The organism is Intrasporangium oryzae NRRL B-24470, from assembly GCF_000576595.1.
GTDB lineage: Bacteria > Actinomycetota > Actinomycetes > Actinomycetales > Dermatophilaceae > Intrasporangium_C > Intrasporangium_C oryzae.
Genome location: NZ_AWSA01000007.1, coordinates 57,248 through 114,918, shown reverse-complemented (window position 1 = coordinate 114,918; position 57,671 = coordinate 57,248). Strand labels below are relative to the sequence as shown.

At 72.5% G+C, this 57,671-nt stretch carries 45 protein-coding genes and 1 riboswitch (2 of these 46 running past the window's edge); of the genes, 22 read left to right on the top strand and 23 right to left on the bottom strand.

Annotation, left to right across the window (positions count from 1 at the left end; genetic code table 11):
- Positions 1 to 933, top strand: the 3' portion of a protein-coding gene (gene sucC, locus N865_RS04715; RefSeq protein WP_034802090.1) for an ADP-forming succinate--CoA ligase subunit beta. It extends 252 nt beyond the left edge of the window; the window shows 933 of its 1,185 coding nt (coding positions 253-1,185); the start codon falls outside the window, past its left edge; it ends in the stop codon at positions 931 to 933.
- A gap of 14 nt (positions 934 to 947) precedes the next feature.
- Entirely contained in the window at positions 948 to 1,841 is an 894-nt protein-coding gene (gene sucD / locus N865_RS04710; RefSeq protein WP_034802089.1) for a succinate--CoA ligase subunit alpha, read from the top strand.
- 176 nt (positions 1,842 to 2,017) lie between these two features.
- On the opposite strand, the gene N865_RS04705 is transcribed toward sucD, so the two are convergent.
- Positions 2,018 to 2,728, bottom strand: a complete 711-nt coding sequence (locus N865_RS04705) for a polysaccharide deacetylase family protein (protein ID WP_034802087.1) — start codon at positions 2,726 to 2,728, stop codon at positions 2,018 to 2,020.
- A 192-nt stretch (positions 2,729 to 2,920) separates the two neighbouring features.
- Between N865_RS04705 and N865_RS04700 the strand changes: the two genes are divergently transcribed.
- A complete protein-coding gene (locus N865_RS04700) occupies positions 2,921 to 4,234 on the top strand; it encodes a cell division protein PerM (RefSeq protein ID WP_157557560.1) in 1,314 nt (437 codons plus the stop codon).
- Positions 4,235 to 4,346: 112 nt separating this feature from the next.
- Here N865_RS04700 and N865_RS04695 read toward each other — a convergent pair whose 3' ends face one another.
- A complete protein-coding gene (locus N865_RS04695; RefSeq protein WP_034802086.1) occupies positions 4,347 to 4,745 on the bottom strand; it encodes a hypothetical protein in 399 nt (132 codons plus the stop codon).
- A 65-nt stretch (positions 4,746 to 4,810) separates the two neighbouring features.
- Between N865_RS04695 and purN the strand changes: the two genes are divergently transcribed.
- The 3 genes from purN to N865_RS04680 all read left to right on the top strand — a co-directional run bounded on the left by purN (position 4,811) and on the right by N865_RS04680 (position 7,840).
- Entirely contained in the window at positions 4,811 to 5,467 is a 657-nt protein-coding gene (gene purN / locus N865_RS04690) for a phosphoribosylglycinamide formyltransferase (RefSeq protein ID WP_034802085.1), read from the top strand.
- 8 nt (positions 5,468 to 5,475) lie between these two features.
- Positions 5,476 to 5,552, top strand: a riboswitch (ZMP/ZTP riboswitch).
- A 74-nt stretch (positions 5,553 to 5,626) separates the two neighbouring features.
- Positions 5,627 to 7,237, top strand: coding sequence for a bifunctional phosphoribosylaminoimidazolecarboxamide formyltransferase/IMP cyclohydrolase (gene purH / locus N865_RS04685; RefSeq protein WP_034802082.1), 1,611 nt, complete (start codon positions 5,627 to 5,629; stop codon positions 7,235 to 7,237).
- Positions 7,238 to 7,420: 183 nt separating this feature from the next.
- A complete protein-coding gene (locus N865_RS04680; RefSeq protein ID WP_034802079.1) occupies positions 7,421 to 7,840 on the top strand; it encodes an OsmC family protein in 420 nt (139 codons plus the stop codon).
- An 81-nt stretch (positions 7,841 to 7,921) separates the two neighbouring features.
- Here N865_RS04680 and bar read toward each other — a convergent pair whose 3' ends face one another.
- The 8 genes from bar to N865_RS04640 all read right to left on the bottom strand — a co-directional run bounded on the left by bar (position 7,922) and on the right by N865_RS04640 (position 19,561).
- Positions 7,922 to 9,058: a barbiturase gene (gene bar / locus N865_RS04675; RefSeq protein WP_034802076.1), complete on the bottom strand. Its 1,137-nt coding sequence runs from the start codon at positions 9,056 to 9,058 to the stop codon at positions 7,922 to 7,924.
- 122 nt (positions 9,059 to 9,180) lie between these two features.
- Positions 9,181 to 10,131, bottom strand: coding sequence for a carbamate kinase (locus N865_RS04670; protein WP_034802074.1), 951 nt, complete (start codon positions 10,129 to 10,131; stop codon positions 9,181 to 9,183).
- A gap of 354 nt (positions 10,132 to 10,485) precedes the next feature.
- Positions 10,486 to 11,991, bottom strand: a complete 1,506-nt coding sequence (locus N865_RS04665; RefSeq protein ID WP_034802071.1) for an acetyl-coenzyme A carboxylase carboxyl transferase subunits beta/alpha — start codon at positions 11,989 to 11,991, stop codon at positions 10,486 to 10,488.
- Entirely contained in the window at positions 11,984 to 13,162 is a 1,179-nt protein-coding gene (locus N865_RS04660) for a CaiB/BaiF CoA transferase family protein (protein ID WP_034802068.1), read from the bottom strand. Before N865_RS04660 ends, N865_RS04665 begins: the two co-directional genes overlap by 8 nt.
- Positions 13,163 to 13,341: 179 nt before the next feature.
- Positions 13,342 to 14,328, bottom strand: a complete 987-nt coding sequence (locus N865_RS04655; protein WP_034802170.1) for a helix-turn-helix domain-containing protein — start codon at positions 14,326 to 14,328, stop codon at positions 13,342 to 13,344.
- 161 nt (positions 14,329 to 14,489) lie between these two features.
- Entirely contained in the window at positions 14,490 to 15,341 is an 852-nt protein-coding gene (locus tag N865_RS04650) for an SDR family oxidoreductase (RefSeq protein WP_034802065.1), read from the bottom strand.
- 7 nt (positions 15,342 to 15,348) lie between these two features.
- On the bottom strand, positions 15,349 to 17,409 hold the full coding sequence (locus tag N865_RS04645) for a hydantoinase B/oxoprolinase family protein (protein ID WP_211244853.1): 2,061 nt from the start codon (positions 17,407 to 17,409) through the stop codon (positions 15,349 to 15,351).
- Between the two features lies 1 nt (position 17,410).
- On the bottom strand, positions 17,411 to 19,561 hold the full coding sequence (locus tag N865_RS04640) for a hydantoinase/oxoprolinase family protein (RefSeq protein WP_034802063.1): 2,151 nt from the start codon (positions 19,559 to 19,561) through the stop codon (positions 17,411 to 17,413).
- 352 nt (positions 19,562 to 19,913) lie between these two features.
- On the opposite strand from N865_RS04640, the gene N865_RS23445 reads away from it, so the two are divergent.
- The gene (locus N865_RS23445; protein ID WP_051510152.1) at positions 19,914 to 21,149 is read left to right on the top strand and encodes a hypothetical protein; all 1,236 of its coding nucleotides are present in this window, start codon (positions 19,914 to 19,916) and stop codon (positions 21,147 to 21,149) included.
- 11 nt (positions 21,150 to 21,160) lie between these two features.
- Positions 21,161 to 21,703, top strand: coding sequence for an RDD family protein (locus tag N865_RS04630; protein ID WP_211244852.1), 543 nt, complete (start codon positions 21,161 to 21,163; stop codon positions 21,701 to 21,703).
- A 39-nt stretch (positions 21,704 to 21,742) separates the two neighbouring features.
- On the opposite strand, the gene N865_RS04625 is transcribed toward N865_RS04630, so the two are convergent.
- Positions 21,743 to 23,965 carry an acyltransferase family protein gene (locus tag N865_RS04625; RefSeq protein WP_051510150.1) on the bottom strand — a complete coding sequence of 741 codons (2,223 nt, stop codon included), beginning with the start codon at positions 23,963 to 23,965 and terminating at the stop codon, positions 21,743 to 21,745.
- Positions 23,966 to 24,194: 229 nt separating this feature from the next.
- On the opposite strand from N865_RS04625, the gene N865_RS04620 reads away from it, so the two are divergent.
- The 3 genes from N865_RS04620 (at position 24,195) to N865_RS04610 (ending at position 28,785) form a co-directional block, all read left to right on the top strand.
- Positions 24,195 to 26,894 carry a LuxR C-terminal-related transcriptional regulator gene (locus N865_RS04620; RefSeq protein ID WP_034802061.1) on the top strand — a complete coding sequence of 900 codons (2,700 nt, stop codon included), beginning with the start codon at positions 24,195 to 24,197 and terminating at the stop codon, positions 26,892 to 26,894.
- Between the two features lie 62 nt (positions 26,895 to 26,956).
- A complete protein-coding gene (locus N865_RS04615) occupies positions 26,957 to 27,691 on the top strand; it encodes a response regulator (protein WP_034802059.1) in 735 nt (244 codons plus the stop codon).
- A complete protein-coding gene (locus tag N865_RS04610) occupies positions 27,688 to 28,785 on the top strand; it encodes a sensor histidine kinase (protein ID WP_034802056.1) in 1,098 nt (365 codons plus the stop codon). The genes N865_RS04615 and N865_RS04610 overlap by 4 nt, the downstream gene beginning before the upstream one ends.
- 26 nt (positions 28,786 to 28,811) lie before the next feature.
- Here N865_RS04610 and N865_RS04605 read toward each other — a convergent pair whose 3' ends face one another.
- Entirely contained in the window at positions 28,812 to 29,552 is a 741-nt protein-coding gene (locus N865_RS04605; RefSeq protein ID WP_051510148.1) for a ferritin-like domain-containing protein, read from the bottom strand.
- A gap of 187 nt (positions 29,553 to 29,739) precedes the next feature.
- Between N865_RS04605 and N865_RS04600 the strand changes: the two genes are divergently transcribed.
- Both N865_RS04600 and N865_RS04595 read left to right on the top strand, forming a co-directional pair.
- Entirely contained in the window at positions 29,740 to 31,119 is a 1,380-nt protein-coding gene (locus tag N865_RS04600; protein ID WP_034802054.1) for a rhodanese-like domain-containing protein, read from the top strand.
- A 25-nt stretch (positions 31,120 to 31,144) separates the two neighbouring features.
- Positions 31,145 to 32,419 (top strand): MFS transporter, encoded by a 1,275-nt coding sequence (locus tag N865_RS04595; RefSeq protein WP_245603658.1) that lies wholly within the window; start codon positions 31,145 to 31,147, stop codon positions 32,417 to 32,419.
- A gap of 141 nt (positions 32,420 to 32,560) precedes the next feature.
- On the opposite strand, the gene N865_RS04590 is transcribed toward N865_RS04595, so the two are convergent.
- The 6 genes from N865_RS04590 to N865_RS04565 form a co-directional block, all read right to left on the bottom strand.
- Positions 32,561 to 33,484, bottom strand: a complete 924-nt coding sequence (locus tag N865_RS04590; RefSeq protein WP_034802049.1) for a carbon-nitrogen hydrolase family protein — start codon at positions 33,482 to 33,484, stop codon at positions 32,561 to 32,563.
- Positions 33,484 to 34,158: an SRPBCC family protein gene (locus tag N865_RS04585; protein WP_034802046.1), complete on the bottom strand. Its 675-nt coding sequence runs from the start codon at positions 34,156 to 34,158 to the stop codon at positions 33,484 to 33,486. Before N865_RS04585 ends, N865_RS04590 begins: the two co-directional genes overlap by 1 nt.
- On the bottom strand, positions 34,155 to 36,695 hold the full coding sequence (gene cutA, locus N865_RS04580; protein ID WP_084327945.1) for an aerobic carbon-monoxide dehydrogenase large subunit: 2,541 nt from the start codon (positions 36,693 to 36,695) through the stop codon (positions 34,155 to 34,157). Before cutA ends, N865_RS04585 begins: the two co-directional genes overlap by 4 nt.
- Positions 36,692 to 37,348, bottom strand: coding sequence for a (2Fe-2S)-binding protein (locus tag N865_RS04575; protein WP_084327944.1), 657 nt, complete (start codon positions 37,346 to 37,348; stop codon positions 36,692 to 36,694). The genes cutA and N865_RS04575 overlap by 4 nt, the downstream gene beginning before the upstream one ends.
- Positions 37,345 to 38,307 carry an FAD binding domain-containing protein gene (locus N865_RS04570; protein WP_034802043.1) on the bottom strand — a complete coding sequence of 321 codons (963 nt, stop codon included), beginning with the start codon at positions 38,305 to 38,307 and terminating at the stop codon, positions 37,345 to 37,347. The genes N865_RS04575 and N865_RS04570 overlap by 4 nt, the downstream gene beginning before the upstream one ends.
- 175 nt (positions 38,308 to 38,482) lie before the next feature.
- Positions 38,483 to 39,964: a uracil-xanthine permease family protein gene (locus N865_RS04565; RefSeq protein ID WP_157557558.1), complete on the bottom strand. Its 1,482-nt coding sequence runs from the start codon at positions 39,962 to 39,964 to the stop codon at positions 38,483 to 38,485.
- A 424-nt stretch (positions 39,965 to 40,388) separates the two neighbouring features.
- Here N865_RS04565 and N865_RS04560 point away from each other — a divergent pair, with 424 nt between their 5' ends.
- Entirely contained in the window at positions 40,389 to 41,978 is a 1,590-nt protein-coding gene (locus N865_RS04560; RefSeq protein ID WP_034802147.1) for an IS1182 family transposase, read from the top strand.
- A gap of 481 nt (positions 41,979 to 42,459) precedes the next feature.
- Here the strand turns inward: N865_RS04560 and N865_RS04555 are convergent, their stop codons facing one another.
- On the bottom strand, positions 42,460 to 44,211 hold the full coding sequence (locus tag N865_RS04555; protein WP_084327943.1) for a helix-turn-helix domain-containing protein: 1,752 nt from the start codon (positions 44,209 to 44,211) through the stop codon (positions 42,460 to 42,462).
- Between the two features lie 95 nt (positions 44,212 to 44,306).
- Between N865_RS04555 and N865_RS21600 the strand changes: the two genes are divergently transcribed.
- The 8 genes from N865_RS21600 (at position 44,307) to N865_RS04515 (ending at position 54,791) form a co-directional block, all read left to right on the top strand.
- Positions 44,307 to 45,254: an oxamate carbamoyltransferase subunit AllH family protein gene (locus tag N865_RS21600; protein ID WP_169735697.1), complete on the top strand. Its 948-nt coding sequence runs from the start codon at positions 44,307 to 44,309 to the stop codon at positions 45,252 to 45,254.
- Positions 45,247 to 46,809, top strand: coding sequence for an FdrA family protein (locus tag N865_RS04545; RefSeq protein WP_245603657.1), 1,563 nt, complete (start codon positions 45,247 to 45,249; stop codon positions 46,807 to 46,809). Before N865_RS21600 ends, N865_RS04545 begins: the two co-directional genes overlap by 8 nt.
- Position 46,810: 1 nt before the next feature.
- Positions 46,811 to 48,232, top strand: coding sequence for a YlbE family protein (locus tag N865_RS04540; protein ID WP_034802040.1), 1,422 nt, complete (start codon positions 46,811 to 46,813; stop codon positions 48,230 to 48,232).
- 57 nt (positions 48,233 to 48,289) lie between these two features.
- The gene (locus tag N865_RS04535; RefSeq protein ID WP_084327941.1) at positions 48,290 to 50,266 is read left to right on the top strand and encodes an ABC transporter transmembrane domain-containing protein; all 1,977 of its coding nucleotides are present in this window, start codon (positions 48,290 to 48,292) and stop codon (positions 50,264 to 50,266) included.
- Between the two features lie 203 nt (positions 50,267 to 50,469).
- Positions 50,470 to 52,233 (top strand): ABC transporter ATP-binding protein, encoded by a 1,764-nt coding sequence (locus N865_RS04530; RefSeq protein ID WP_034802134.1) that lies wholly within the window; start codon positions 50,470 to 50,472, stop codon positions 52,231 to 52,233.
- A gap of 122 nt (positions 52,234 to 52,355) precedes the next feature.
- Positions 52,356 to 53,612: an NAD(P)/FAD-dependent oxidoreductase gene (locus tag N865_RS04525; protein ID WP_034802038.1), complete on the top strand. Its 1,257-nt coding sequence runs from the start codon at positions 52,356 to 52,358 to the stop codon at positions 53,610 to 53,612.
- Between the two features lie 35 nt (positions 53,613 to 53,647).
- Entirely contained in the window at positions 53,648 to 54,502 is an 855-nt protein-coding gene (locus N865_RS04520; protein ID WP_034802035.1) for a bifunctional methylenetetrahydrofolate dehydrogenase/methenyltetrahydrofolate cyclohydrolase, read from the top strand.
- A gap of 10 nt (positions 54,503 to 54,512) precedes the next feature.
- Entirely contained in the window at positions 54,513 to 54,791 is a 279-nt protein-coding gene (locus N865_RS04515) for a DUF3017 domain-containing protein (RefSeq protein WP_034802032.1), read from the top strand.
- 82 nt (positions 54,792 to 54,873) lie between these two features.
- Here N865_RS04515 and N865_RS04510 read toward each other — a convergent pair whose 3' ends face one another.
- The 4 genes from N865_RS04510 to aqpZ form a co-directional block, all read right to left on the bottom strand.
- Positions 54,874 to 55,854: a malate dehydrogenase gene (locus N865_RS04510; RefSeq protein WP_034802029.1), complete on the bottom strand. Its 981-nt coding sequence runs from the start codon at positions 55,852 to 55,854 to the stop codon at positions 54,874 to 54,876.
- Positions 55,855 to 56,041: 187 nt separating this feature from the next.
- Positions 56,042 to 56,821: a hypothetical protein gene (locus tag N865_RS04505; protein WP_034802027.1), complete on the bottom strand. Its 780-nt coding sequence runs from the start codon at positions 56,819 to 56,821 to the stop codon at positions 56,042 to 56,044.
- A complete protein-coding gene (locus tag N865_RS04500; protein WP_034802026.1) occupies positions 56,818 to 57,468 on the bottom strand; it encodes a SatD family protein in 651 nt (216 codons plus the stop codon). Before N865_RS04500 ends, N865_RS04505 begins: the two co-directional genes overlap by 4 nt.
- Before the next feature lie 57 nt (positions 57,469 to 57,525).
- A protein-coding gene (gene aqpZ / locus N865_RS04495; protein WP_034802022.1) for an aquaporin Z crosses the window boundary here: on the bottom strand, positions 57,526 to 57,671 show its 3' end. Its footprint extends 667 nt past the window's final position; 146 of the gene's 813 nt are visible here — the last part of the coding sequence; the start codon falls outside the window, past its right edge — the gene reads right to left on this strand; its stop codon occupies positions 57,526 to 57,528.

Below are 57,671 nucleotides of genomic sequence, written 5' to 3'. Positions count from 1 at the left end.
AAGGGCCACACCGTCGGCACCGTCATGGTCGCCGCGGGCGCCCGCATCGCCGAGGAGTACTACTTCTCGATCCTGCTCGACCGCGCCAACCGGAGCTACCTCGCCATGTGCTCCAAGGAGGGCGGCATGGAGATCGAGCAGCTCGCCGTCGAGCGTCCCGAGGCTCTCGCCAAGGTCCCCGTCGACCCCAACGTCGGCATCGACGACGCCAAGGCGCGCGAGATCGTCGAGGCGGCCGGCTTCGACGCCGCCGACCAGGACGCCATCGCCGAGGTCGTCAAGACCCTCTGGACCGTCTACCGCGACGAGGACGCGACGCTCGTCGAGGTCAACCCCCTCGTCAAGACCGAGGACGGCTCCATCGTCGCCCTCGACGGCAAGGTCAGCCTCGACGAGAACGCCGGCTTCCGCCACCCGGGCCACGAGGCTCTCGAGGACACCTCGCACACCGACCCGCTCGAGGCCGCCGCCAAGGAGAAGGACCTCAACTACGTCAAGCTCGACGGCTCCGTCGGCATCATCGGCAACGGCGCGGGTCTCGTCATGAGCACCCTCGACGTGGTCGCCTACGCCGGTGAGGAGTTCGGCGGCCAGAAGCCGGCCAACTTCCTCGACATCGGCGGCGGGGCGAGCGCCGAGGTCATGGCCAACGGCCTGCACATCATCCTGTCCGACCCGCAGGTCAAGAGCGTCTTCGTCAACGTCTTCGGCGGCATCACGAGCTGCGACGCCGTCGCCAACGGCATCGTCGGTGCCCTCGATGCGCTGGGCGACGAGGAGGACCGCCCGCTCGTCGTGCGCCTCGACGGCAACAACGTCGAGGAGGGTCGCCGCATCCTCTCGGAGCGCAACCACCCGCGCGTCATCATCGAAGAGACCATGGACGGCGCGGCCCGCAAGGCTGCCGAGCTCGCCGCCGCGGCGAAGAACTGAAAGGGCGCACAGCCATGGCAATCTTCCTCAACGCTGACTCGAAGGTCATCGTCCAGGGCATGACCGGCTCCGAGGGCATGAAGCACACGCAGCGCATGCTCAAGTCGGGCACCGCCATCGTGGGCGGCGTCAACCCCCGCAAGGCCGGCACCACCGTCGACTTCGAGGGCGGCGTCTCCGTCCCCGTCTTCGGCACCGTCAAGGAGGCCGTCGAGGCCACCGGCGCCAACGTCTCGGTCATCTTCGTCCCGGCCCAGTTCACCAAGGCCGCCGCCCTCGAGGCGATCGACGCCGAGATCCCGCTCGCGGTCGTCATCACCGAGGGCGTCGCGGTCAAGGACACGGCGGAGTTCTACAACTACGCGAAGGACAAGGGCACGACCCGCATCGTCGGCCCGAACTGCCCCGGCCTCATCACCCCGGGCGTCTCCAACGCCGGCATCATCCCGGCCGACATCTCGGGCACCGGCCGCATCGGGCTCGTCTCCAAGTCGGGCACGCTGACCTACCAGATGATGTACGAGCTGCGGGACTTCGGCTTCAGCTCGGCCGTCGGCATCGGCGGCGACCCGATCATCGGCACGACGCACATCGACTGCCTCGAGGCCTTCCAGAACGACCCCGACACCGACGCGATCGTCATGATCGGCGAGATCGGCGGCGACGCCGAGGAGCGGGCCGCGGCCTACATCAAGGAGCACGTGACGAAGCCGGTCGTCGGTTACGTGGCGGGCTTCACCGCCCCGGAGGGCAAGACGATGGGCCACGCCGGCGCGATCGTCTCTGGCTCCTCGGGGACTGCGCAGGCCAAGAAGGAGGCCCTCGAGGCCGCCGGGGTCAAGGTCGGCAAGACGCCGTCCGAGACGGCCGCGCTGATGCGCGAGATCATGCAGGGCCTCGCAGGCTAGGTACAGCCAGGTCGGGGCGCCACCGGTCCGACGTGCACGAGCGGGCGGTCACCCTGTGGTGGCCGCCCGCTCGCGCACGTCGGTGGACTCGGGAGTGCGGTCCGTATGCCGCCCACCTGGCCGGGTGCCCGGGGCGGGCTGGGCACCCGGCCGGGCGGCATACGGACGTGTTGGTGTCAACAGGCCATCAGCCCGAGGACGAAGCCCCGGGCACGGAGCCGCGGGATGAGCAGGTCGAGCGCTGCGACGGTCTGCGACCGGTCGCCGCCGCCGTCGTGGAGCAGGATCCGCGAGCCCGACCGGACGTTCGCGAGGACCCGGTTGACGATGGTCCACGTGCCGGGACGCGACCAGTCACGCGGGTCGACGGTCCAGAGGATCTGCCGCTGCCCTCGGTTGGCGATGATCGTCGCGATCCGGGAGTTCGTCGCGCCGTAGGGCGGCCGGACGCACCGCGGCCGGTACCCGAGCGTCCACTCCATCTTGTTGAGCTGCCAGATGACCGAGCTCGTCGAGAGGTAGGTCAGGTTCGGGTGGCTCCAGGTGTGGTTGCCGATGAGGTTGCCGTAGTAGCGCAGCGAGCGGGTGATCGACGGGTAGTACGAGATGTTCTGTCCGAGCTCGAAGAAGACGGCGTGGACGCCGTACTTCCGCAGGATCGACAGCACCCGCGGCGTCCAGGTCGGGTGCGGCCCGTCGTCGAAGGTCAGATAGACCGTGCCGGCGTAGGCGACGGGAGCCGTCGCGACGTCGGTGGTCTGCGAGGTGGTCGCCCCGGCGCGGGAGGCGGTGCGGCTCGGTGCCGGCGCGGCCGGCCCGGCCAGGACGGCGGCCAGGGCGAGCACGGTGAACAGGCTCGCCATGATGGTGGTGACTCTGGTCTTCATGGAACTTCATCCCCCTTCATCTCCAGTGTCCGTCGCCTCACCCGCAGGGACGGAGGAAGCGACTATCCCGTTGGTCACAACTGCGCATCGGGCCCTCCTCGGCGTGGGCGCTCGCACGCGGGCCCGCGACTTGTGACCATGGAGGCCAGCGCGGACCCGTCCGTGCCCAGCCGTGCCCAGCCGAGACCGTCCGTGGCCAGACCGCGGACCGAGCCAGGAGCCAGTCCCCTGCCCACCGCCACGAGCACCACCCCGACCCACACGACGCACACGTCCACGCTGGGTGGGGTGCTGTATGCCGCACTGCGCGCGGGTGCCCTCGCCGCGGTCGGCACGTGGTCCGTCACCCTGCTCCCCGCGCTCATCGGCTGGGTGGGGGCGCCCGAGAGCTCGTTGGGCTGGTTCTCGGCGGTCCAGGTCGGCACGGCGATCTGGTTCCTCGGTCACGGCCAGTCGATCGGCGGCAGTGGCGTGACCGTCTCCGTGACGCCGATCCTGCTCCTGCTCCTCTTCGTCCTCATCGGCGTGCGCTGGGTGCGGCGGCTCGTCGCCGTCGAGCGCGGGCGGCTGTCCACGGCTGCCTGGAGCCGGGCCGTTCGCTGGGCCGTGGCGCCGGGCTTCGTCGTCGGCTACGTGTCCGTGGCCGCCCTGCTCGCGCTGCTCACCCTCGGCGGTCCGGTCGGGCCGGGCGTCGCGGCGGTGCTCGGTGCCGGCCTCGTCCCGCTCTGCGCGCTCGGGTTCGTCCTCGTCCGGCCCGACGACGAGGACTCCCCGGCTTTCGTCCGCACCTGGTTCCGCCGGGGGCCGACCTGGCTGCCGTCGGTGTGGCGAGTCGGCTGGCGCGGTGCGGGCGCGCTGGGGCTCGTCGGGCTCGCCATCGTCGCGATGCGGGTCCTCGGGTCCCTGCGCGACATCGTCGCGGTCCAGGGCGAGTACGGCGCCAACCTCGTCGCAGGTGTCGTCATCGTCGGCGCCCAGCTCATCCTCCTCGGCAACGCGGCTGCGTGGGGCCTGTCGTTCCTCGCGGGGCCGGGTTTCCAGCTCGCCGTCGGCGGGCTCGTCTCGCCGGCCGCGGCCCACCCCGGCCTCATGCCGCTCGTCCCGGTCCTCGCGGCCCTGCCCGACGAGGCGGACTACCCGGCGGCGATGTTCGCCGTCGTCGCTTTTCCCGTCGTCGTCGGGCTCGTCGTGGCCCGCTGGGTCGACGCCGAGCTCGAGTTCTTCGGCAACACCCGGGCCCGGGCCACGGCCATGGTCACCGCCGTGGCCCTCTCGGCCGCCGTCGTCATCGCGGCCACGTGGCTCGGCAACGGCTCGATCGGCGTCGAGCGCCTGTCGGCCGTCGGCGTGGCGGTCCCCGCGTTCGCCGGCTCGCTCACCGCGGAGCTCGTGCTGGGGGCGCTCCTCTGGCTCGGTGCGCGGCTCTGGGCGGAGCGGGGCGTGGCCCGGATGACCGTCGAGCGGCCGGCGGACGGCGGGGGCTCGAGCACATCGGACGAGCCGTAGGATCCGACGCCCTCCGGCGCACGGGCGGCCACGGCCGGTCCGGGTGTCGACGCTGCTGAGGACGCACCGGTCCAGCTCGGTGACTGACGACGGCGGCAGGCCTGCGCGTGCCTCACTGGGGCAGGTAGTCGCTCCCGAACGGCCCGGCGTCGCGGATCTTCTCGCAGTCGGCGCGCGCGAGGCTCGTCTGCGCGCCGGCGAGGCAGCGCTCGTAGGCGCTGACGCGCGGGTAGAAGACGGCCTGCAGGGCGAGGTTGAGCAGGAGCAACCCGGCGATGACGAGCGTGAGAAGGGGCCAGATCCTCTCGCGCAGGTCGCGCCCGGCGAGGAACCGGAGCAGTCTCACGGTGAGGACGACCGCGATGACGAGCGGCAGGACGGCGACGAACCGCTTGGGCAGGGGGAGGTACATCGCGATCAGGCCGAGGAGGACGAGCAGCTGGCCGGGGAGGCTCCGCCTGGCCCGCTCCCGCGCGAGGGCCATGTCTCGGTCGAGCCGTGGGTCGGTCACCGCCCCATCCTCACCCATGAAGCCGGGCCGAGGGATGCACCTGGGCGGCGGATACACTCCGTGCCGTGACGAGCGACCCGTCTGCCACCCCGTCCGCCACCCCGTCCGCCACCCCGTCAGCACCGGTCGACGTCGTCGTCCTCGTCTCCGGTTCGGGGACCCTTCTCCAGGCGCTCATCGACGCGACCGCCGACCCCGCGTACGGCGTGCGCATCGCGGCGGTGGGTGCCGACCGCCCGTGCACGGGGCTCGACCGGGCCCGGCGCGCGGGGATCGAGACCTTCGTGTGCCGCCCGGCCGACTTCGCCGACCGGGCCGCCTGGGACGCCGGCCTGGCTGAGCGGCTGCGTGCATTCGCGCCGCGGTTCGTCGTCTCCGCCGGGTTCATGCGGATCCTCGGCGCGGCCGTCCTCGGCGAGCAGACGGTCATCAACACCCATCCCGCGCTCCTGCCGAGCTTCCCCGGCGCCCACGGGGTGCGCGATGCCCTCGCCTACGGCGTCACGGTCACGGGCACCACCTGCCACGTCGTCGACGGCGGGGTCGACACCGGGCCGATCATCGAGCAGCGCACCGTCGCCGTCGCCGACGACGACACCGAGGAGACGCTCCACGAGCGGATCAAGGTCGAGGAGCGGGCCATGCTCGTCGACGTCGTCCGTCGTCTGGCGAGCGAGGGGTTCGTCGTCGAGGGGCGACGAGTTCGGATCGGGCGAGCCTGACCGCTACGCTGGTCGCACACGACTGGCGCGGGTGGGACACCACCGGGGAGTGACGTCGGGAGCATCGACCGCCTGGGTGCCTCGCGAGAACGGTTGCCGTCGGGTTCGACCGGACCCGGGGCAGGCCGCGACCGACGTCACCGACCCAGGAGTGCACCCATGACCGCCGCCACCGATGGCCGCCGCCCGATCAAGCGGGCCCTCGTCTCCGTCTACGACAAGTCCGGCCTCGACGAGCTGGCACGGGCCCTCGACTCCGCCGGCGTCGCCATCGTGTCGACGGGCTCGACGGCGAAGACCATCGCCGCAGCGGGCATCCCCGTGACCCAGGTCGAGGAGCTCACCGGCTTCCCCGAGTGCCTGGACGGCCGCGTCAAGACCCTGCACCCGAGGGTGCACGCGGGCATCCTCGCCGACACCCGTAACCCCGACCACCTGAAGCAGCTCGCAGACCTCGGCGTCGAGGCCTTCGACCTCGTCGTCGTCAACCTCTACCCGTTCCGCGAGACCGTCGCCTCCGGCGCGAGCGAGGACGAGTGCGTCGAGCAGATCGACATCGGCGGCCCGTCGATGGTCCGCGCCGCGGCCAAGAACCACCCGAGCGTCGCCATCGTGACGAGCCCAGCGGCATACGGCCAGGTCGTGGAGGCCCTCGGCGAGGGCGGCTTCACGCTGGCACAGCGCAAGCGACTCGCGGCCGAGGCCTTCGTGCACACGGCGAGCTACGACAACGCCGTCGCCAACTGGATGGGCAACGTCGTCGCCGACACGACCGACGGCACCGGGTTCCCGGCCTGGACCGGTGCGACGTTCGACCGGGCCGCCGTCCTGCGCTACGGCGAGAACCCCCACCAGCAGGCTGCCCTCTACCGCCACTGGCGTCCCGGCGTGGCCTCGGCTGAGCAGCTGCACGGCAAGGAGATGTCGTACAACAACTACGTCGACACCGACGCGGCGGTCCGCGCCGCGCACGACCACGGCGACCAGCCGACCGTCGCCATCATCAAGCACGCCAACCCGTGCGGCATCGCCGTCGGCGAGACGATCGAGCAGGCCTACGAGCGGGCGCACGCGACCGACCCGGTGAGCGCATACGGCGGCATCATCGCGGCGAACCGCACCGTGACGGCGGCGATGGCCGCGGCCGCCAAGCCGGTCTTCACCGAGGTCATCATCGCCCCCGACTACGAGCCCGAGGCCCTCGAGATCCTCACGGCGAAGAAGAACCTCCGCGTGCTACGCCTGCCCGCCGGCATGGCCGAGGCGGCCGACCCGATCGAGACCCGCGCCGTGAGCGGCGGTCTACTCGTGCAGACCGTCGACAAGGTCGACGCCGTCGTGCGCGGTGAGGACGGCGTCGTGACGGGTGGCGACGACGCCTCCAGCTGGCGCCTGGTCGCCGGTGACGCCGCCGACGCCGCGACGATCGCCGACCTGCAGTTCGCCTGGCGCGCGATCCGCGCCGTCAAGTCCAACGCGATCCTGCTCGCCAAGGACGGCGCGGCCGTCGGCGTCGGAATGGGGCAGGTCAACCGTGTCGATTCCTGCTTCCTCGCGGTGCGGCGAGCGGGGGAGGCCCGCGCGCGCGGCTCGGTCGCCGCGTCCGACGCGTTCTTCCCTTTCGCAGACGGGCTGCAGATCCTCCTCGACGCCGGCGTGCGGGCGGTCGTGGCGCCGGGCGGTTCGATCCGCGACGACGAGGTCATCGAGGCGGCCCGGGCGGCCGGCGTGACGCTGTACTTCACGGGGACGCGCCACTTCGCCCACTGACGCGCCGCCTTCCCGCAACACACCGAGCAGCCGCCAACACGGCCTGGTACAGCCGCAGCCTTTGGCGGCTGCTCGGCGTGTCGCCCTGAGCCGGTGTGACGAACGACGCTGAGGGGCGGTGCCTCGATATGCCCCACGGGGTATTAGCGTGGAGGCAGCGAGAAGCCGCGCAAGGAGAAGGTCATGAGCGAGACAGCCGTCGTCACCCGTCCCACCGTGTCGGTGCGGCACGAAGGAGGGGACGCGTTCGAGATCGAGGTCCGGGGGCACCGGATCCGGGTCGACCAGCCCGAGGCGATGGGCGGTGAGGACTCCGCCCCCACGCCCACCGAGCTCTTCGTGGCAAGCCTCGCCTCGTGCAGCGCGTTCTACGCCCGCCGCTACCTCTCGCGGCACCACCTGCCCGTGGAGGGACTCCGGGTCGAGACGACGTACGAGATGGCCACCGCCCCCTCGCGGGTCTCTGCGTTGGAGGTGAAGGTCCACCTTCCGGCCGGCGTTCCCGAGGACCGGCACCCGGCCCTGCTCGCGATGATCAACCACTGCACCGTGCACAGCACGCTGACCCACGAGCCCGACGTGACGATCGAGCTCGTGGCCTGAGCCCTTCCGGACGTCGAGAGGCCACGCCCGACATCGGGACGTGGCCTCTCGAACGTGGGCGCCGTGCGACGGCAGCGGCCGTCAGCGCTGCCAGCGGTAACCGGTCGGCTCGCCCTCGCCGAGGTCGACGATCGCGGCGACGGGCCCACCCCCGTCGGGTCCCTGGTGAGCGGCCGACACCGACACGAACACGGCCGGGTCGCCCGTGACCGAGGCGGTCACCCCGCCGACGCAGGACTTGATCTGGCGATGCCAGTGCACGTCGGAGTCGTCGAGCATCGCGTTGCGACGGCCGTGGACCTGCCCGTCCTGGCTCACCTCGCACTTGAGGAAGACGTTGACGAGCCGGCCGTCGATGTCGCTCGGGTGGGCGCGCTCGGGCAGGTCGAGGCCGGCGTCCTTGATCGCCTCCCAGATCCCGTCGGCGTCGAGCGCATCGCGCATGACCGAGTGGCCGATCCGGTAGCGGCCGCCCACGCCACGAGCGTTGCCGACGACGACGACCTGGGCCTGGTCGAGCTCGACGCCCGAGCTGCACGAGGCGACCGACGAGTAGAGCGAGCGGTTGTGCATGATGTCGGCGTCGGTCGGCATCTCGATCTCACCGAGGGCCACGGCGATACCGAGGCCGGTCGTGCCGTTGGAGAGGTCCATCGACTCGTGGGTGTGCTCGGTCCAGACCTCGTGGCCACGGGACTTCGCGTCGCGGATCGTGTGGATCGTCAGCAGCGGCGTCTTCGTCTGGACGTAGTGCACGTCGGACGGGTCGGTGATGCCGGCCCGCTCCATCGCGACCTTGACCGCGTCGGCGACCTTGCGGACCATCGCGACGTAGCCGATCTCCTCGGGCTTGATCGGCTCGCTCATCGCGAAGCCGACGGTGAGCCTCAGGTCGTCGGACGGCTCGACCTTCTCGGGCGGGACGGTCGCGAAGATGGTCGCGTGCGGGCTGATGACCCCGTCGGTCCCACCGGACCACACGATCGGGACCTGGCGGACCTGCTCCGCCGGCGCCCCCTTGGCGACGAGGACCTCGCGGAACGCCCGGTCGGCGATGATCCGCGTGTAGTCGTTGACGCCGCCGTTGCCCTCGGTCTTGCCGATGATGGCGATGACCCGGCTGGCCTCCATGACGCCGTCGTCGATGAGCTTCGCCAGCTCGGACGCGTCGGCGACGCTGTGGATCGGAACCTTGCGCACCTCAATGGCTTCGGGCACGGGATGACCTTTCTCGTTCGGGCTGTCTGGGGTTCGGGCTGTCTGGGGTTCGGGCTGTCTGGGGTTCGGGCTGTCTGGGGTTCGAGCTGTCTGGGCTTCGGGCTGACACCTGGTCGACGGGATCAGCGGTCGGTGACCGGATGCTCGATCACGGTCCCGATGTCGCCGACGGCGTCGACCGCCTCGGTGATCCGGTCGAGGGCGGTGATGATCGCGCGGGTGCCGCCGGACCGGACGAACCGGAGGGCCGCCTCGACCTTGGGTCCCATGGAGCCCGACGCGAAGTGGCCGTCAGCGGCATACGTCTCCATCTCATGGAGCGACACGCGGCCGAGCGGTCTCGCGTCGGGCGTGCCCCAGCCGAGGATGGCGTGCTCGACGTCCGTGGCGATCACGAGGGCGTCGGCGTCGACGGCGCGGGCGAGCAGGGCGGCGGTGAGGTCCTTGTCGATGACCGCCTCGACGCCGTGCACACCGTGGGCGGAGCGGACGACGGGGATGCCACCGCCCCCAGCGGCGACGACGATGTAACCGGCGTCGAGCAGGGTCAGCAGCGTCGGCGTCTCGAGGACCTCGACGGGCTCGGGCGAGGCGACGACGCGCCGCCAGCCCTTCTCGCCGCGGTCCTCCCAGCGCTCGCCGTGGTCGATCAGGGTCTGCGCCTGCTCCTGCGGCAGGTAGCGACCGATCGGCTTGGTCGGGTGGGTGAAACCGGGGTCGTCGGCGTCGACGAGGGTCCGCGTGATGAGGGCGGCGACGCGCCGGTCGAGCCCGCGGGCGGCGAGCGACGCCTCGAGCGTGTCGAGCATCGTGAAGCCGATCGTTCCCTGCGTCTGCGCGCCGCACCAGTCGAGCGGGACGGGTGGGACAACCTGGGCGGCGAGCTCGTTCTTGACGAGGAGGTTGCCGACCTGGGGCCCGTTGCCGTGGGTCAGCACGACGTCGTGCCCGGCAGCGACGAGATCGGCCACGTGCTCCATGGCGCGCGCGATCGCGGCGCGCTGCTCGTGGGGGGTGGCGCTCCCGTCGGGGCCGGTCATGGCGTTGCCGCCGAGCGCGACGAGCACTCTCATGGCCAGCTCCTCAGGGTCGGTGTCGCACGTCTGTTGGCGCGAGCCTAGGCAGGGGAGCGGGGTGGGCGCGTTGGCACGTCCTGCCCAATGCGGGTGCCCTCATTGGCAGATGTATGCCGCTGGGCTGCGTCCCAGCGCACCTGACCCATCGAGTGCGGATGGTGCGGAGCCCCCCTCTCTACCCGCGGGGTGAACGCGGTGTTCGGTGTCGAACTCAGCGGTATACCGCTGAGTTCGACACCGAACACCGCGTTCACCTGGCAGAGGGAGGGGAAGGACCTGGCAGAGGCAGGGCAGGGGCAGGGCAAGGGCAGGGCAAGGTCAGGGCAAGGTCAGGGCAGGGGGAGCGCGCCGTCAGGGGCGGCCGAGGGACCGGTAGCGGTCGAGGCGGGCGGCGAGGCGCTCGTGCGGTTCCTGCCGGGCGAGGACGGCGAGCTCGTGCTGGATCGTCTGCGACATCCGGCGGCAGAAGTCCTCCGGCTCGTCGGCCGCGTCGGGGTGCTCGGCGACGATCCGGTCGATGATCCCGTCGGCGAGCAGGTCGAGCGAGCGGACCCGCTGGCTCGCGGCGAGCTCGGGCGCGTGCGCGGTGTCGCGGTGGAGGATCGCCGAGGCGCCCTCGGGCGGCAGCGGGGAGAGCCACGAGTGCTGCGCGCAGATGACGCGGTCGGCGGGCATGACCGCGAGGGCGCCGCCACCGGTGCCCTGGCCGAGGAGGACGCACAGGGTCGGTGCCTCGAGCATGACGAGGTCGGCGAGGCACCGGGCGATCTCGCCGGCGAGGCCACCCTCCTCGGCCTCCTTCGACAAGGCGGCTCCCGCGGTGTCGACGATGCTCACGAGAGGGAGCCCGAGCTCGCGGGCGAGCGCCATGCCGCGGCGGGCGACGCGCAGCCCCTTGGGCGAGAGCGGCGCCTCGAGGGTCTGGCCGCGCCGGTCCTGGCCGAGCACGATGCACGGCGCGCCACCGAACCGGGCGAGGGCCATGAGCAGTCCGGGGTCGTACTCGCCCTGGCCGGTGCCGTGGAGCGGTAGGACGTCGGTCGCGCCGAGCTTGAGCAGGGTCCGCACGCCGGGCCGGTCCTCGCGCCGGGAGCGCACGATCGAGTCCCACGCCGGCAGGTCGGGCAGCTGCTCCCGGACGAGCTCGGGCACGTCGGGCAGGTCCTCGCGCGGTCCCATGAGGACGTTGAGGGCGCGGTCGGCCGTGTCGGCCAGGGCCTCGACGGGCAGCACGGCGTCGATGAGGCCGTGCTCGAAGAGGTTCTCCGCGGTCTGGACCCCCTCCGGGAAGGGCGAGCCGTAGAGCGCCTCGTAGACGCGTGCCCCGAGGAAGCCGATCGTCGCGCCCGGCTCGGCCACGGTGACCTGGCCCAGCGACCCCCACGAGGCGAAGACGCCGCCTGTCGTGGGGTGGCGCAGGTAGACGATGTAGGGCAGCCCCGCCGCCTTGAACGCGGCGCAGGCCGCACTGATCTTGACCATCCCGACGAAGGCCGGCGTCCCCTCCTGCATGCGGGTACCGCCCGAGCTCGGGGCCGCGAAGACGGGCAGCTCCTCGCGGGTCGCCCGCTCGAACGCGAGGACGATCCGCTCGGCGGCGACGGTGCCGATGGACCCGGCGAGGAAGGCGAACTCGCCGGCGATGACCGCCACCCGCCGGCCCCGGATGCGGCCCTCGCCCGTGATGATCGCCTCGTCGCACCCACTGCGCGCGGTCGCGGCGGCGAGCTCGGCGGCATACGGGCTGTCGTCGGGCGTCGGCTGGACCGGTGGGCCGTCCCAGCCGGCCCACGTCCCCTCGTCGAGGACGGTGGCGAGCAGCTCGTGGGCCCCGAGGTGGCGCGGTCGCTCACTCATCGCCGTCGACCGTGTCGAGCCACGCTCGGACCGAGGCGTTGTGCTCGCCGAGCATCGGCGGATGGGTGTGCTCCGTGCGCCCGCCGGCGAAGGCGTTGTCGTCGAAGCGGATCGGGGGCCCGGGGATCGTGATGTCACCGAGGACGGGGTGGGTGACGTCGAGGAGGAGGCCCTGGGACCGGGTCTGCTCCCACTCGTAGACGCGGTCGAGCGTGCGAACCTCGCCGGCGGGCACGCCGAGGTCCTCGAGGGTCGCGAGGAGCTCGGCAAGGTCGCGGTCGGCGAAGGCGGCATTGACCGTCTCGATGACGCGGTCGCGGTTGGCGACGCGCTCGCGGTTCGTCGCGAGACCCGGGGCCGCGGGGTCGATGCCGAACGCGGTCGCGAGCCGCACCCAGAGGCTCTCGCTGCCGCAGGCGATCTGCAGCCGACCGTCACGGCACGTGAAGAGCCCGTACGGCGCGATCGAGGGGTGGTGGTTGCCCTGGGCCCGCGGCACCTCGCCGGCGACGGTGTAGCGCGTGCCCTGGAACGCGTGGACGCCGACGATCGCGGCGAGGAGGGACGTGCGCACGACGCGCCCGCGGCCGGTGCGGGTGCGGTCGTGCAGCGCCGCGACGACGCCGTAGGCGCCGTACATGCCCGCAAGGAGGTCGCCGATCGGCACCCCAACCCGCTGCGGTTCGTCAGGGGAGGGCCCGGTCAGCGACATGAGGCCGGCCTCGCCCTGGGCGATCTGGTCGTAGCCCGCACGCCCGCCCTCGGGCCCGTCGTGCCCGAAGCCGCTGATCGACAGGACGACGAGGCGCGGGTTGAGGGCGTGGAGTCGCTCCACGGAGAAGCCGAGCCGGTCGAGGACGCCCGGGCGGAAGTTCTCGACGAGGACGTCGCCGGCCCGGACGAGCCGAGCCAGCGTCTCCTGCCCGTCGTCGGACTTGAGGTCGAGGGTGATCGACTCCTTGTTGCGGTTGCAGGAGAGGAAGTACGTCGAGATCGGGTCGTCGTCGGGGCCGACGAAGGGCGGCCCCCAGCCGCGCGTGTCGTCCCCCGAACCGGGGGACTCGACCTTGATGACGCGAGCACCCATGTCGCCGAGCATCATCGCCGCATGCGGTCCCGCGAGCGCGCGGGAGAGGTCGATGACGACGATGTCGTCGAGGGGTGCGCTCATGGGGGCTGCCTCCGCCGTATGCCGCTGGGCTGGGTTGCCCTCACTGTGCCCCATCGCTCGGGCCGGGACGTCGTCAGCCCTTGCCGGACGGGTGCGGCCGCTGTTGGCGCACCCTGCCAGCCGACGCGGGCGCGAGGCGGGCTCGAGGCGGGCTCGGCGACGGGCTCGGTGACGGGCGGTCAGGAGCGGGTGAGCCAGCCGCGATCGCGGGCGTGCCAGCCGAGCTGCATCCGCGTCGTCACCCCGGCGAGGTCCATGAGGCCGCGGACCCGGCGCTGGACGGTCCGCAGGCCGAGGTCGAGCGACTTGGCGATGCTCGAGTCGGTCAGGCCGGCGAGGAGGAGGGAGAGGATGCGCACGTCGATCTCGTCGGGTCCGAGCTGCTCCTCCACGAGGACGCCCTCCTCCGGGACGATCCGCAGGGGCGAGGCGGACTCCCATGCCGACTCGAAGAGCGCGACGAGGGGCTCGACGAGGCCGCTCGCCCGGACGAGCAGCGCGGCCGGTTCGGAGCCGTCGGCGAGGAGGGGCACGAGGGCCGACTCGCGGTCGGCGAGGATGAGCTTGGTCGGCACCCGGTCGGCGACGCGGACCTTCTCGTCACGGCTCATGCCCTCGGTCAGGGCGTGGAGCATGTCGGGCCCGTCGAGGGCGTCGCGCTCGAGGACGATGCGGTATTCCACCCCCCGCGCGGCCGCCGTCTCCTCTGCCTCGTTGTCGCCCCCGGACACGGCGATCGGGGTCCTCGTCACGAGGGCCGCGACCTCGCGGACGGCACCGAGCTGGATCTGGAGGAAGCGCTGGGAGACCGCCTCGGCGCCGACGATCACCTCGACGAGGTCGTGCAGCTCGGCCGCCGTCGCGTCGGCGCGGTAGGCGGCGGTGAGCCGGGCGACGGCGACCTCGGCCTGCTCGAGCTCGTGGCGCTGATGGTTGACGAGGGCGCGCAGTGCGACCCCCGGCGGGGCGGCCACCCAGCGCCCGCCCGAGTGGGAGGCTGCGCGCGCGATGAGGCCGCGCTGCTCGAGGGCGCGGAGCGTGAGCTCGACCGTGGTGCCCGTCGTCCCGAGGCGCCGGGCCAGGTCGTCGGCCTCGACCGCTCCGAGCGTCACGAGGAGGCGGTAGACGCGCTCCTCGACGTCGTCGAGGCCGATGGCCGCCAGCATGGTCTCTCCCGTCGTGGGTGGCGGGTCGGTGCCATGGCGCACTTCCGCCTCATGGTCGGTGTGCCGACACAATACGGGTTGAGGACTCGGCGCTCTGCACCCCCTCTGCCGGGTCCGAGCCCGGACCGTCCGGGGGGAGGCCCGATCGGGGCCGTCGGGGCCTATGACGGCCGCAGTGCGTCGGCCCAGGTCCGCGGCCGTCGCCCCAGCAGGTCGGCCAGCACACTCGGGTCGCCGACGAGCCCGGAGCGGTCGTAGCTCGCGAACATCGCGAGGAGGTCGGCGCGGGCCTGTCGGTCGAGGCCGGCGCCAGGACCGGCGGACCAGGCCTCGATGTCGATCCGGATCGCCTCGACGCGCCGGCCGAGCACCTGTGCGGCGACCGCCGCCTGGTCGCGCACCGACAGCACCTCCGGACCGGCGAGCTCGTGGGTGCGGCCCTCGTGCCCAGCGGTCGTGAGCGCCTCGGCGGCCACCTCGGCGAGGTCGCCGAGGTCGACGTTCGAGAAGGGTGCGTCGAGGGAGTAGGGCACGGCCATCGAGCCCGCCATGGCGGCGCCGAGCAGGTTCTGGTGGTAGGCCGCCGGGCGCAGCACCGTGGCCGTCGGCACGACCGCCCGGACGACCTCCTCGGCCTCTGCCTTGCGCAGGTGGTGCGGCATGGAGGTGTCGTCGGGGTGCAGGACCGAGTGGAAGGCGAACCGCTCGACCCCGGCCCGGACCGCCGCCTTGGCGACGCGCCGGGCGATCCCGACCTCGTCCGGGTGGACGTTGGGGGCGAGGTGGTAGACGGCGTCGACGCCGACGAGCGCCTCGTCGAGACCCGACCCCGTGGTGAGGTCGACGACCGCGACCGACCGCGCCCCAGCGGCATACGCCTCGCCGGACCGGGCGGCCGAGTGGAGCGCGGCCCGCACCTGGACGTCGCGAGCCGCGAGGGCGGACGTGACGGCGCGGCCGGTCTTGCCGGCCGCGCCGACGACGAGCACACGCGGCCCGTGTGGGGTGTGCACGAGGAGGTCAGACCCAGTCGACGTCGGCGGCGGTGCGGCCCTCGGCGAGCCGCGCGTAGCCCGGGCCGCGGTCGAAGAACGGCTGCTCCTCGGAGCGGTCGGCCCGCAGCTGCTCACGCAGGGCGTCGGAGGCGGCGACGTCGACGACGGGGGCGTCCCCGTCGTGAGAGGCCACGACGCCGTAGTCGCGGCGGGCCCCCTCGAGGGAGACCTTGCCCCAGCGCAGGTCGCGCTCGACCTCCTCGTAGGGGCGGTCGAGGGGGTCGCCCCAGCCGCCACCGCCGGTCGTGCGGATCCGGATCACCTGCCCGGCCCGGACCGGCTCGGCGTCCGCGAGGGCGTCGACGACCCGCTCCTCCGGCCCGCCGAGGTCGACGGTCACCTCGAAGGGCCGGCCCGCCTTGCCGCCCTTGACGCCCCAGCAGGCGAGGATCGACCGGTCGGCGATCGACATGAAGTGCGCGTCCTCGAGCATCCGGATGTGCTTCTCGTATCCGAGACCGCCGCGGTGGCGACCCGCACCTCCCGAGTCGACGGCGAGCCCCAGGCGCTCGACGAGGAAGGGGAAGCGGCTCTCGGTGAACTCGGTCGGCAGGTTGCGGCTGTCGGGCACGACGTGGATCGTGTCCTCGCCGTCGGCGTAGTAGCGCCCGCCGGAGCCACCCCCGAGGACCTCGCGCATGAGGTAGTCGTTGCCGTCGCGGTCCTTGCCGTAGACGCCGGTGTAGCGGATCGTCTCCTGGTCGGCGGGCATCCGTCCGTCGACGGCCTTGGCGACGACGCCCGCGAGGACGCCGAGCAGGCGCAGGATGACGAAGGTCCGCGCGTTGGTCGGCGCCGGGTAGATCGGCGTGAGGAGCGTCCCCTTCTCCGGGAACCGCATCTCGATGAGCGGCACGATGCCCTCGTTGACGTCGAGCTCGGCCATCCGCTCGGGGGTGTCGGCGAGGTTGCGCAGGATCGGCGCGAGCCACTTCTTGAGGAAGTTGCCCCCGACGTAGTCACCGCAGTGGTTGATCGGGCCCTTGGCCTGCGGCGCGGTGCCGGTGAAGTCGATGACGAGCCTCGGCCCGCCGTCGGGGTACTGGTCGGGATGGCCGGGCCCGCCGGTCGAGGTCTTGGTCAGCGTGATCCGCTGGGTGTGCAGCCGCGGCTCGTCGACGCCGTCGTGCTCGGCGTAGTCCTCCCACACGTAGGTCCCGTCGGGGATCTTGCTGAGGATCTCACGCCGGTAGGTCTCGGTCGTCTTGTCGAGGATGGCGTCGAACGCCGCCTCGATCGCGTCACGGCCGTAGCGCTCGAAGAGCTCGGAGAGCCGGCGAGCGCCCATGAGGCAGGCCGAGCACTCGGCGTCGAGATCGGCGGCGAGGCTGTCGGGCATTCGGCTGTTGCGCGTCATGATCCGCAGCGCTGCGGCGTTGGGCACGCCCGCGTCCCAGAGCCGGATCGGCGGGACGGACAGGCCCTCCTCGAAGACCGTCCGGGCGTTGCTCGGCATCGACCCGGGGACGGCGCCGCCGATGTCGTCGTGGTGGCCGAAGGCCTGGACGAAGGCGACGACCTCGCCGCCGGAGAAGACCGGCACGGTGACGCAGAGGTCGGGCAGGTGCCCGATCCCGCCCTCGGACTCGTAGACGTCGTTGTGGAAGAAGACGTCCCCCTCACGCATGTCGGCGATCGGGAAGTCGCGGGCGATCGGGTGGACGAGGGCGCTGTAGGAGCGACCGGTCAGCTTGCGCAGCTGCCGGTCGTGGATGCCGGCGCGGAAGTCGTGCGCGTCACGGATCATCGGCGAGCGCGAGGTCCGGGCGATGGCCGTCTCGACCTCCATCTCGACGCTCGCGAGGGTGCCCTCGACGATCTCGACGAGGATCGGGTCGACGGGCGTGCCCACCGGGGTCAGGCGGTTGCCGTGTTCGTAGGCCGTCGGCAGCCCGGCCGGGTTCACGGGGCCCGCCTCACGTGCCGGTATGCCGCCGGGCCGGCTCCCGATCGAGCCCGCGCTCGAGCCCGTGGTCGCGTCGACCGGGGCGAGATGGACGGTGGCGGTCTGGCAGGACAGGCACATGTCAGGCCTCCTCGGTGGCTGGTGCGGCGGCGGACTTCGTGATGACGAGGTTGCCCCAGGCGTCGACGCGCACGGCGAAGCCGGGGTGGACGGGGACCGTGGAGCCGAACTCCTCGATGATCGCGGGCCCGGCGACCGTGTCCCCGGCGCGCAGGTCCGGGCGCCAGTGGACGTCGGTCTCGACGTAGCCGGCGTCGGCCTCGAAACAGACCGGCCGGCTGCCCTTGCGGGCCCGGCTCGACACGTCGCCGTCGGTGGCGGCGGCGACCTCGCGGAGCTCAGGACGGGTGATCGGGCCGACCCCGGTCACGCGGAGGTTGACCCACTCCACCTGCTGGCGAGGGTCGTCCCGGAAGTCGTAGCCGTAGAGGGCGCGGTGCTCGGCGTGGAAGGTGTCGGCCACGTGAGCGGCATACGTCTCGTCGACGACCCCGTCGGGGGCGGCCACGCGCACCTCGAACGCCTGGCCGAAGTAGCGCAGGTCGACCGTGCGCGCGTAGCGGTGGACCGCTCGAGGGAACCCCTCGGCGTCGAGCGCCTTCGCGGCCTTGTCGGTGAGCTCGTCGAACGTCTTCTGGACCGCGGCGTGGTCGAGCTGCGAGTGCCGGGCGACCATCGTCTGGACGTAGTCGTTCTTGACGTCGACGGTGAGCAGGCCGAAGGCCGAGACGTTGCCCGGGTTCTGCGGGACGACGACGCCGGCGAGGTCGAGGATGTCGACGAGCCGGCAGGCAAGGAGCGACCCCGAGCCGCCGAACGTCGTCAGCATGAAGTCGCGGACGTCGAGGCCGCGCTTGACGCTGACCTGGCGCAGGGCGTTGGCCTGGTTCCACGCGGAGATCTCGAGGATGCCCGTCGCGCAGCGGTCGGGGGAGAGCCCGAGCCGCTCGGCCAGCGCCTCGATGCCGGCCCGCGCAGCGCCGACGTCGAGGGGGATCTCGCCGCCGAGCAGGTGCGGGGGAATCCGGCCGAGGACGACGTGGGCATCGGTGATCGTCGGCTCCGTGCCGCCCTTGGCGTAGCAGAGGGGGCCGGGGTCGGCGCCGGCCGACTGCGGGCCGACCTTGAGGCTGCCCTCCGCGGAGATCCAGGCGATCGAGCCGCCGCCTGCGCCGACGGTGACGACGTCGATCATCGGGATCTTGCTCGGGTAGGCACCGACCGTGCCCTCGGTCGTCAGCGTCGGCTCGCCCGCAAGGACGACGGAGACGTCCGTCGACGTGCCACCCCCGTCGCACGTGAGCACTTTGTCGAAGCCGGCCCGCCTCGCGATGAGGCCGGCGCCGAGGGCCCCGGCGGCGGGGCCGGACAGGACGGTCGTGATCGGCTGGTGCACGACCTCGTCGGCCGACAGGACGCCGCCGTTGGACTTCATGATGTAGAAGGGGATCCGCTCCCGCCCGCCCGCGGCCGCACCGGTGAAGTCGTCGAGCCGAGTGTGGATGTTGGTCACGTAGCGCGACACCTTCGGCTTGACCGCCGCGTCGACGAGGGTCGTCATCGAGCGCTCGTACTCGCGGTACTCCCGGAGCACCTCGCTCGAGATCGACACGACGGCCTCCGGGTGCTCGGCGGCGAGGATCTCGCGCATCCGCAGCTCGTGGGTGTCGTTCGCGTAGGAGTGGAGGAGGCAGACCCCCAGTGTCGTGACGCCGCGGTCGCGGAACCACCGGGCGGCGCGCACCGCGCCCTCCTCGTCGAACGGGCGGATCTCGTTGCCCTCGAAGTCGATCCGACCGCCGACGGTCTTGACGTGGTCGGCGGCGACGATGCGCGCCGGCTTGACCCAGAAGTAGCTGTTGCCGTAGCCGTCGGGCACGGCCTGGCGGGCGATCTCGAGGATGAACTCGTAGCCCTCGGTCGTGATGAAGCCGAGCCGCTCGACCTTGCCCTCGAGGAGCTGGTTCGTCGCGACCGTGGTGCCGTGGCTGACGGCCGTGATGTCAGCGCCCGTCGCGCCGAGCAGGTCGAGCACCTTGTGCACGCCGGTGATGAAGCCGTCGGCCGGGTTCGCCGGCGTCGACGGGGTCTTCGTCGTGATGAGCTCGCCGGAGTCCTCGTCGAGGGCGACGACGTCGGTGAAGGTGCCGCCGGTGTCGATGCCGATGCGGATGCGCCGGGCCGGCTCTCGGTGACTCGCGACGTCGGTCATGCGGCTCCTCGGTGAGTACGTGTGGGTGCGCGCCTCGGGGGCATCGGCGTGCACGGGTCGGTGGGGGGGTCCTGCTCCACCCGATTCAAGCGGGAGCGCGCCGTCGTTTCCTTGGCACAACCTGCCAACGGAGGGGCCGGTTCGAGTCAGCCCTCGCCAACACTGCTCCCGTATGCCGCCGAGCGAGGCCGAGTGCCCCTGGCTGAGTTCGGCCCGGGGCCCGGGTTCACTCACCACGGGTGATGTGGGGCGTGGTCCGGCGGCGGCATGGTGACCTCGGTGACCCGCAGGCGCCGGGGCCGCCGGCCGCGTGGGTCATGGGGCGGGCGGGCGACAGTGAGGACGTGGACAGATGGACGAGAGCGCGGCAGGCGAGGTCGTTCCGATGCGACGTCCCGGGGCCGACGCAGCCCCCACGGATCACGTCTCCGCCATCCCCTCGGGAGACCGTGCCGAGGGCGCGGAGGCGGCGGAGGCGGAGTCGGCTGCGGAGTCGGCCGGGGTGCCCGGCGGGGGAGAGGCCCGGGTCACGGGCCGGACCTCGGATGAGGCGCTCTCGGTCCTCGACCTCGCCGACGTGCTCGTCGGCCTCGTCGCGGTCAGCGTGGCCAGGTCGCGGCGCGTGGCGGACCGGGTCCGTGACGTGGCCCGCCCCCTGTCGCCCCTGGTGCGTCCGGTCCGGTCGCTCGGTGAGCGACTCCTCGGCGCCGACCGGGTCCAGGACGTCCTCGGCCTGGGCCGGGCGCAGCGGCTCGAGGCCGCTCGCCGGGGGGAGCTCGTCGTGCGACGGTTCGCCCCACGGCTCGTCGACGACGCACTCGGGCTCGTCGACCTCACCACCCTCGTGCAGGACCATGTCGATCTCGATGCGCTCGCCGCGGGCCTCGACGTGGACGCAGTGGTCGCGCGGGCCGACATCGAGGCCGTCCTCGACCGGGTGGACATCGACGCGGTCGCGGCGCGGATCGACATCGAGGCGATCCTCGACCGGGTGGACATCGACGGCGTGGCGGCGCGGATCGACATCGAGGCGATCCTCGACCGGGTGGACATCGACGGCGTGGCGGCGCGGATCGACATCGAGGCGATCCTCGACCGGGTGGACATCGACGGCGTGGCGGCGCGGATCGACATCGAGGCGATCCTCGACCGGGTGGACATCGACGGCGTGGCGGCGCGGATCGACATCGAGGCGATCCTCGACCGGGTGGACATCGACGGCGTGGCGGCGCGGATCGACATCGAGGCGATCCTCGACCGGGTCGACATCGACGCCGTCGCGACTCGTCTCGACCTCGACGCCGTGGCGGCACGTCTCGACATCGACGCGGTCGTGGCCAGGATCGACCTCATCGCCCTCGCCGAGTACGTCGTCGAGGGGATCGACCTGCCGGGCATCATCCAGAGCTCGACCGGCGCGATGGCCTCGGAGAGCCTGCGCGAGGTCCGCTGGCAGGGTGTCAGCGCCGACGAGCGCGTGGCCCACGTCGTCGACCGGATGCTCCACCGGAAGCCACGGGCGCCCGGCGCCGCCCTGCCCACCGACACCTCGAGCGTGCCGTCGGCCCTTCATGGGCCGGTCGGATGACGGGAGGACCCGTGAGCGTGCCCCCGACGCCCCATCCCGGTTCCGCCGCGCGGATCCTGCTCCCCGCGCCGGTGCGTTCGGTGCAGGGACACCGGGCCGGCATCGTCACCCGGACGACGGCGGGCGCCGTCGACCTCGTCGTCGCGCTCCTCTGTGTCGGTGCGGGATACCTCGGCTGGTCCGCCTTCATCTTCGTCCTCAACCCGCCGTCGTTCCATTTCCCGACACCCGGCTTCGCGATCCTCTTCACGTGCCTGCTCGGCACGCTCACGACCTATCTCACCCTCGCCTGGACGATCACGGGGCGAACGATCGGCAACCGCCTCCTCGGCCTCAGGGTGGTGAGCGACGGCGGGGGCCGCGTCGGCTTCAGCAGGGCGATCCTGCGGGCCCTGCTCTGCGTCTTCGTCCCGATCGTGCTCTTCTGGGTGATCATCAGCCGCGAGAACCGGTCGGTGCCCGACATCCTGCTGCGGACCTCGGTCATCTACGACTGGACGGCCGGCCGTGGCGCCGGCAGCGAGCCGGGCGAGCTCCATCCCGCAGCGGGGTGACCGTCGCCGCGTGGGGCCGCGCACCCAACCTGGCCCGACTCAGCGGGGGAGGACCCCGGCATACGCCAGCCGGTAGGCGAGGTCGGGCGCAAGGGCCCGTGCGTACTGCACCGTCGGGTGGAGGTAGTCACCCTTGAGCACGATGTTGCCGGCACGGGTGAAGAGCGGGCAGCGGCCGTCGACGCAGTACCAGTGCAGCGTGTCGACGAACGTCGCTCCCTCGACGTCACGCTCGGCGTCGTTGGCCACCTTCCACCACTTCGGGATGCCGGTGACGCACCGGCGGGGCGAGCCGCCGGGCCGGTAGCAGTCGAGGAACGCGACACCCGGCATCGAGGGGCCGAGGATGACGACGTGCCCGACGCTGCCCTTGACGGCGTCGACGAACGCCTGGTCGGCCGCGTGCCACTCCGCGGCCGCCGCCGTGCCCGAGGCTCCCGACTTGAGCTTGAGGGACCACGCGTAGTTCTCGATCATGATGAGGACGCGGGGGCGGGCCGTGCGGACGTAGTCGATCGTCATCTCCCGGTGCCGCACGCAGGGGATCGCCCAGTCGTCCTTGCCGAAGTCGGCATCGACGCCGTTGACGGCGCACGCGAGCTTGGTCATCCCGCGGATCTTGTAGGTCTTGCCGTAGGCGGCGATGACGGTGGACAGGAGCGGGATGCCGAGCGAGTCGCCGTAGACGATGATCTCGGGACCCTTCGGATTGCCGAACGTGCACGACTCGGGGTCGCTCGCCCGCGTCGCGACGCACGCGCCCATCCCGGGGGCTCCCACCGTCTGCCACGCGTCGGGTGCCGGGTGGAGCACCGAGGGCCACGACGACGAGGCCAGGGCGCCGCGCAGACCCGCCTGGATCGCCGCTCCCGTCCTGCCGAGGGGGATCTCGACCGGCCCGGCGCTCGCCGTGGGGGTCGGCGTGGGTGCTGCGGACGTCGTCGTGGCCGACGGCAGGGCGCTCGGTTTGGCCGACGGCGTCGACACGTCGGGCGCGGGGACCGCACCGTTCGCGGCGGCGGCGACAGGCGCAGCCGTGGGCTCGAAGGCCCCCGGCTCGGCGAACGCCGTCACGGCCACCCCTCCGGCCACGCAGGCCAGAGCCGTGGCCGCCGCGACCATCGCGCGTCGCTGTGTGCGCCACCACCCGCCCCATGCCGTATGCCGCTCGGTCGGGTCGGACCAGGCCGTGAGGCGGGGCGCATCGAGGACGGGCCGCTCGAGGAGGTGGTGGCTGATCACGGCGAGCAGGACGGTTGCGGCGACGATCGCCGCCTGCGCAAGGGGGGTCAGGGGTGCGTAGAGGCTCGTCGCGAAGACGATGAGCGGGAAGTGCCAGAGGTAGAGGCCGTAGGAGATGTCGCCCACGTAGCGGCTGACGGGGTTGGTGAGCGGCCACGGTCCCGCTCCGGTCGTGCCGGTGCCCGCGAGGAGCACGGCCATCGTCGCGAGCACGGGCCAGACAGCCGCCGGGACCGGAGACGCGACCGACGGACCGGTCAGGACGAAGGCCGCGGCTATGCCGGCGAGGCCGCCCCAGGCCAGAGCCCAGCGTGCGATGCGCGGCAGCCGGACGGCATACGCCGGGACGAGGGCGAGGAGCGCGCCCAGCGCCAGCTCCCACGCTCGGGTCAGGGAGGAGAAGTAGGCGACGGTCGGGTCGGCGTCGGCCCGCCACGCCGCCCAACCGAGCGAGGCGACGACGACGAGGGCGGCGGCCGTGGCCACGCCGAGGCGCCCGCGTCGGGCCGTGCGCGAGCCGAGCACTCCGGCGGCGGCGACGACCAGCCACGGCCACACGAGGTAGAACTGCTCCTCGACGCCGAGGGACCAGAAGTGCTGCACCGGCGAGGGCACCTGCCCGAGCTGGAAGTAGTCGGCGCCCTGCGCGGCGAAGTGCCAGTTGGCTGCGAAGAGCGCGGCCCAGAGGGCATCGGTCCGGACCTCGTCGGCCCGGGCCGGCGCATAGGCCCAGCGGGCCGCGACGACGGTGACGACGAGGACGACGAGGGCAGCCGGCAGGATGCGGCGCGCCCGCCGTGCGTAGAAGCCCGTGAGGCTCGTCCGGCCCGTCCGGTCCCGCTCCCGGAGCAGGACGCCGGTGATGACGAAGCCCGAGATGACGAAGAAGACGTCGACGCCGAGCCAGCCGCCTCTCGGGACGCCTGAGAGGTGGGCTGCGATGACGCCGACGACAGCCACGGCCCGCAGCCCCTGGATGTCGGCCCGGCGGTGAGCGCGCGGCTCCGACGATCCGGTCATGGCGAAAGGATGCCACTCGTCGTCGACCGCGTGGCGCGATCGCCCGCCGATCCCATGGCGATCTCAGGGCGATCTCATGACGAATGACAGGGCCGAAGGTCCCTATCACCTGCTCCGGCGCCTGCCGTAGAAACGGGCTAGGAGCGGTGACCGCCGCTTTGGCGACACCCTGGTCGACCGGTCGGAGGCCGAGATGGGCGAGAGGGTCAGGCGAGGCGGAGCCGCAGACGTGAAGCGGTCCGCACGGGACGGGGAGCCGGTCCTTCCGAGCAAGCTCGCCGTGCCGCGGCCGGCGCACGACCACATCGCGCGCCCGCGCCTGATGGGGCAGCTGCGCCGAGGTGTCACCGGTCCGCTGACCCTGCTCAGCGCTCCGGCCGGCTACGGCAAGACCGCACTCGTGTCCTCGTGGATCTCCCTGTCCGAGCACCCCGGGCCCGTGACGTGGCAGACCCTCGACGACGGCGACGCCCGCCCGGGGATCTTCTGGACCTACGCGCTCGACGCGCTCGCACGGAGCGGCGTCGACGTCGACGAGGTCGGTATGCCGTCCACCGTCGACTCCGTGGACCGCGCGCTCCTCACCCGGCTCAGCTGGGCGCTGACCCGTCACGAGGAGCCCGTCGTCATGGTCATCGACGGCTCGGACACGTTCGTGGACTGGGCGCGCCGCGTCGACCTCGCCTTCGTCCTGCGCAACGCGGGGGCGAACCTCCGGGTCGTCCTGCTGACGCGGTTCGACCCGTCGCTGCCCCTCCACCGGTACCGCCTCGAGGGCGGCATGACGGAGATCCGGGCCGCGGACCTGGCCTTCGACGAGGCCGAGGCGGCGCAGCTGTTCACGCGGTGCGGGATCACGCTCACGGCCGAGCAGACCCACGCGCTCGTCGAGCGCACCGGTGGCTGGGCCGCGGGACTACGGTTCGCGGCGATGAGCCTGGCGCGCCAGGCCGACGTCGACCAGTCGATCCGCGACTTCACCGGTGCCACCGACAACGTCAGCGCCTACCTCATGACCGAGGTGCTCGACGCCCAGCCGGAGGACCTGCGCGACGTGCTCCTTCGCACCAGCCTCGTCGACGACCTCCGTCCCGGCCTGTGCGACGCCCTGACCGGACGGTTCGACGGCACGCACGTGCTCCCGGCTCTCGCCCACGGCAACGCCTTCGTCGAGTGCCTCGCGGGCACGAACGGGGTGTACCGGTACCAGCCGCTCTTCCGCCAGTTCCTCCGGGCCCAGCTCGCCTACGAACGTCCCGACCTGGTGGGCGACCTGCATCGCTCGGCGGCCGGGTGGTACGCCCGGGAGGGCGACACCGGCCAGGCGGTCCAGCACGCCGTGGCCGGTGAGTCGTGGGAGGAGGCCGCCCGGTTCCTCGTCGAGGACCTGCGGATCGGTGCCGTCCTCTGCGACGAGGGGCTCGCGTCCACCCTGAGGGGCATGCCCGCCGACACCCCCGGAGCCGCTGCTGCCATCGTCCGGGCGGCCATCGCGGGCGCCGACGAGGACGGGCACCGGTGCCTCGCGGAGCTGGCTCGAGCCCAGGTCGAGCTGTCCGCCACGGCAGATCCCGCGCCGTCCCTGCTCGTGTCGGCCAGCCTCCTCGAGGCCAAGGGCGCGTCGCTCACGTGCGATGTCGCGACTGGCCTCGACGCGGCGGACCGGGCCGAGGAGCTGCTGCGTACGTCGTGTCCCGACGCCACGAGGTCACGACCCGACCTCGTCGTGCTCCTCGCCATGTCCCGGGCCCGGCTCAGCCTCTGGAACGGGGACTTCGAGCACGCCTCGGCCCTCCTCGTCGAGGCCAGCCGGGTCGCCGAGGCACCCGGGGTCGAGACCCTGCGTGTCGCGTGCATCGGCCTGCGCGCCCTCCTCGAGGCCATCCGCGGCCGGCTGCGCCGCGCCACCCGCCTCACCGACGAGGCGGAGCGACTCGCGCGCGACGCGGGCCTGAGCGGGCACCACCGGCTCATGGCCGCCGCGACGGCCCAGGCGTGGATCGAGACCGAGGAGTTCCATCTCGTCACGGCCCGGGAGCGCCTCGACGAGGCCGCCCGGGTGCGGCGTGGCCGCGATCCCCTCACGGCCGACCTGCTCGCCCTGGTCCGGAGCCGGCTGATGCGCGCGCGTGGCGACCTCGCGGGCGCTCACCACGTCCTGGAGAGCGCCCGGGCGAGCGGTTCGGCACACGCCGCGTGGCTCGACGGCTGGCTCGTCGCCGCCGAGGCCAGCCTCTTCATCGCCGAGGGCCGGCCCGAGGCGGCCTCCGAGGCGCTCGGACACCTCACGGAGCCGATGAGCCCTGAGGCGGCGGTCATCCTCCGCCTCGCGCAGGTCGCCGCAGGCATGCCCGGCGTGCGTACCGCCAGGGTGACGCGGAGCGGGTACGCGCCCGCGGCCCTCGACACTGAGGTCACGGCGGCCCTCGTCGATGCCGCGCACTACGTCGGCCTCGGCGACGAGCGCACCGCCCTCGCCGCCCTCGAGCGTTCCCTGCAGCTGGCCGAGCCGGAGAAGCTCCGGCGCCCCTTCGCCGAGACCGTTCCGTCGGTGCGCCACCTCCTGCGCGGGGCGGACCGCGTCGCCGCCGGCAACCGCTGGCTCCACATGGCCGGTGACGCCGGCGAGCACCAGCCCCGGGAGGCGGTCAAGCCAGCGGCTCCGCTCGTCGTCAGTACCGTGGGAGCCGGCCCGCTCATCGTGGACCCCCTGACCAGCAAGGAGCTCGAGGTCCTCGGCCATCTCGCCGAGCTGCTCAGCACCGAGGAGATCGCCGCCACCATGTTCATCTCGGTCAACACCGTGCGGACCCACGTCCGCAACATCCTGCGCAAGCTCGACGCGAGCAAGCGCAACGACGCCGTGCGCAGGGCCTGGGACCTCGGGCTCCTCGCTGTCGACGGCGAGCGGACGCCGGCCGGCCACTGAGGACCAGAGTCCGGGGGCCTTGGAGTCCGAGGAGTGAGGAGCCGGCCGAGCAAGGAGGCGTCATGACGCGTCGCGTCCTCGTCGTCGACGACGAGCCGCAGATCAGGACGGTTCTGCGGGCCTACCTCGAGGCCGATGGGTTCGAGGTGCTCGAGGCGGGGACGGGCGCCGAGGCCCTGCGGCTGATGTCGACGACGTCCGGTCCGCCGCCCCCGGACCTCGTCCTGCTCGACGTCGGACTCCCCGACGTGGACGGGCTCGAGGTGCTGCGTCGCACGCGGACGACGTCCGACGTCTTCGTCATCCTCGTCACCGCGCGGTCCGAGGAGGTCGACAAGCTCGTCGGTCTCGGGGTCGGCGCCGACGACTACGTCACCAAGCCGTTCAGCCCGCGGGAGGTCGTGGCGCGGGTGAAGTCGGTGCTGCGGCGCACGCGTGGCGACGCGCCGGACGCCGGGCCGTCATCCGGGCCCGAGGGTGTCCACCGCTTCGAGGGGTTGACGATCGACGAGCACCGGCGCGAGGTGACCGTCGGGAGCACCCCGGTCGCACTGTCGACGCTCGAGCTCGACCTGCTCCTCGCGCTCGCCGAGTCGCCCGGACGCGTCTTCTCCCGAGCCCAGCTGCTCGAGAAGGTGTGGGGCTACGACTTCTACGGCGACGAACGGGTCGTCGACGTCCACATCAGGGGCATGCGCAAGGCCCTCGGGGACGACGCCGCCGCGCCGCGGGTCATCGGCACCGTCCGCGGAGTGGGCTACAAGTTCCTCCTCGAACCCGTCGGAGGTGCTCGATGAACCGCCTCGCCGTGCGCCTCGTCGTCTCGCACGCGCTCGTCGCCGTCCTCGGTGTGGTCGCGACCTTCGTCATCGTGCGCCAGCTGGCTCCGCCGCTGTTCGACGAGAGCATGCGCATGAGCGGGATGATGGGCGCAGGACCAGGCTCGGGCACGCTCCGACAGCAGTTCGCGGACGCCGTCGACCAGGCCCTGCTCGTCGGCGCCCTCGTCGGGATCGGCGCGGCCGCGCTCTTCGGGGCGTTCGCGGCATATCGGCTCATCGAGCCCCTCGGCACGGTCCGGGCGGCCACGCGCCAGATGGCGCTGGGCCGCTACGCCGACCCGATCCCGGCGCCCCGCGAGACCGAGCTCGCCGAGCTCGTCGCCGACGTCAACACCCTGGGCCACGGGCTCGCGGAGGCCGAGTCGCGCCGGGTGCGCCTGCTGGGCGAGGTCGGTCACGAGATGCGCACGCCGCTCACGGTCATCGACGGCTACGTCGAGGGGATGATCGACGGGGTCATCCCGGCGACCCCGGAACGGCTCGGCCGGCTCAGTGAGGAGGTCCGGCGGCTGCGCCGCCTCTCCGAGGACCTCTCGACCCTCTCGCGTGCCGAGGAAGGACGCCTCGCCCTGACCCTGACCGAGCTCGACCTCCGTCCGGTGGTCCGCGCGGCCGCCGAGCGGCTGCGGCCACAGGCGGAGGACGCCGGGCTCCGCCTCGATGTGGCGCTCGGCGACGTACCGGCGCCCGTGCAGGCCGACGCGGACCGCATCGCGCAGGTGGTCACCAACCTCGTCGGCAACGCGATTCGCGCGACCCCGTCGGGGGGCGGCGTCGAGGTGTCCTGCCGCGCCGACCAGGGCTCCGCCGTCATCGAGGTGACCGACACCGGTGAGGGGCTCGACCCGGACGAGCTCGAGCGGGTCTTCGAGCGGTTCTACCGCGGGTCCGGGCGCCGCGCCGACCACGACACGGGGTCCGGCATCGGCCTGACGATCGCCCGCGGCATCATGCGCGAGCACGGCGGGGACCTGACGGGCCGGTCATCGGGCCGGGGTCAGGGGGCGAGCTTCACGGCCCGGATGCCACTGGCCGCCCCACCCCGGTGACCGGGAAGGAGCGGCCCGGTATGCGCTCAGTCGCTGCCGTCGAGGAGCGGGCAGTCGGCCGGGTCCATGCCGCCGACGCCGTTGCCCATCATCCCGTTGCCGTAGCCACTGCCGGATCCGTTGCCGAGGCCGTTGCCCATCATCCCGTTGCCGTAGCCGTTGCCCATGTGGCCGTAGCCGGTGCTGGGCGCCCTGCCGTCGGCATACGCCTGGAAGGCGGCCAGGTGGTGCTCGGAGGCCCGCTCGAGGGTGGTGTAGAGCTGCTTGGCGTCCGCCTCGGTCGTGCTCGCGATGAGCGTCTCGAGGTCGGCGATGTCCCGCTTCTCGAGAGCGACGCCCACGTCGTAGGCGGCGGCGAGCGAGGTCCTCCCTTGGGCCAGCCAGTCGGCGTAGAGCTTCTGGATGGCCGGGTCGGCATAGGTGCCCGCAGGCCTCCCGCTCGACGGGTCGGTGATGCCGTACCTCGTCAGCAGGGTGCCGACCGCGTCGAAGTGTCGTTGCTCGGAGCGGGTGACCATGCTGAACGGGAGGGCGCCGTCGTACTGGTCGGCGAGCGCCTGGTAGAGGTCGCGAGCCATCCGTTCCTCCTCGCGGGTGAGCTGCAGGCCCTTCGTCAGGTTGCTGCTCGCTGCCGTGGGGGCCATCACGGCCGTCCCCGTCCCGGCCGGAGGGTCGGCCACCGCCTGGGCGATGCCCTGCGCTCCGGCTGCGGTCACCAGCGCCGCGCCTGCGACGGCAATCACGCGGGTCTTCCAGGTGGTGAACATCTCGTCCTCCTCGGTCGTGCCGGGTGGCCCGCCTCCCGGGCTCCTGACTCCAGTCAAGGGTGCGCACGTGAAGCGTCCGCGAGCCGCAGTGTGAAGCCTCCGTGAAGCCGGAAAGGGGTCGCTGGAATATACCCCTAGGGGTATGAGTTAGCATCGACGCAGGCCAGTACCCGTCCAAGGAGTCCCCATGCGCTTCACCCAGTACTACCTCGACTGCCTGTCGCAGGCGTCCTACCTCGTCGCCGACGAGGCGACCGGGCAGGCGATCGTCGTCGACCCGCGGCGCGACGTCGCCGACTACCTCGCCGACGCCCGCGAGAACGGCCTGACGATCGTCGGCATCATCAACACCCACTTCCACGCCGACTTCGTCTCGGGCCACCTCGAGCTCGCCCGCGAGACCGGTGCGTGGATCGGCTACGGCGACGCGGCTGCGCCCGAGTTCGAGGTGCGCTCGCTGGCGGACGGTGAGCGGATCAGCCTCGGCGACGTGACCCTCGAGATCATGGCGACTCCGGGCCACACGCCCGAGTCGATCAGCGTCCTCGTCTACGAGCACGCCGACGACGAGGTCGCGTACGGCGTCCTCACCGGTGACGCGCTCTTCATCGGCGACGTCGGCCGCCCCGACCTGCTGGCCTCGGTCGGCGTCACCGCCGACGAGCTCGGCCGGATGCTCTACGACTCGATCCATCACAGGCTCATGGCGCTGCCGGATGCCGTCCGCGTCTTCCCGGCCCACGGAGCCGGTTCCGCCTGCGGCAAGAACCTCTCCACCGAGAAGCAGTCGACCATCGGCGAGCAGCGCGCCTTCAACTACGCCTGCCAGCCGATGACCGAGGAGGCCTTTCTCGAGGTCGTGACCGAGGGCCAGTCGGCTGCTCCGGCGTACTTCCTCTACAACGCGACCCTCAACAAGGCGGAGCGCGCCGTGCGTGCCACCGACGCCGCGGTCCCGGCGCTCTCCGACGAGCAGGTGGAGCAGGCCCTTGCGGGCGGCGCCGTCCTCGTCGACGCACGGGAGCAGCAGGAGTTCGCCGCCGGCCACCTCACCGGCGCGATCAGCATCCCGTCCGACGGTCGGCTCGCGGAGACCGTGGGCACCGTGCTCGACCCCGACCGGTCGTTCGTCGTCATGGCCGCCGACGAGGAGGTGCAGGAGGTCGCGACCCGCTTCGCGCGCATCGGCTTCGACAACGTCCTCGGGCACGTCGCCGACCCGGAGGCCTACCTGCTCGCCCACGAGTCGCAGGTCGAGCGGTCGAGCCGCCTCACGACGGCCCAGGTCGGCGAGGCTCTCGACGCCGGCGAGGTCCAGGTCGTCGACATCCGCAACGCGGGTGAGCTCGTCGCCGGGACGGTCCCCGGTGCGCGCCACATCCCGCTCGCCCAGCTGCGCGACCGTCTCGGCGAGCTCGACCCGGCACGTCCCGTCGTCCTGTACTGCGCCGGCGGCTGGCGGAGCAACGTCGGCGCCAGCGTCCTGCGGGCGGAGGGTTTCGCGGACGTGTCCGACATCCTCGGCGGCTTCACCGCGTGGGCCCTGACCCACCCGATCGCCTCCTGACCAGCCGATGAGCACCCGGCGACCCATGCCCGCGCAGCCGGAGGCCGAGCCGCTGCGGCTGGGCCTCCGGCACAACGCGGCGCAGTTCGCCCTCCTCGTCGCGGTCAACGCGCTCGTGGGCGGCATGCTCGGACAGGAGCGGACCGTGCTGCCCCTCATCGGGGTGCGCGAGTTCGGGCTGCAGGCCTACACGGCCGGGCTGACGTTCATCCTCGCCTTCGGGCTCGCCAAGGCGGCGACGAACTACCTCGCCGGCGCCTGGTCCGACCGGTTCGGTCGCAAGCCCGTCCTCGTCGCCGGGTGGCTCGTCGCGGTGCCGGTTCCCCTCATCCTCATCTGGGCGCCGTCGTGGGGCTGGGTGATCGCGGCCAACGTCCTCCTCGGCGTCAGCCAGGGCCTGACGTGGTCGACCACGGTCGTGATGAAGATCGACCTCGTCGGCCCCGCGCGGCGCGGCCTCGCGATGGGCCTCAACGAGGCGGCCGGCTACGGCGCCGTGGCGCTGACCGCCCTCGCCACCGGCTTCATCGCCCAGGCCCACGGCCTTCGGCCCGCACCCTTCCTCCTCGGCATCGCCTTCGCCGCGCTCGGCCTCGGGCTGTCCGCCCTTGCCGTGAAGGAGACGCGAGGCCACGCCAGGCTGGAGGCCGCCACCCACGCGACGCGGGTCGACGCCCGCCACCAGCACCTCCACGACGCCCTGACCGACCGTGAGGTGTTCGTCCAGACGAGCTTCCGCGAGCCGGCCCTCTCGTCGGCGAGCCAGGCCGGCATGGTCAACAACCTCAACGACGGCCTCGCCTGGGGTTTGTTCCCCGTCCTCTTCGCCGCGGGCGGCCTCTCCGTGGCGCGTATCGGCGTCCTCGTCGCGCTCTACCCAGCGGTGTGGGGACTCGGGCAGCTCTTCACCGGCGCCCTCTCCGACCGGTGGGGACGCAAGTGGCTCATCGCCGCCGGCATGGGGCTGCAGGCCCTCGCCCTCGCGGGGATGGCCGCCGGAGACGGCTTCACGGTCTGGGCGCTCGCGGCGGTGGCCCTCGGCCTCGGGACGGCGATGGTCTACCCGACCCTGCTCGCCTCGATCGGCGACGTCGCGCACCCGGCGTGGCGTGCCCGGGCGGTCGGGACCTACCGCCTCTGTCGCGACGGAGGGTTCGCCGTCGGGGCCCTCCTCGCAGGAGTCGTCGCCGATGCCTTCGGCGTCCGCGCCGCGGTGTGGGCGGTGGCGGCCGTCACCGCACTCTCGGGCCTCGTCGTCGTGGTTCGGATGTACGAGACCCACGGACGCGCCCGGCGCTGAAACGGGCCGTGGAGGCGCCGACCCGGCACCCTGCTTGCGCCGGAGAGCCCGCCCAGCGGCATACGGTCTGGGCCCGAGACACGGTGAGCGCGCGGTCCCCGACGACAGGGGGACCGCGCGCTCACGGTGGGGGCGCGACGCTCAGCCGGCCTCGCCGGGGTGCATCGGCGCGTGGGGGAAGGACGTCGACGCCGGTCGCTCGAGGTCCTCGCGATGGTTGCGGATGAGGTCGAGGTTGCGGTCGCGCAGGTGGTCGAACGCCTGCCCGACGTTGGACCCCGGCGTGAGCGAGGCGAGCGCCTCGGCCGGGTCGAGTCGGGCCGTGACCCAGCCCTCGTGGCTCGCGGCCTTGGCCACGACGTGCCCGACCGGCGTGACGATGTGCGAGTTGCCGAAGTAGTGGACGCCCGCAGCGTCGGTCCCCGTGGCGTTGGCGCCGACGACGTAGACGTGGTTGTCGTAGGCGCGGGCCCGCGACGTGAGGTCCCAGATGTCGGCCGAGCGGAGCAGCGCCGACGGCCGGCAGATGACCTCGGCCCCCTGGACGGCCTGGATCCGGGACAGCTCCGGGTAGTCGCCGTCGAAGCAGATGATCATCCCGATCCGCCCGAGCTCGGTGTCGCAGACCGTCACCGTGTCGCCGGGCGTCACCCAGCCGCCGCCGGAGACGATCTCCGAGCAGAAGGGGTGGGTCTTGCGGTAGACCCCGAGGACCTCGCCGGCGGGGTCGATGAGCACCGACGAGTTGTAGACGACGCCACGCTCGGGGCCGCGCTCGTAGGTCCCGACGCAGACGTGGACGCCGAGCTCACGGGCGACCTCGCGGATCGGGTCGACGACCGGCCCGGGCAGCTCCGTCATGAGGTCCCAGAGCTCCTCCTTCGAGCAGCCCGGGGTGAAGCCGGTCGTGGCCGTCTCGGGCAGCACGACGAGGTCGGCACCCGTCGACGCGACGCACTGCCGGGTCAGCTCCACGCAGCGGGCCGTGTTGGACCGGATCGTCTCCGCCGTGAGCGGCGCGGCGACCGGCGCGACCTGGACGGCCGCCGCGGTGAAGGCGCGCATCAGCCCCGCCCCGCTGCCCAGCCGACGACGACACCGACGAGGGCGATCGCCGCACCGGTCGCGGCGCCGAGCGCGAAGTCGCGCAGCCGCGTCGACCCGGCCGGCGGCGCCGCCGCCCGCCCCGGGTACACCGTCCCCGGGCCACCGGCGAGCCCCTCGAGCGCGACGGACTCGATCGTCATCGACTCCACGGTCACGCCCTCGACGGTCATTCCCTCAACGGCCGCGGGACGCACCCCGGCGATGTCGGAGTCGACGGCGGTGAAGAACTGACCGGCCATCTTCTTGGTCACGCCGGCGAGCATGCGCTGCCCGACCCCCCCGATCGCCCCGCCGACGGACGCGTCGGCGTCGTAGGCCAGCTCGGTCCCGCCGGACGAGGACGGCGCGAGGCGCACGACGACGTCGGCGTCGACGGTCCCGGGGGCGCCCGCGCCCGTCGCCTTCATCGTGAACGAGTCGGGGTGCTGCGGGTCCCGGAGGGACACCTCACCGTCGTAGGTGCCCTTGATCGCGGCGACCCCGGCCGTCACGGTCATCGCGTAGTGGTCCGGCCCGAGCTCGACGAGGCGCTCGCACCCGGGCAGGCAGCGGGCGAGGACCGCCGGGTCGTGGAAGGCGTCCCAGACTTGCTGCGGCGGCGCGGCGAGGGTCGCGGTTCCGGTGATCTTCATGCGGGGGTCTCCTTCGTGACGGCTGCCGTGGTCGTCGACCCGTCCCGTGGGGTCGTCGCCGGCGTCGCCGGCGACGTGGGTCGACCGAGGCCAGGGTGGGGGGCTCGGTGGGGGGCTCGGTGCAGTGCTCGGTGCAGTGCTCGGTGCAGGGAGGGGACCTCGCCGCCCGCGTGGCGGCGGCGCAGGTCCCACAGCTCGGAGGGCGAGATCGGCATCCGGGTGATCGGGAAGCCCTCGGCGTCCTCGATGGCCGACGCGATGACGGCCGAGACCGGGATGCACCCGGCCTCGCCGGCGCCCTTGATGCCCAACGGGTTCAGCGGGCTCGGGGTCTCGAGGTGGTCGGCCTCGACCGTCGGCACCTCGGAGGCGTACGGCATGAGGAAGTCCATGAACGAGGCGTTGAGCAGCTGCCCCGACTCGTCGTACGCCATCCGCTCGTAGAGCGCCCCGCCGACGCCCTGCGCCACCCCGCCGTGGACCTGGCCCTCGACGATCATCGGGTTGATCATCGTGCCGCAGTCGTGGATGACGCAGTAGCGCAGGATCCGGATCTCGGCCGTCACCGGGTCGGTCTCGACGATCGCCGCGTGCATGCCGTTGGCGAACGTCGCCTGGGTCGGAGAGTAGAAGTCCTTCCCCTCGAGGCCCGGCTCGTCGTCGTCGGCCACGGGCGGCTTGTCGGGGTCGAAGGTTCCCGCGAACTGGGTCGCCGCCCTGGCCGCCTCGTCGAACGCGTAGCGCAGCGGGTTGGACAGGACTGACACGGTGCCGAGCGATATCGATGTCGTCGGGGCGCCCTTGACCCGGACCGTCCCGTCGACGATCTCGAGGTCGTCGGGGGAGACCTCGAGCGCGTCGGCGGCGATCCGCAGCGCCTTGGCCCGGACGTTGCGGGCGGCGAGCGCGATCGCGTTGCCGCTCATGACCGCGGCGCGCGACGCGAAGGTCCCGACGGCATACGGCATCCGCCGCGTGTCGCCCGTCGTCACGTGGACGTCCTCGAGGCGTACCCCGAGCTCTTCGGCGACGATCTGGGCGAAGACCGTCTCGTGCCCCTGGCCCTGCGAGGTGAGGCCGGTCGAGACGTTGACGCGGCCGGACGTCTCGATCTGGATGTGGCCGCCCTCGTAGGGGCCGACCCCCGTGCCCTCGACGTAGCAGCCGATGCCGAGCCCGACCTTGCGCCCCTCGGCCTCCGCCGCCGCGCGGTATGCGGCGAAGTCGTCCCAGCCGACGAGGGCCTTGAGCTTGGCCAGGCTCGCCGGGAAGTCGCCCGAGTCGTACTTGAGAGGGCGACCGTCCTGGAAGAGCAGGCCGTGGTCGTAGGGCATCTCCTCGGGGAGGATGAAGTTACGGGCGCGCACCTCGGCCCGGTCGAGCCCGAGCGTGTCGGCGATGGAGTCCATGGTCCGCTCCATCGCGAAGCAGCCCTGCGGCCGGCCGGCGCCCCGGTAGGGCGTGACGAGCACGGTGTTGGTGTAGAGCGACCAGAACTCGCACCGGTAGGCGCCCGGCTTGTACGGCCCGAGGAGCTGGGTCGAGGTGATGATCGGCACGATGATGCCGTAGGGGGTGTAGGCGCCGTTGTCGTGCCAGAACTTCACGTCGAGGGCGAGGACGCGGCCGTCGTCGTCGAACCCGACGGTCACCCGCTGGAGCTGGCCGCGCTCGTGCGCCGACGAGATGAAGTGCTCACGCCGGTCCTCGACCCACTTGACCGGCTGCCCGATGAGGCGGGCCGCCCATGGCACGAGGACCTCCTCGGGCCACGGGTGCATGATCTTGACGCCGAAGCCGCCGCCGACGTCGGGCGCGATGCACTCGACCTTCTGCAGGGGCAGACCGAGCTTGGCGGCGACCGCCGCGCGGACCCCGGTGGAGGTCTGCGTCGAGGAGTACATCCGCAGCTCGTCGCGCTCGGCGTCCCAGCGCGCGTAGACGCCCTTGCCCTCCATCGGGGTGCACGCGCTGCGCTCGATGTCGAGGTCGAGCGTCAGGTGGTGCGGTGCCCGCGCCATCGCGGCCTCGACGTCGCCGACCTCCTGGGTCATGTGGGCGGCGACGTTGCCGGGGACGTCATCGTGGACGAGCGCCTCGCCGTCGCGGGCCTTCTCGATGCCGACGACGACGGGCAGCTGCTCGTACGTGACGCGGATGCGCTGGCAGGCGTCCTCGGCGACGTAGCGGTCGGTCGCGACGACCATGACGACCGGCTCGCCGACGTGGTTGACCTCGTCCTTGGCCAGGGCGTAGCCGGTCCGGCCGTGCGTCAGCGTCGGGTGCGGGATGAGCAGGGGGAGCGGCTCGCCGACCGCGCCGGGGAGGTCCTCGTGCGTGTAGATCGCGACGACACCCTCGACGTCGACCGCCCCGGACGCGTCGATGTCGACGACCCGCGCGTGGGCGTGCGGGCTCCGGACGAACGCCGCCGCGAGCGCGTCGTTGCCGAGGTCGTCGAGGTAGCGGCCGCCACCGGTGACGAGCCGGGGGTCCTCCTTGCGCCGGATCGGCGCGCCGAACATCTGCGTCGTCACGCTCGATCCCCCTCTCCTGCAACCGGTTCCGTATGCCGCTGGGCCGGCTCATGCGGGACGTCCGCTTCCGGCGTGGCCGGCTCACCGGCATACCCCTGCTGGCCGGAGCGGCGTTCGGCCCGGATCTCGGCGGCCCGCAGGACGCTCTTGACGATGTTCTGGTAGCCGGTGCAGCGGCAGAGGTTGCCGGAGATCGCCTCGCGGGCCTCGTCGGCGGTCGGGGCGGGGTTGTCCTCGAGGTAGGCCGTGACCGTCGTGAGGAAGCCCGGCGTGCAGAAGCCGCACTGGAGGCCGTGGCACTCGGCGAAGGCCTGCTGGGCGGGGTTCATCGACTCGCCGGTGGGGGCGACGCGGGCGTCGGGGGCCGAGCACAGGCCCTCGACGGTCGTGATCGCGTGGTCCTGGGCCGTCACGGCGAACATGAGGCACGAGCGCATCGGCGCGCCGTCGACGAGGACCGTGCACGCCCCGCAGACGCCGTGCTCGCAGCCGACGTGGGTGCCGGTCAGGCCGGCGTCGTGGCGCAGGAAGTCGGAGAGCAGGCGCCGGGCCGGGACGGACGCGGTTCGCGGGACCCCGTTGACCGCGATCGTCACGCGGTGGAGGACCTCGCCCGCCTCGCTCGTTGGGGTCCCAGTGGTCAGCTCACTCATCGGGCTGCCTCCTCCTCTGAAGTGAACGCGGCGTTCGGTGCCGAACTCAGCGGTGTACCAGGGTGTTCGGCACCGAACGCCGCGTTCGATGCGCAGGGGGCGGTTGCCCGGGCGAGGACGCGGCGGGCCAACTCGCCCGCGAGCATCCGGCGGTAGTCGGCGCTCGCGTGGATGTCGGCCTCTGGCTCGACGTGCGCGTGGACGGCCTCGACTGCGGCGCGCAGGGCGGCATCCCAGGCGGCGGTCCCCGGCTCGACACCACCGAGGACGTCGCCCAGGTCGAGAACCGTTGGCACGGGCGTCACGGAGACGAAGGAGGCCTGGGCCCCCGAGACGACCCCGTCAGCCACCGTGACGGCCACCCCGACCCCGGCCATCGCGTAGTCGCCGTGGCGACGGGCCGACTCGGCGAAGGCGGTGCTGGTCCCGGTGGGGAACCGGCCGAAGCGGACGGCGACGGCGAGCTCGTCGGGCCCCAGGACCGTCTCCATCGGCCCGAGGAAGAAGTCGGCGGCCCCCACCTCCCGGGGGCCCGATGCACCCACGACCTCGACGACCCCATGGGTCAGGGCGAGGATCGCGGGCATCTCGCCCGCCGCGTCCGCATGGGCGATCGAGCCGACCGTCGTGCCCCGGTTGCGGATCGCCGGGTGGGCGACGTTGACGACGGCCTGGCGCAGGAGGGGCAGGGCGGCATATGCCTCCTCCGAGCGCTCGAGACCGGCGTGGCGCACGAGGGCGCCCACGCGGACCTCGTCGTCCGTGACGTCGATCGCGTCGATCCCGGCGACCCGGTTGATGTCGACGAGGTGCCCGGGGGCGGCGAGCCGCATGTTGAGGATCGGGATGAGGCTCTGGCCGCCGGCGAGGACCTTGCCGTCGTGTCCGACCTGCGCGAGGACGGCGACGGCCTCCTCGACCGAGCGGGGTGCGTGGTGCACGAAGGGGGCGGGCTTCACGAACCGATCCTGCCTTCCGTATCGCCGGGGAACCAGTAGTTGTCGTGCATGGCTGAGCGTGGGCTTTTGGCAACTGTTGCCGTGTGTCTGCCTGGGTGGCCGCCCCCGAAACGCCACGTGGGCCCGGGAGACTCGAGTCTCCCGGGCCCACGCGGCGTTCCCTGCGACGAGTCGGTCAGCGCGGTGCGCGCAGGTCCGGTCCGCCAGGGGTCTCCTGGTAGAGGTCGTCGATGCCGTCGGCGTCGCCGTAGTCACCCTCCCGCTCGCCGAGCGAGATCATCGTCCCCTCGGCCCGCATCCGCAGCTCCGAGGGAGCGAGGGCCCGGGCCAGGTGGTAGGCGCCGACCGCGACGATCGTGCCGAGGGCGATGCCCGAGAGCGAGAAGTCCTTGGTGAAGACGAGCGCGACGTTGCCGATGCCGATGACGACGCCGGCCGCGACGGGGACGAGGTTGATCGGGTTGCCGAAGTCGACGCCGTTCTCCTTCCAGATCTTGGCGCCGAGCAGGCCGATCATGCCGTAGAGGACCACGGTGATGCCGCCGAGGACCCCTCCGGGCACCGAGGAGACGAGCGCCCCGAACTTCGGGGAGAGGCCGAAGACGATGGCGACGATCGCGGCGACGTAGTAGGCCGCCGTCGAGTAGACCCGGGTGGCGGCCATGACGCCGATGTTCTCCGCGTAGGTGGTCGTGGGCGAGCCGCCGACGGACGAGGCGATCACGGTACCGATGCCGTCCGCCGCGATGGCGCGGCCCATGTAGGGGTCGAGGTCGGCCTTCGTCATCTCGGCGACCGCCTTGACGTGACCGGTGTTCTCGGCGATGAGGGCGATGACGGCCGGCAGGACGAGGAGGATCGCGGTGACCGAGAACGACGGGGCATGGAAGCCGACGATCTCCTTGCCGTCGGCCCCCATCGACGTGGCGGGCGGCAGGCCGAACCACGACGCGTTGGTGACGCCGTCGAAGTTGACGCGGAAGTGGTCGGTGACCTTGCCGGCGGCGGCGTCGTAGGAGGTGATCTGGCCAAAGACCTTGTCGAAGACCCACGACAGGACGTAGCCGAAGATGAGGGCGAGGAAGACGGCGATGCGCCCGACGAAGCCCTTGAAGGCCACGGCACAGATGATCGTGAACGTCATGACGAGCAGGGCGATCCACTGGTCCTGCGGCCAGTAGATGTTGGCGACGACCGGTGCGAGGTTGAAGCCGATGAGCATGACCACGGCGCCCGTGACGACCGGCGGGAGCACCTTGTGCAGGACCGACGAGCCCGCGAAGTGGATCGCGACGCCGACGAGGGCGAGCACGGCGCCCGCGACGAGGATCGCGCCGGTGACCTGCTGCGACGTTCCCCCCTGGGCGCGGATCGCGACGACGGCACCGACGAAGCTCGCGGACGTGCCGAGGTAGCTCGGCACCTTGCCCTTGACGATGAGCAGGAAGCAGATCGTCGCGATGCCGCTCATCATGATCGCGAGCTGCGGGTTGAGACCCATGATGAGGGGGAAGACGAACGTCGCGCCGAACATCGCGACGACGTGCTGGGCACCGAGCCCGACCGTCTTGCCCCAGGAGAGACGCTCGTCGGGTGCGACGACGTCGTCGGGCCCCATGGTGCGCCCGTCCCCGTGAAGTTTCCAGCCCAAAGCCATGCCGACTCCTAGATCGATGTGACGCGTCATCCGACATGACGTGGGTCACGTCCCTGTGCGGGATGGGCGAAAACTACTCCCACACCACGCGCTTGCGGCTGTCAATTGGTGATAACGACTTGGCGGCAGCATCTGGCACTTCGTGACGTATGCCGCCGGGCGGGCTCGGCTGCCTCGCGGCCCTCCTCGTATGGAACCTTGGCGCCCCTCCGAGGGGTCCGCCCGTCGGCGAAGACGTCGAGGAGCTCAGAAACAGCTCCGGGTGCCACCCGGTCCAGCGTGGACGGCTACACCCCGGGGGGACGATCCTCGACGCCGAAGGCGGGATCACCGGAGGGCGCCTGACGCCCCGCTCGGCCTAGGAGACTGCTGAACAATGGGCGCGCCTCCCGCGGTCGGCGGGTGGGGTTGAAATCCTGTGCGTGTGCAGGGTGAGTCTGATCGGCAGCGGGAGTTGCTGGATGTGGAGTCGGTGGCTGGGCATCTGCTCGAGCCGGGCAGCGTGTTCGCGTTGCTGGCCGAGCATCGTGACCGGTTGTTCCCGGGTGAGTTGTTCGCGGACTTGTTCCCGTCGGGGCGTGGTCGGCCCTCGATCCCGGGCGAGGTGATCGCCTCGGTGATCGTGTTGCAGGCGCTGTACGGGCACTCCGATCGTGAAGCGGTCGACGCGTTGACCTTCGACCTGCGGTGGAAGGCGGCGTGTGGGTACGCGATCGACGCGAAGGGCTTCGATCCCTCGACGTTGACCTACTGGCGTCGTCGGCTGGCCGCCAGCGACCGGCCGCAGCGGATCTTTGAGGTGGTCCGCGAGGTCATCGCCGAAACCGGTGCGGTGGCCGGCCGACAGCGCCGGGCGCTGGACTCCACCATCCTGGATGACGCGGTCGCCCGGCAGGACACCGTCACCCAGCTGATCGCCCAGATCCGCCGGGTCGCCCGCGCGGTGCCCGGCGCCAAGGACCTGATCGCCAGCGAGTGCACCCGGCTCGCCGCGTTGACCGGTCAGGACTACGGTTCGGCCGGGAAGCCGCCGATCGCGTGGGACGACCCAGCCGCCCGCGAGGAGCTCGTGTCCGCACTGGTCGGCGACGCGCTGGCCCTGCTTGCTGCCCTCGAGGTCGAGGCGATCAGCAAGGCGGGCGGGAAGCCGGCCGAGGCGGTCGCGTTGCTGGCGCTGGTCGCGGGCCAGGACGTGGAGCCCTCCGAGGACTCCGATGGCACCGACGGCCGCTGGCGCATCGCGCGCAAGACGGCACCGGACCGGGTGATCTCGACCGTCGACCCCGATACGCGGCACGCCCACAAGACCCGCGAACGCCGTCAGGACGGCTACAAGGCCCATGTGGTGGTCGAGCCCGACACCGGCCTGACCACCGCGGTCATGGTCACCCGGTCCGCCGGCGCGGGCAACTCCGATGCCAGTGTGGGCGCGGCACTGCTCGGGCAGGACACCACGATCACCGAAGGCCAGCGGGTCGAGGTCCTGGCCGACTCCGCCTACGGCACCGGCGAGATGCTCCACGAGCTCGACCAGGCCGGCCACGAACCGGTCATCAAACCCTGGCCGCTCCGACCCGCAGTGCCGGGCGGGTTCACCCTCGATGACTTCGTGCGTGACACCGACGCCGGGACGGCGACCTGCCCGGCCGGTGTCACCCGGCCGGTGTCGGCAAAGAACACCGTCTCCTTCGAGTCGGCCTGCCCGGGCTGCCCGCTGCGACAGCAGTGCACCACCGCCAGACGTGGACGCAGACTCGTGCTGCACGAGCACGACCTGCTTCAACGCGCCCACCGCCAACGTGCCACCGACGAGGGCTTCCAAGCCACCTACCGGCAGCACCGTCCGATGGTCGAACGCTCGATCGCCTGGCTCACCCGAGGCGCCCGGCGAGTGCCCTACCGCGGTGTCGAGAAGAACAACAACTGGCTCCACCACCGCGTCGCCGCGCTCAACCTGCGCCGCCTGTTGGCTTTGGGGCTCACCCTCCAAGACGGAACCTGGACGCTGGCCTGAGCGGCGACACCCAGCCCGCGACACCAGCCCGTGCGCGCCCACGAGGGACCCCAGGCGGGCGCAACGACCCCGTGGTCGCCACCATCGAGTGCTGACTCAATGCTCGCCGCTCCACGGCACTGGTGGCGTTCCGTCCCCGCCTACGCCGTCACCCATCCGCCGATGGCCCCTTGTTCAGCAGTCTCCTAGTCCCACTTGATCGGAGGCCTACCGAATCCGTCGACCGTGTGGTCCTGCTCGGCAGCCTCGACCCGCCCGCAGCGCTTGCACGTCAACAGGATGGTCCGGTCGGGGCGGACAGACCGTCGCCAACCGTGGCCGATCACGAGACAGACAAGGTGCCGGACAGGCATGGATCGATCATGACCCAAGAGGTGGTGGGACGCGCGCGTTTCGCCGGTTCGCCCCCGAGCCGGTTCGATGTTTTCGACGGTCACCCGTGACAGCGGCATACATCGAACCGGGGGAGGGGAGGGATGCGCTAGATGCCGCGCATCTGGTGGACCTTGAGGGCGAGTGCGAGGGTGAGGCGCAGCTCGGGGTCGGAGGTGAACGGGCCGAGCATCTTCTCGAGCTTGGCGATGCGGTAGCGCAGCGTGTTGTAGTGGAAGAAGAGGAGCCGGGCGGTCTCGGCGACGTTCATGTTGGTGTCGATGAGGATGCTGAGCGTCCGGCGCAGGTCGGCGTGCTCGGGGGAGTCGTCGGTCGCGAGGGGCCCGAGCGACTCGTTGACGAAGCGCCGCAGGTCGCCGCTGTCGGGGACGAGCGCGAGCAGGCGGTAGATGCCGAGGCCGTCGACGTGGGTGAGGGCGCCGTCGCCGTGCATCTGCCGGCCCACCGTGACGGCCGACAGGGCCTCCTCGTAGGCCTGCGGGAGGTCGGCGACGGACGAGATCGTCCGCGAGACCCCGGCGGAGAAGCTGCGACGGCCGCCGCCTCCGTCTCCCCGGACGACCCGGACGAGGTCGCCGACGGCCCGCATGACCCGGTCGGTCTCGGCACCGGAGGCGACGCCGACGAGCGCGACGACCTCGCGGCTGAACCCCATGACCGGAGCCCGGGGGTCGCGCACGGCCACCGCGTGCGTCCACGCCCGCGCGAAGCGCTGCTGGAGGAACCGCACCTCCTCGGCGTCGCGGGTGCTCCGGTCGTCGTCCTCGTCGGTCTCGGCGACGACCACCACCATCGGCCGGTCGATGTCCCAGCCGAGCGAGGTCGCGTGCGCGATCGCGTCAACCGGGGAGCCCGCGCGTCCGGCTAGGGCGTCGCGGAGGAACTCGGCGCGGTACTTGCTCTCGACGGCGGCGACCGCCTGGTCCTTGGTGATGGCGAGCGCCGCGACGGTCGCGGCCCGCTCGAGCAGCCGAACGTCGTCGGCGGTCAGGACGCGGTTGCGGCAGAACGCGATGAGGACGCCGTGGTCGAGGTGCCCGGCGACGATCCGCACGGCGGCCCGGTGCGCGTCAGGGCCGCCGGGGTCGCCGGGGCCGTCGGGGACGTCGGGGCGGGCGCCGAGCCGCTCGTTCTCGGTCACGAGCCGGCCGGTGCGGTCGAAGCAGTCGAGCGACTCGGCCCACTCGAGCTCGCCGGGGGTGCCCGCGCGGGCGATGACGCGTCCATCGGTGGTCGTCACCATCGCGGCGCCGTCGAGGAAGCCGACGACCTGCTCGCACAGGTCGTCGAGCGAACCGCCCGAGAGGACGATCTGAACGAGGGCCCGGTCGGCGTCCTCGAGGCGGCGGAGCGTCGCGGTCTGGTGCTCGAGGATCGCGCCGAGGACCTCTGTCGTGAACCGGCCGAGGCGGTCGGCGGGCAGCTCGAGCAGGGGCAGCCCGGCATCCGTCGCGGCGATCCGGAGGGCGTCGGCGTCGGGCGCGTCGAGCCCGGCGACGACGAGGCCCGCGGCGCGGGCGTCGGCGAGGACGTGGACCAGAGATGCGATGCGGTGCGCCGCGCCGGGCTGCTCCTCGATGGTCGAGGCGTCGGCGAGGACGAGCTGGTGGCGCAGGTCGCCGGTGTCGCGCAGCGCGGTCCGCAGCGGCGTCGCCGAGTCGACGCTCGTGCCGAGACGTTCCGGGTCGGCGTGCACGCTCCCGTGCTCGGTGATGGCAAGTCCGGCGATGAGCCGGAGGGAGATCCCCGAGACGTCACCGTCTCCGCTCGGCGCTGCCGCGGGCCCGGGCGATGGCAAGTCACCGTCGATGACGGCCTGATCGTTGGCAACATTCACCATGAGCGCACCCTACCCACCGTCGGTAGCGTCGCGTCATCGTCCGCGGGAATCTGCATCCCAGGGCGCTGGACCCGAGCCCGACGGAGGTGGAGAGCGTGCGTGGTTCGACCGCTGCGCCCACGGTGGCTCCGGTGGCCGAGCTGCTCTCCACCACGTCGCACGGCCCGTCGGCACGCGTCGCCTGGCCGGCTGCCGTGTCGCCGCTCGTCGCGGACGTCGTGGCCGGGCCGCAGGTGGCGCGACCGGTCCTCGCGTCGTTCCCCACGTGCCTCTACCTCGCGGCCGGGAGCCACGAGCAGGTGCTCGCCGTCCTCGCCGCCGACGCGCTCGCGCTCCCGATCGGGCTGCACCTCGCCTTGCCATCGACCAGGGTCCGCTGGGGCGTGGAGCCCGGCGCACACGTGGTCGTAGGCGGGGGTCGCGTACGCCTGCCCCACGCGGACGTCGTCGCCGTGCGCCTGTCGCGGCCGAGCCGGGTGCAAGCCCTCCACGACAGCTGGGGTGCGGCCGTCTGCCTGCCCGACCCGGGGGTGCTCGGCGACCGTGCCCAGCAGCTCGTAGCGACGGTGCTCGAGGGCGGCTCGGCCCATGCCGGCGTCCGCAGCCTCATCGGGGCCGGCCGCGGTCTCACCCCGAGCGGCGACGATGCGCTGTGCGGTGTCCTGCTCACGCTCGGCGCGCTCGACCTGCCCCGCGCTCGCCGGGCGCACGCGCAGGTGGCTTCGGCCGTGAGGTCGCTGACCGTGAGGACCACCAGCCTGTCGGCCGCGCTCCTGCTCGCCGCCGCCCAGGGGTATGCCGTCCCCGACGTCGCGCGCCTCGTCTCCCGCGTCGTCGGGACACGTGGCCGGAACGACGGAGCCGATCGGGTCGTCGGCGGTCGTTCCGGCGGTTCGTTCCGGCCGCATGAACCGGCCGGCCTCGTCGACCGCGTCCTCGCCATCGGGCACACGTCCGGCCGTGACCTGCTGGCCGGCGTCAGTGGCGCACTCCGGGCCCTCGATGCCCACACCACCTCCCAGGAAGGAACCCCTCGTGGCTGACCACGTCGAACTGCGGACCGGCGCCTACTACGACTCGGTGAGCCTCATGCAGGTCTCCCGGTCGGTGGCCGCCGCGCCGGGCGTCGAGGCGGCTCAGGTCGCGATGGCCACCGAGCTCAACCTCGACGTCATCCGCGGCATGGGCTTCGACGTTCCTGATACGGCCGCCCCCAACGACCTCGTCGTCGCGATCCGCGGCGACGACGCCGGGGTCGCCTCGGGTCAGGCCGCGCTCGATGCTGCGCTGGCCGGGCTCCGTTCGGCCGCAACGCAGTCCGCCGGTCTTGGCGAGGCACCGCCTCGACGCACCCTCGGGGGCGCCGTCGCGACGTCGCACGCCAACCTCGCGCTCGTCTCCGTGCCGGGCCGGCACGCGGTCGTCGAGGCGTTCGACGCGATCCACGCCGCGGTCTCCGTCATGGTCTTCTCCGACAACGTCCCGGTCGAGGACGAGGTGCGGCTCAAGGACGCCGCCGCGGCCGCCGACGTCCTCGTCATGGGTCCCGACTGCGGCACGGCGGTCGTCGGCGGTGTCGCCCTCGGGTTCGCCAACGTCGTGCGCCCCGGCTCGGTGGGCATCGTCGCAGCCTCGGGCACGGGCGCCCAGCAGGTCATGTGCCTGCTCGACGCCGCCGGGGTCGGCATCAGCCACTGCCTCGGCGTCGGCGGCCGCGACCTCTCCTCGGCCGTCGCCGGCCGCTCGACGAGGCAGGCGCTCGCGGCGCTCGCCGCGGATCCAGCCACCGAGACGATCGTCGTCGTGTCCAAGCCGCCCGCCCCCGAGGTGCTCGCCGACCTCGAGGCGTATGCCGCCGGGCTCGGCAAGCCCGTCCACTGGGCGACCCTCGGCACTGGGCGGCCGGACCTCACCTCGTCCGTCGAGGCTCTCCTTGCCGGGGTCGAGGTGCCCGTCCCGGCCTGGCCGCGGTGGGGCACCACGTCCGAGCCCGGGCCGGACGGGGGCTCGCTGCGTGGGCTCTTCTGCGGCGGCACCCTGGCCGACGAGGCGATGCTCATCGCCAGCAGGCAGCTCGGAGACATCCGCTCGAACATCCCGCTACGCCCCGGGCTCGGGCTCGGCCGGGACCTGCGGGACGCCGGCCACGTGGTCATCGACTTCGGCGACGACTCACTGACCCAGGGCCGCGCCCACCCGATGATCGACCCGTCGCTCCGCCTCGAGCGGATCGCCGCCGAGGCGGTGGACCCGACGTGCGGCGTCCTCCTCCTCGACCTCGTCCTCGGCCACGGCGCGCACCCCGACCCGGCCCCCGAGCTCGCGCGGGCCATCCGGGCGGCGCGCGCGGCCGCCACCGCGGGCGGGCGCGTCCTGCCCGTCGTCGTCTCGGTCACCGGCACCGAGTCCGACCCGCAACGGCTCGGTTCGTGCGCGACGGTGCTGGCCGAGGCCGGCGCGGAGGTCTTCCTGTCCAACGCCGCGGCGACGAGGCGGGCGGTCGCTCTCGTCGCGCGGGACGGGAGCCGGACGGACAGCGGCACCGAGTCCAGCGGCATAGGGGCCGAGCAGGACACCACGACCGGAGAGGGGCACTGACATGACGACCCAGCCACTGCACGGACTGCTCACGTCGGAGGTCTCGGTCGCGGCCGCGGGCGTGTCGCTCTTCGCCGACGCGCTCCGAGCGCAGGCCGTCCCGGTGACCGAGGCCGCGTGGCAGCCCCCGATGCCCGGGACCGAGCACGACCTCGCGGTCGTGCTGGCCGACGCGCGACGGCAGGCGGCCAACGCGGAGGCGCTGCGCCGGATGACCGCGGCGGGTGCCGACCTCGTCGACGTCCGACCCGCGTCGGAGGCGCTCGGCCTCGAGCGGGGGACGTTCCTCCACGCCGGACCGCCGATCAGCTTCGACCGCGCGTCGGGCCCGCTCCGTGGAGCGCTCATCGGGGCGATGCTCCTCGAGGGCCTCGCCCAGACGGCCGAGGAGGCGGAGGCCGCCCTCGAGAAGGGCGACGGCATCACGCTCGAGCCGTGCCATCACCGCGACGCCGTCGGGCCGATGGCCGGCGTCGTCTCGCCGTCGATGTGGGTCTACGAGCTGCGCGACGACGTCCACGACAACACGTCGTGGTGCTCGCTCAACGAGGGGCTCGGCAAGGTCCTCCGCTACGGCGCGTACGGCCCCGAGGTCGTCGACCGGCTCCGGTGGATGAACGCCGTCCTCGGCCCGATCCTCCAGCAGGCCGTGCGGGCGCGGGTCGACCAGCAGGGCCCGATCGACATCAAGGCGATCATCGCCCAGATGCTCCAGATGGGCGACGAGGGCCACAACCGCAACCGCGCCGGCTCGCTGATGCTCCTGCGCGAGCTGCTCCCGACGATGATCACGGCCGACGCCTCGTCGGCCGACGTCGCCGAGGCCGTGCGCTTCTCGGGCGCCAACGAGCACTTCTTCCTCAACCTCGGTATGCCGGCCTGCAAGCTGAGCACCCTTGCGGCCCACGGGATCCCCGGCTCGAGCGTGGTCACGACGATGGCGCGCAACGGCACCGACTTCGGCATCCGGGTGTCGGGGACCGGCGACGCGTGGTTCACCGGACCGGCCAACACGCCCGAGGGCCTCTTCCTCGGGTCCTACGGCCCCGAGGACGCGAACCCCGACATCGGCGACTCGGCCATCACCGAGACGGCCGGCATCGGTGGGTTCGCCATGGCCGCGGCCCCGGCGATCGTCCGGTTCGTCGGTGGCGACGTGCCGTTCGCGCTGCGGGCGACGCAGACGATGTACGAGATCACGGTCGGAGAGCACACGGCCTACCAGGTGCCGATCCTCGAGTTCCGGGGGACGCCGACCGGGATCGACGTCGCGGCCGTCGCCCGGACCGGGATCCTGCCCCAGATCAACACGGGCATGGCCGGACGCGTCGCCGGCACCGGGCAGGTGGGTGCGGGCCTGGTGAACCCGCCGGCGGAGTGCTTCACCGCGGCGCTCGCCGCGCTGGCCCGCAGCACCGGCTGAGGCACCGCCGAAAACGGGTGGGGCCCCGTCGGTGCCCCGGCCTAGGGTGGATGGGCCATGCGAGACTTTCCGCCCGACATCAGGGCCTACACCGACCGAGCCGCCGACGAGCCGGACACGCGCTCCCCGCGGGCCCTCCTCTGGTGGATGGTCCGCCAGCAGGGCCTGCTCTTCTGGGCCGGGCTGCTCGTCGCCCTGGTCTGGATGGTGCCGCAGACCGTTGGCCCGTGGATGGTGGGCCGCGCCATCGACACGGGCATCGTCCCGGGCGACAGGGCGACCACGCTGCGCTGGGTCGCGGCGCTGGGCGCGGTCACCGTCGTCGGTGCCCTGAGCGGCATCGTCTTCCACACGATCATCGTCCGCGAGTGGTTGATCGCCCTCTACGGCACGACCAAGCTCGTGACCCGCAAGGCCCTCCAGCTCGGGCACGTCCTGACCCGCCGGACCCCGACCGGCGAGGTCCTCTCCGTCTCGGGCAGCGACGGCGACCAGTTCGGCGCGCTGATGGAGATCACGACCCGGGCCTTCTCGCAGCTCATCGCCTATCTGGCCGTCGCCGCGATCGTGCTCAGCACCTCGGTGCGGATGGGTGTCCTCGTCCTCGTGTCCGCGCCGCTCCTCGTCCTGCTCGGGGCGCCCCTGCTCCGGCCGATGCAGCGGTGGCAGGGCGTCGAGCGCGCCCGCAACTCGGAGCTGACGTCGATGGCGACCGACATCGTCGCCGGCCTGCGGATCCTGCGCGGGATCGGCGGCGAGGAGACCTTCGGGGGCAACTACGCGGGCCAGTCCCAGCGGGTCCGCGCCTCGGGGGTCGCCGCGGGTCGCTGGCTCTCGGCCGTCGAGTCCGTCGGCGTCCTCCTCTCCGGCGCCTTCGTCGTCGCCCTCATGTGGCTCGGGTCCCGCGAGGTCGCGCTGGGCCGGCTCACCGTGGGCCAGTTCGTCAGCTTCCTCGGCTACGGGCTCTTCCTCCTCCAGCCGATGCGCACCTTCGTCGAGTTCGCCCAGAAGTGGACCCGCTCGGTCGTGTCGGCCCGCAAGGCGGTCGCCGTGCTCGGCCAGGGAACGCCCTGGCTGCACCCCAGCGGGCCCGTGCCCTTCCCCTCCGGGGCTCCCCTCGTCGACCACGCGTCCGGGCTGACGGTCGTGCCGGGACGGCTGACCATGGTCGTCTCGGCGGTCCCCGACGACTCGGCCGCGCTCGCCGACCGGCTCGGTCGCTACCTGCCGAGCGAGGAGGGGACCCTCGTCAGCGACGAGGTCCCCGAGGAGCTCAAAGGCCGGGCGGCCCGCCGTGAGCGGTCGGCCCGCGCCGCGGCCCGGGCCGAGCAGGCCCGGGCCGACGAGGAGCGCGCGCGACGTCCCTGGGGCGTCAGCGCGGGCGGTGTCGACCTGTCTCGGATCGAGCTCGACGAGGTCCGCGCGCACGTCCTCGTGAGCGACACCTCACCCCAGGTCTTCGCGGGCACCCTGCGGGCCGCGGTCGACCCGCACGCCCGCCTGAGCCGGGAGGAGGCCGAACGAGCCCTCCACACGGCCGCGGCAGAGGACGTCTTCGACGCACTTCCCGGGGGATGGCAGGGCGAGCTCGACGAGCGGGGCCGCGGACTCTCGGGCGGCCAGCGCCAGCGGCTCGTCCTCACCCGGGTCCTCGCGGCCGATCCCGAGGTCCTCGTCCTCGTCGAGCCGACCTCGGCCGTCGACGCGCACACCGAGGCCCGAATCGCCCGCCGCCTGCGCGACCACCGTGCCGGGCGCACGACCGTGGTCATGACGGCGTCGCCACTGCTGCTCCACCACGCCGACGAGGTCGTCCTCCTCGTCGACGGGGCCGTCGCGGCCCGCGGCAGCCACGGCGAGCTGCTCCTGCGCGACGACCGCTACCGGTCCGTCGTCGTCCGCGGCGACACCTCGCGCGATGCCCGATTCGACTCCGAGCTGGCCGAGCTCGTCGGCTTGCCGGCACTCGACCAGGGTCCACGGCCCTCGGACGTCGACCCAGCCCACCGGGAGACCCTGGAGGAGCAGCGGTGACCCACCTCGACCAGCACGTCTCACCCCTGCCTCCCGACCTCGCCGAGGAGTCGGCACGCACGTGGGAGTCGGGTGTTGTCGTCCCGGCCGTCCCCGAGGAGCTCCGCCCGCCCGCCGACGCATCGGCCGTGGAGCGTCTCGCGGCGTTGCGCCGTCGTCACCTGCTCCGCGAGCGCCGCGCCCAGGAGTTCGTCGCCGACACGATGAGCCCCAAGAAGGGCCTGCCCATCGCCAGCAGCCGTGCCGTCGTCGGCTTCATCGGCTCGCTGCTCACCCAGCGACGGCGGCTCGTCGTCGCCGTCGTGCTCGCCAACGCCCTCGCGGCGGGCGCCGGCCTGCTCGTGCCGCGCCTGCTCGGCGCCCTCGTCGACTCCACGGTCGCCGACGTCCAGGCCGGGCGGCAGGACGCGGCGCTCGCGGCGGCCAACTCGGCGGCGCTGATCGTGGCGGGCCTGGTCGTGCTCCAGGCCCTGCTCATCTTCGCGGCCCAGCTGTCCTCGACGATGCTCGGCCAGGACGTCCTCGCGTCGGCGCGCGAGTACGTCGTGCGGGCCATCCTGCGCCTGCCGCTGTCGCGGGTCGAGAGCGCAAGCTCGGGCGACCTCGTCACCCGAGTCACGCGAGACGTCGGCACGATGAGCGAGAGCGTGCGGTGGGCGTTGCCGCAGTCGATCATGGCCGGGATCACCGTCGTGCTGACGTTGGTCGCGATGGTGAGCAACTCCCTGCTGCTCTCCGTTCCCTCGCTCGTGCTCATGTCGCTGGCGATCCTCCAGGTGCGCCGCTACCTCGCGCGGGCGCCCAAGGGCTACCTCACCGAGGGCGGCACGTACTCGCGGATCAACACGACCCTGACCGAGACGGTCGAGGGAGTGCGCACCGTCGAGGCCCTCGGGCTCCGGGCCAACCGACTGCGCCGCGGCGACGACGACATCGCGGTGTCGGCGCAGGCCGAGCGCTACACCATGACCCTGCGCAACCTGCTCTTCATCGTCATGGACATCGCCTTCAGCCTGCCCCGCGTCTTCGTCCTGCTCCTCGGGGCGATCGGCTACGCGGAGGGCTGGGTGACGCTGGGGCAGATCACGACGGCGATCCTCTTCACCGACGCCCTGTGGGGTCCCTTCGACATGCTCGTCCACACCGTCGACCGGGTGCAGGTCGGGATCGCCTCGACGACCCGACTCCTCGGCATCGCGAGCGTCCCGCCCGACCGCGAGCCGGGCGACCTGGTGCCGACCGGGGCCGACCTCGTCGGCCGTGACCTGCGCTACGCCTACCGTGAGGGCCACGACGTCCTCCATGGTGTCGACCTCGAGCTGCGCACGGGGGAGCGTCTCGCGATCGTCGGACCGAGCGGCTCTGGCAAGTCGACCCTCGGACGCCTCCTGTCCGGGATCCACGGGCCGCGGACCGGCTCCGTCGCGGTCGGCGGCGTCGAGCTGACGGCGCTCCCGCTCGACGTCCTGCGCCGGGAGGTCGCCCTCGTCACCCAGGAGCACCACGTCTTCATCGGCACGATCCGCGACAACGTCGTCCTCGCGCGCGAGGGTGCACCCGACGAGGACGTCATCGAGGCCCTGCGCGCCGTCGACGCCTGGGAGTGGGTCGAGCGGCTCCCCGAGGGCCTCGACACCCGGCTGGGGTCGGGTCAGCTGGCCCTGACCCCGGGTCGGGCCCAGCAGGTCGCGCTGGCCCGGCTCATCCTCGCCGACCCGCACACGATCGTCCTCGACGAGGCGACCTCGCTCATCGACCCGCGCACGGCCCGCCACCTCGAGGGGTCGATGAACGCCCTTCTCACCGGACGTACCGTCGTCGCCATCGCGCACCGGCTCCACACGGCCCACGACGCCGACCGCATCGCCGTCGTCATCGACGGTCGCGTCGCCGAGCTCGGCAGCCACGACGAGCTCGTCGCGCTCGACGGTGAGTACGCCGCGCTGTGGCGGGCGTGGACGTCGTGACCCCGTGAGGTCGTATGCCGCCGGGGCCCGGCCCAGCGGCATACGACCTCGCTCGTCGGCTCGCGCGAAAGGCAGCGCGCTGACTCTCGACGGAGGCACCCGACCATGTGAGAGTGGGGCCCATGAGCAGCGCGACGTCAGAGGCCACGTACGTCATCGTCGGAGGCGGTCTTGCGGGCGCCAAGGCGGTCGAAGGGATTCGGGAGAGCGACCCCGACGGCTCGATCGTCATCGTGGCCGCCGAGGAGCACATCCCCTACGAGCGGCCGCCGCTGTCGAAGGGCGTGCTCAAGGGCGACGACACCGCCGACTCGGCCTTCACCCACCCGCAGGAGTGGTACGCCGAGCAGCATGTCGAGCTCCGTCTCGGCGACGCCGCGACGGCGATCGACCCGGCCGCACGCACCGTCACGCTGGCGAGCGGTGCGACCCTCGGCTACGACCGGCTGCTCCTCGCGACCGGCTCGACCGTTCGCCGCCTCGACGTCCCGGGCGCCGATCTGATGGACGTGCTCTACCTGCGCACGATGGGCGACTCCGCCGCCCTGCGCTCGCGGCTCGTCGCGGGGAGCAACGTCGCGGTGGTCGGTGCGGGCTGGATCGGGCTCGAGGTCGCGGCCGCCGCACGGGAGCGCGGGTGCGAGGTGACGATCGTTGAGCCGCAGGCGTCCCCGCTCCTCGGCGTCGTCGGCGAGCGGGTCGGCGGATGGTTCGCCGACCTCCACCGGGCCCACGGGGTCGACCTGAGACTCGGGACGGGCGTCGACCGGTTCGAGGGCGACGGCCAGGTGACCGGGGTCGTGACCTCCGACGGCGAGACCATCCAGGCCGACACCGTCGTCGTCGGCGTCGGCATCACGCCGACGACCGCGCTCGCCGAGGCGGCCGGGCTCGAGGTCGACAACGGGGTGCGCTGCGACGCCTCGCTGCGCACGTCCGACCCGCACATCTGGGCGGCCGGCGACGTGGCGAGCTGGCACAGCACGACGCTCGGCACCCACGTCCGGGTCGAGCACTGGGCCAACGCCCAGGACGGCGGCCTCGCGGCCGGCCGGTCCATGGCCGGTCAGGACGTCACCTACGACCCGGTCCCGTTCTTCTTCTCCGACCAGTACGACGCCGGCCTCGAGTATGCCGGGTACGTCCCTCGCGGCACCGACGCCGAGGTCGTGCTGCGCGGGGACCCCGCCACCAACGAGTTCATGGCGTTCTGGGTCGTCCCCGAGGGGGAGGGTGTGCGCGTCCTCGCCGGCATGCACGTCAACGTGTGGGACACGATCGACGCCGTCCAGCAGCTCGTCCGCAACCGGACGGTCGTCGACCGCGACCGGCTCGCCGACCCCGACACGGCGCTCGACAGCCTCGCCGCGCCCGCCTGACGGAACGTCGCGGGGGCAATGGCAGGATGGTCCCCGTGACGGCACAGATCCTCGACGGCGCATCCACCCTCAAGGCCATCAAGGCGGAGCTCACCCAGCGGGTCGCGGCGCTCCGCGAGCGCGGGGTGGTCCCGGGCCTCGGCACCGTCCTCGTCGGCGACGACCCGGGCAGCCACTGGTACGTCAATGCCAAGCACAAGGACTGCGCCGAGATCGGCATCACGAGCCTGCGCCGCGACCTGCCGGCGACCGCGACCCAGGCCGAGGTCGAGGCGGTCATCGACGAGCTCAACGGCGACCCGGCGTGCACCGGCTTCCTCGTCCAGCAACCGACCGGCCTCGACGAGATGGCCCTGCTCTCTCGCGTCGCCCCCGAGAAGGACGTCGACGGCCTGCACCCCATGAACCTCGGCTGGCTCGCCCTCGGCAAGCACGCACCGCTGCCGTGCACCCCGATGGGATGCATCGAGCTGCTCCGCCGCTACGACGTGCCGATCGCCGGTGCCAAGGTCGTCATCGTCGGCCGCGGCCTGACGGTCGGACGTCCTCTGGGGCTCATCCTCACCCGCAAGAGCGAGAACGCCACCGTGACGCTGTGCCACACCGGGACGCGCGACCTCGCGGCCGAGGTGCGCCAGGGCGACATCGTCATCGCGGCCGCGGGCGTGCCCGGCATCATCACGAAGGACATGGTCAAGCCCGGCGCGGCAGTCCTCGACGTCGGCGTGAGCCGCGTCGACGGAAAGATCGCCGGCGACGTGGCGCCGGACGTCGCCGAGGTCGCCGGCTGGGTCAGCCCCAATCCCGGAGGCGTCGGGCCGATGACGCGCGCGCTGCTCCTGACCAACATCGTCGAGGCCGCCGAGGCCTCGATCGCCCACTCCGCGTGATGCGGCGCCGATGAGCCTGCGCGGCAGCGGTTTCCGCGTTCTCGGCGTCTGGTGGCTCGTCGCCGTCGTCGTGGGGTCGGGGGTGCTGACCATCGCTTCCGGACAGATCCGGCTCGGCGGCCAGATCATGGCCGCCGGCTTCATCGGCGGCGCCGTGATCCGGTTGGTGCGCAACCCGCCCCGCAAGGCCGGGGGCCTCACGGTGCGATCCCGCGCCCTCGATGTCATCATCCTGCTCACCCTCGGGATCGGCGTGCTCATCGCGTCGGCCACGGTCAAGCTCGTCTAGGGCCGGACCGTCCCGCACACGAGCGAGGCGCCGGCCACCTCGCGGTGACCGGCGCCTTCGACGTGCTGCGTCGCCGAGTGGCTCAGATCAGGCCGAGGTCCTTGACCACGGCGCGCTCGGCCTCGAGCCGTCCGACGGAAGCCTCGATGCGGCTCCTGGAGAAGTCGTTGAGCTCGATGCCCTGGACGATCTCGTAGGTGCCGTTCTTCGTCGTGCAGGGGAAGGAGGACACGATGCCCTCGGTGACGCCGTACGAGCCGTCGGACGGGACCGACATCGAGACCCAGTCATCGCTGCCGAGCACCCAGTCGCGCATGTGGTCGATCGTCGCGTTGGCCGCGGAGGCCGCCGACGAGAGGCCGCGCGCGGCGATGACCGCGCCGCCGCGCTTGGCGACGGTCGGGATGTACTCGTCGGTGATCCAGGCCTCGTCGACGAGGTCGGCCGCCACCTTGCCGCCGACCTTCGTGTTGTAGAGGTCGGGGTACATCGAGTCGTCGTGGTTGCCCCAGATGGCGAGGTTGGTGATCTCGGTGACGGACACGCCGAGCTTCTTCGCGAGCTGCGTCTTCGCCCGGTTGTGGTCGAGGCGCGTCAGCGCGTTGAAGCGCTCGCGCGGGATGTCGGGCGCGTTGCTCATCGCGATGAGCGCGTTGGTGTTGGCCGGGTTGCCGGTGACGAGGACCTTGATGTCGTCGGCGGCGTGGTCGTTGAGGGCCTTGCCCTGGCCGGTGAAGATCGTGCCGTTGGCCGAGAGCAGGTCGGCACGGTCCATGCCCTCCTTGCGCGGCATCGCGCCGACGAGCATGGCGAGGTTGGCGCCCTCGAAGACCTGGTTGGCGTCGTCGCCGATCTCGATGCCGGCGAGCGCCGGGAAGGCGCAGTCGTCGAGCTCCATGACGACACCCTCGAGCGCCTTGAGGGCGGGGGTGATCTCGAGGAGGCGGAGCTCGACCGGGGTGTCCGGGCCGAGGAGCGCACCACTCGCGATGCGGAAGAGGAGGCTGTAGCCGATCTGGCCGGCGGCGCCGGTGACGGCGACCTTGACAGGGGTTGTGCTCACGGATGGGCCCTTCACGTCGGTGTGGCGCTGGACGTTCCGACGTTATCAGTGCGTGCAGCGTGCTCAGAACGGCCCATGGACCGCCCTGTGGCCCGGCTCACAGTGGGCCAGTGGGCTCGGGCATGCGACCCCTCACCGTGCCGGCCTCACGTCGGCCCCGTCTCCGTCAGGAGCAGGTCACGCCTCCTCAGCGGGCGAGGGCGAGCGAGGCGAGGGCGGTGATCCAGCTGACGAAGCTGCCGACGAGGAAGTACTCGGTCACGTCGTCGATCCCGAGGCCGGGCGCCCGCGTCGGGTCGGACCCGCCGCTGTTGCGGCCGGATGCCTGGATCTCGGGGAACCGCAGCAGCCCCTTGGCGGCGATGACGAGGCTCGCTGCGCCCACCTCGCCGGCGAGCCCGAGCCCGAGGATGACGAGGCGTTCCATCGGGCCGAGGAGCCGGCCGCCCTTGAGCCGGTCGGCCGGCTGGGGGACGGGCGGCGCCGCGACCTGGTCGGGGCGCAGGGCTCCGATGGCGAGCAGGACGAGTCGCACGATGACGTTGGCGCTCGCCACGTTGAAGAGCACGAGGGCGAGGATCAGCAGGACGCGGGCCGGCTGGGGCGTCTCGGTTCCGGGAAGGTCGGCCCAGGCGAGCCAGCGGCCGAGCGGACCGCCCGGGGTGCTCGCCCCCCCCGAGAAGGCGACGAGGCCCGTCGCCGTCAGCGCCAGCGCGGCGAGCGCCCGGAGGGCGTGCCGTCCGTCGGCCTGGGTCCGCGTCGACAGCTCGATCCACGCGGCGCAGCCGAGCAGCGCCAGGCCCAGGGCGAGGACGTCGGGCCACGCGTAGACACCCGACAGGGCCGCCGTGACGGCCACCGCGGCCGGTGCGACCGCGTGCGCGGCCATGCGACCCCGCCGGGACCCCGTCGCCCGGACGAGGTCGGCAAGGCCGGTGCCGATGAGGAGGATGGACAGCCAGGTCATGGCAGCCCAGCCAGGGTGGTCATGGCTCCGAGCGCCACACCGATGCCGTCGCGGCGCATGCGCTGCGAGACGGCGGACGGGCTGACGCCCTCGCGTCGCGCGATGTCCTGCTGCGTGTCGCCCTCCATGAGCCCCCCGAGGATCCGGCGTGATGTCGTCGAGAGCGAGCCAACCATGTAGTCCAGACAGTCGAGGGCCGCCTGGACGGCGGCGACGTGACCGGGCTCGTCCTCGGGGGAGACGTATGCCGTCCGCGACGTGCGTGACTGCGCCTGGCCGGCGCGCTCCTTCGCCGTCTCGATGGCGTCGCGGGCCGCCCAGTAGGCGGGCCCGTCGTGGATGCCGCGCCGGGGGTCGAGCGTGCTCACGGCCCCCCGGCCGAGCCCGAAGCGGACGTCGGCCATCGGGTGGAGGCCGGCGCGGATGCGGAAGCTCGCCGCGAGGGCGTCTCCGAGCGTGGAGTAGACGCCCTGGAACTCGTCGCCGAGGGTGATCGTCGCCGGGTCCTGCGCGAGCACCCTGGCGTTGGTCTCGTCGAGCACGTGCTCGAGCCGGTCGTGGAGGGCCTGGCGGTCGGGGGCGGTCCGTGAGTCGACGATGTCACCGATCAGGGCCACCGATGAAGCCCGAAGCTTCAACGCATCCATCTGAAGAGCATACCTTCATTTGGCCGGGATGAAGGCGCGCGCGGTCCGGGCGTGTGGTCAATCGAGGACGGGCTGCCCCTGGGCGTCGCGTGCGGCGTTGTTGATGTCGTCGGTCGAGCCCTCGATGTCCATGTCGCTTCGGTCCTCGCCGGTGATGAAGGAGAAGGTCGCGCCGGCGATGAGGCCACCCACGATGGGGGCGA

Coding starts and splice junctions, on each gene's coding strand:
- N865_RS04705 (WP_034802087.1), bottom strand. CDS start 2,728: ATGAAGACCAGAGTCACCACCATCATGGCGAGCCTGTTCACCGTGCTC.
- N865_RS04535 (WP_084327941.1), top strand. CDS start 48,290: ATGCGAGACTTTCCGCCCGACATCAGGGCCTACACCGACCGAGCCGCC.
- N865_RS04530 (WP_034802134.1), top strand. CDS start 50,470: ATGAGCCCCAAGAAGGGCCTGCCCATCGCCAGCAGCCGTGCCGTCGTC.
- N865_RS04655 (WP_034802170.1), bottom strand. CDS start 14,328: ATGCTGGCGGCCATCGGCCTCGACGACGTCGAGGAGCGCGTCTACCGC.
- N865_RS04640 (WP_034802063.1), bottom strand. CDS start 19,561: ATGACCGACGTCGCGAGTCACCGAGAGCCGGCCCGGCGCATCCGCATC.
- N865_RS04665 (WP_034802071.1), bottom strand. CDS start 11,991: ATGAGTGAGCGACCGCGCCACCTCGGGGCCCACGAGCTGCTCGCCACC.
- N865_RS23445 (WP_051510152.1), top strand. CDS start 19,914: ATGGACGAGAGCGCGGCAGGCGAGGTCGTTCCGATGCGACGTCCCGGG.
- N865_RS04660 (WP_034802068.1), bottom strand. CDS start 13,162: ATGAGCGCACCCCTCGACGACATCGTCGTCATCGACCTCTCCCGCGCG.
- N865_RS04555 (WP_084327943.1), bottom strand. CDS start 44,211: ATGGTGAATGTTGCCAACGATCAGGCCGTCATCGACGGTGACTTGCCA.
- N865_RS04595 (WP_245603658.1), top strand. CDS start 31,145: ATGCCCGCGCAGCCGGAGGCCGAGCCGCTGCGGCTGGGCCTCCGGCAC.
- N865_RS04565 (WP_157557558.1), bottom strand. CDS start 39,964: ATGGCTTTGGGCTGGAAACTTCACGGGGACGGGCGCACCATGGGGCCC.
- N865_RS04610 (WP_034802056.1), top strand. CDS start 27,688: ATGAACCGCCTCGCCGTGCGCCTCGTCGTCTCGCACGCGCTCGTCGCC.
- purH (WP_034802082.1), top strand. CDS start 5,627: ATGACCGCCGCCACCGATGGCCGCCGCCCGATCAAGCGGGCCCTCGTC.
- N865_RS04505 (WP_034802027.1), bottom strand. CDS start 56,821: ATGACCTGGCTGTCCATCCTCCTCATCGGCACCGGCCTTGCCGACCTC.
- N865_RS04605 (WP_051510148.1), bottom strand. CDS start 29,552: ATGTTCACCACCTGGAAGACCCGCGTGATTGCCGTCGCAGGCGCGGCG.
- N865_RS04670 (WP_034802074.1), bottom strand. CDS start 10,131: ATGAGAGTGCTCGTCGCGCTCGGCGGCAACGCCATGACCGGCCCCGAC.
- N865_RS04680 (WP_034802079.1), top strand. CDS start 7,421: ATGAGCGAGACAGCCGTCGTCACCCGTCCCACCGTGTCGGTGCGGCAC.
- N865_RS04540 (WP_034802040.1), top strand. CDS start 46,811: ATGACGACCCAGCCACTGCACGGACTGCTCACGTCGGAGGTCTCGGTC.
- sucD (WP_034802089.1), top strand. CDS start 948: ATGGCAATCTTCCTCAACGCTGACTCGAAGGTCATCGTCCAGGGCATG.
- N865_RS04600 (WP_034802054.1), top strand. CDS start 29,740: ATGCGCTTCACCCAGTACTACCTCGACTGCCTGTCGCAGGCGTCCTAC.
- N865_RS04515 (WP_034802032.1), top strand. CDS start 54,513: ATGAGCCTGCGCGGCAGCGGTTTCCGCGTTCTCGGCGTCTGGTGGCTC.
- N865_RS04615 (WP_034802059.1), top strand. CDS start 26,957: ATGACGCGTCGCGTCCTCGTCGTCGACGACGAGCCGCAGATCAGGACG.
- N865_RS04585 (WP_034802046.1), bottom strand. CDS start 34,158: ATGAAGATCACCGGAACCGCGACCCTCGCCGCGCCGCCGCAGCAAGTC.
- N865_RS04645 (WP_211244853.1), bottom strand. CDS start 17,409: ATGTGCCTGTCCTGCCAGACCGCCACCGTCCATCTCGCCCCGGTCGAC.
- N865_RS04590 (WP_034802049.1), bottom strand. CDS start 33,484: ATGCGCGCCTTCACCGCGGCGGCCGTCCAGGTCGCGCCGGTCGCCGCG.
- N865_RS04500 (WP_034802026.1), bottom strand. CDS start 57,468: ATGGATGCGTTGAAGCTTCGGGCTTCATCGGTGGCCCTGATCGGTGAC.
- N865_RS04625 (WP_051510150.1), bottom strand. CDS start 23,965: ATGACCGGATCGTCGGAGCCGCGCGCTCACCGCCGGGCCGACATCCAG.
- N865_RS04575 (WP_084327944.1), bottom strand. CDS start 37,348: ATGAGTGAGCTGACCACTGGGACCCCAACGAGCGAGGCGGGCGAGGTC.
- N865_RS04525 (WP_034802038.1), top strand. CDS start 52,356: ATGAGCAGCGCGACGTCAGAGGCCACGTACGTCATCGTCGGAGGCGGT.